Source organism: Caenispirillum salinarum AK4, assembly GCF_000315795.1.
Classification (GTDB): domain Bacteria; phylum Pseudomonadota; class Alphaproteobacteria; order Rhodospirillales; family Rhodospirillaceae; genus Caenispirillum; species Caenispirillum salinarum.
In genome coordinates this window covers 1-56,679 of the sequence record NZ_ANHY01000021.1, presented here as the reverse complement: position 1 = coordinate 56,679, position 56,679 = coordinate 1, and the positions used below count along the sequence as shown (strand labels likewise).

Here is a 56,679-nt window from a genome sequence, read left to right as displayed (position 1 = left end):
CGAGCAGGCCGGCTATCCGACGCTCTGCAAGGGGCGCTTCCGGGCGCGCGGGCGCGAGGGACACCTGTTCGAGGACCCGGTCAGCCTGGATGCCTCGGCCCTGTTGCCCGATTTCGCGGCGGCGGGCGTGACGGCGCTGAAGATCGAGGGGCGCCAGCGCGGCAAGGCCTATGTCGCCCAGGTGGTGCGGGGGCTGAAGGCCGCCATGGCGGGCATGACCGCCGACAGGGGGCGGGCGGCTGACCCGAAAGCCTTCCTGGAGGGCGGCCAGGCGACCACCGGCGCCTATGCGCGCGGCTGGCAATGATATCCAAGAGGGAGGAACCCGGCGCCATGACCAAGACCGCGACGCTCACCCTGGGGCCGCTGCTGTACAACTGGCCGGCGGAGCGCCGCCGCGCCTTCTACGCCGGCCTTGCCGACGAGGGGCCCTTCCAGACCGTGGTGCTGGGAGAGACGGTGTGCTCCAAGCGCGAGCCGCTGGTGGCCGACGCCATGGCCGACGCGGCCCAGGTGCTGGAGGCCGCCGGGCGGACGGTGGTCCATGCGACCCTGGCCCTGGCGGTGACGCCCGGCGAGACGGCGGCGCTGGAGGGCGTGGCGGCGGCCGCCGCCGACGGCGCGCTGGTGGAGGCCAACGACGCCGGCGCGCTCGCCCTGCTGGCCGACCGGCCGCACCACATCGGCCCCATGGTCAACGTCTACAACGAGGGCACCCTGCGGGTCCTGGCGGCGCGCGGGGCGACCTGCGTCACCCTGCCGTGGGAGCTGCCGCGCGAGTCGGTCTACGCCCTGGCGGCGGAGGCGCGGCGGCTGGGCATGGATTGCGCGGTGACGGTCTTCGGCCGGGCGCCGCTCGCCATCTCGGCGCGCTGCTATCATGCCCGCGCCCACGGCCTGTCCAAGGACGGCTGCCGCTACGTCTGCGGCGAGGACCCCGAGGGCATGGCGGTGGAAACCCTGGACGGCGCCGACTTCCTGACCGTCAACGGCACCCAGACCCAGGCGCACGCCGTCACGGTGCTGGCGCGCGAGGTGCCGGACCTGGTGGCGGCGGGGGTGAACGTCCTGCGCATCTCGCCGCTGGACATGGACATGGGCGTCGTCGGCCGCGTCTATGCCGAGCTTGCGGCCGGATGCCTGTCGGGCACGGCGGCCGAGGATCGCCTGCTGGACATGCTGGACGGCCGCCCCGCCGCCAACGGATTCCTCAATGGCGGCGACGGGGCGGCCTGGGTGGCCTGACGGACGCAGAAGAAAGAGCGGGGCGGGTGCGGCGGGGGTCTAGGCCGTCCCCGCCCCGGAGTGAGCGACGGCCGTGCGCTCTGCGGTGTCGCGCAGGGACACGGCGAACTTGCGCAGCGACAGGGGCTTGTCCAGCACAGCGTCGGCGCCGGCGGCCTTCCATATGTGCGACGGCGTCGGGTCGCGGACGGGGTCGCGCAGCAGGATGACCGGCACGCGCGCCAGCCGGGCCTCGCGCCGCATGGCCGTCAGCAGCGCCAGGCCGTCCATCTGATCCATGCAGGCATCGGCGATGACCAGGCCCGCCGGCGTCTCGACCAGGGTGTCGAGTGCGCAGGTGCCGCAGCAGGCTTCATCGATCCCCGCCGGCATGGCCAGCGTGCCCACCAGGGTGTTCAACAGGCGCCGCAGCCCCGGGCTGCCGTTGGCGATCAGGACGCGGTGATCGGAAAGATGGGGCGTGATCCTCGTCGTCATGGTGCGACCTCCCAAGGTTTTATGGTTATACCCATCGATCAGACGGCATCCGGGGCGGCCCCGCCTTGACGATTGCGAAAAACCTGACTTCCTTGATCGGAATCAAGCGCGGCGGCGGCGGCTTCTGGAACCATGGGGGCAGTTCCAGACCGTCATGGAGGGCCGCGCCGGCCATGCCCATCGACATCGCCTGCCTGTCCGACGCCGCCGTCGCCGCCGCCGCCCAGCGCCGGCTGGAGCCGCTCGGCCGTGTGCGGCCAGTGGCCCGCGATGCCGTGCTGTGCCGGGCGGGCGATCCGGTGGACACGCTGTTCATGGTGCGCAGCGGCCGCTTCATCGGGCTGCTGCCGCTGGCCGGCGCCGACGGCCCCGTGCCGGTGGAGGAAGCGACCGCCGGCGCGGTGGTCGGCCTGGGCGACTGGCTGGCCGGCGCGCCCCACGCGGCGACCGTGATTGCGGTGGCGGCCGGCGAGGTGCTGGAGGTCCCGGCGGCCACCCTGCGGGCGCGGGCGGCGGCGGAGCCCGACATGGCGCTGCTGCTGGTCGGGCTTCTGTCCAACGCCCTGCGCCGCTGCATCGCCGCGACCGACGCGCTGCGCCGGGGCGGCGTCCGGGATCGCACGGTGGCCTATCTTCTGTCCCTGCCCGTCCAGCGCGCGCCCGACGGCGGCGGCGAGTCGGTGCGCCTGCCCATGAGCAAGAAGCTGGTGGCGGCCCACCTGGGCATGACGCAGCAAAGCTTTTCCCGCGTGCTCAAGCGCCTGCGCGACGACGGCGTGGTGATCCAGGGCCGCCGCGTGACCATCGCCGACCGCGCCCGGCTGGCCGGGAGCACCCTGACATGACGCCGCCGCTGCCGCTGAACGGTCCCGACACTTCAGCGGTGGACGACCTTGTCGCCCGCCTGATGGCCGAGGCGCCGGACATGACCGTGCCGGCGGGGACGCTGCTGTTCGGCCAGGGGGACGAGGCTGACCGCGTGTTCCTGCTGCGCGAGGGCCGGGTGCGGCTGTTCGTCGGCGATGACGCCGGCGGGGCGGAGACGGTGCTGCACGTCTTCAAGGGCGGCGACCTGTTCGGCCTGCCGGCGGTGGTGGGGCTGCAACGCTATCCCGTGAACGCCGAGGCCCTGACGCCCTGCCGCCTGGCTGTCGCCCACCGCGGCGCGCTGCTGGCGCGGCTGGCGGCCCGGCCCGAGGAGGTGACGGACCTGCTGGCGGCGCTGGGCCGGCGCTGGCGCGACATGACCGAGCGCCTGGCCGAGCAGAAGGCCCTGCAGCCGCCGCGGCGGGTGAAGGTGTTCCTGTGGCGCCAGGCCCTGGCGGCGGGCTACGCGCCCGGAACGGCGGGGCCGGCGGTCTTCCGCCTGCCGATGTCGCACGTGGTGGCGGCGGGGATGCTGGGGCTGGCGCCGGAAACGCTCTCGCGCATCTTCACGCGGCTGACGGCCGACGGCATCCGCGTGCGCCGCCGCCGGGTGGAGATCGACGACATGGCCCGCCTGCGCGCCGCGGTGGAAGGCGACGTGACCGACAGGGCAGAGGGGGCGCCGCCCGCTACTGCTGAGTGATGCCGAAACCGATGGGCTGGCGGGTCGGGCCCCGCCCGCTTGTGGGTGGCACGGCGATGGCGGCGGTGGCGCGCCGGCCGATGACCTCGATGGGGGCGCCGTGGCGGGCGCGGGCGACCCGGGCCGAGTTGTCTCCGGGCTGCGTCGCGGCCCTGTGTCCTGTCTCTGCGATTATCGGCTGGACTCTGCCGTAACAATGGAGAGGCCGGGCCGACGTTCACGCCTTCAACGCGGCCTCTGCCATAGGCGTTTTGTCTCTGGACGTTTCGCAAACGGAGGGACGAGCATGGATGACGCCGCCACCAAGCGCCGGGCCATGGTGGAATGGCAGATAGCCGCTCGCGGGGTTGCCGATCGGGCGGTGCTGGACGCCATGGAGGCAGTCCCGCGCGAGGCCTTCGTGCCCGACCACCTTCAGGAACTTGCCTACGACGACACGCCCCTGCCCATCGGCCAGGGCCAGACCATCAGCCAGCCCTACATCGTCGCCCGCATGGCCGAGGCCCTGGACCTGGGCGACCATGCCGAGCGGGTGCTGGAGGTGGGCGCGGGCTGCGGCTACGCCGCCGCCGTCCTGTCGCGCATCGCCCGGGAGGTGGTCACCATCGAACGGGTCGAACGCCTGGCCGACCTGGCGCGGGAGAACCTGAAGCGGGCGGGCATCACCAACGTCACCGTCATCTGCGGCGACGGCACGCGCGGCTGCCCCGACCGCGCGCCCTTCGACGGCATCACGGTGGCCGCCGGCGGGCCGAGCGTGCCCAAATCGCTGCGGGAACAGTTGAAGGTGGGCGGCCGGCTGGTGATCCCCGTCGGCTCGGCGCGGCGGCTTCAGACGCTCAAGCGCATCACGCGCACCCCCGACGACGACTTCGTGGAGGAGAACCTGGGCGGCGTCCAGTTTGTGCCCCTGCTGGGCGCGGAGGGGTGGGCGGACGAGGACTGACGTCTTCTTCGGCCAGAACCCAAAGAAAGAGGGCGCGGTTTCCCCGGAAACCGCGCCCTGAGTTTCGGCTGCCTTTGGCGGGCGCCCCCGCCCGGTCCCGCGCCGCCCGAGGACTGGATGGTTCAACGGCGCGGGTGAGAGGAAAGCGCTGACAAGCCTCACTCTACGGCCTCTTCGCCCATAAGCGGAAATCGGAAACGCTGCGGCCTGGCATAAGTCGTGGCTTATGCCTTGGCCGTGCGCCGGCCCGTTGGCGCGGGATGCACGGCTTCTTCGATCAGGCGTTCGCCGTTGTCCTTCATGAAGCCGACGAAGGCGTCCGCGATGGGCAGCAGGCGCTTGCCCTCGCGCCAGACCACGTGCCACTGGCGCTCCACCGGCGTGTCCTCCATGTCCAGCACCAGCAGCCGGCCGACGGACACTTCGAGCCCGATGGTGTGCACCGACAGGAAGCTGACCCCCATGCCCGCCATGACGGCCTGCTTGATGGTCTCGTTCGACGCCATCTCGATCAGCCGGCCGGGGGTGACGCCGTGCTCGGCCAGCAGGCGCTCCATCAGCGCGCGGGTGCCGGACCCCTGCTCGCGCACCAGCAGCGTCTCGCCATCCAGGGCCGAGAGGCTGGCGCGCTTGCGGGCCAGCGGGTGCGTGGGCGCGGCGATGACGGCATGGGGGTGGGCCGCGAAGACCACGTCGTTGACCTTCATGTCCGTCGGCGGCCGCCCCATGAGCGCCAGGTCCACCCGGTTCTCCGCCAGGTCGGCGAGGATCTGGCGGCGGTTGGCGACCTGCAGGCTGACCTCGATCCCCGGATAGCCCGCCGTGAAGGCCGACAGCAGCGACGGCGCGAAGTACTTCGCCGTCGACACCACCCCGATGCGAAACCCTCCCGTCCGCTGCCCGCGCAGGGCGGCCATGGCCTCTTCCGCGTCGGCCACCGCGCCCAGGATGGCGCGGGCGTGGTCCAGCAGCGACGTGCCGGCGGCGGTCAGGTAGAGCACGCGGCCCACCTGCTCGAACAGCGGCAGGCCGGCCAGCCCCTCCAGCTGCTTGATCTGCATGGAGACGGCGGGCTGCGTCAGGTGCAGCTCCCGCGCCGCCTTGGAAAAGCTGAGGTGCCGCGCGACGGCGTCGAACACCTGCATCTGGCGCAGCGTGGCGTGGCGCATGGGCGGGTCCTCCGGCTCGTTCGTGTATAAGGTATCATATATGGGAGGGCCCAGAAGTTCCGATTTCTCCTTATTTCAGCATTCCATCATGCTGCCTCCCTGAGACGTGCCCAGCGCAACGAGGCGCGTCCGCCATGACAAGCCATGATCCGGGGAGGACGACGCCATGCGCCAGACGCGCCAGGACATCGCCATCGCGCCCAGCCTGCTGGCCGCCGATTTCGCCCGCCTGGGGGAGGAGACGGCCGCCGTCTGTGCCGCCGGGGCGGACCTTCTGCACTTCGACGTGATGGACAACCATTACGTCCCCAACCTGACCGTCGGCCCCGACGTCTGCGCCGCCGTCAAGCCGCACTGCCCGGTGCCCATCGACGTCCACCTGATGACGCGCCCCGTGGAAGGCCTGGTGGCGGCGTTTGCCAAGGCCGGGGCGGAGTGGATCAGCTTTCATCCCGAGGCCGTGGACCATGTTCACCGCGTCATCGGCTTGATCCATGAACACGGGTGCAAGGCGGGCCTCGCGCTCAACCCGGCGACGCCCCTTGCCGTGCTGGATCATGTGCTGGACGACCTGGACATGGTGCTGGTCATGTCGGTCAACCCCGGCTTCGGCGGGCAGTCGTTCATTCCCGCGAGCCTGCCCAAGATCGCCGCCATCCGGGACCGCATCGACACCCTGGGCAAGCCGATCCGCCTTCAGGTGGACGGCGGGGTGAAGCCCGGCAACGTGGCCGCGGTCGCCGCCGCCGGGGCGGACACCTTCGTCGCCGGCTCGGCCATCTTCGGCCAGCCCGACTATGCCGCCGTCATCGCCGACATGCGCGCCCGCGCCGTCCAGGCCGCCGCCGCGCCCGCCGACGCCGCCTGAAGGGGCCAGGGAAGGGAACCCGCCATGATCCGCACCGACCAGACCACCCTCGCGCAGTACCTGATCGAGACCTGCCGCGACCCCGACCATCACGCCGACGAGGCGCTGATGACCCTGCTCATCGACGTGGCGCGCGCCTGCAAGGCCATCTCCAAGGGTGTGGCCATGGGGGCGCTCGGCGGCACGCACGGCAAGGCCGACACCATGAACGTGCAGGGCGAGGACCAGGCGAAGCTCGACATCCTGACCGACGAGGTCTTCCGCAAGCGCACCGAATTCAACGGCTGCGTCCGCGCCGTCGCGTCGGAGGAACTGGACGATCCCTGCCCGGTGCCGGACGGCTACCCGCGCGGGCCGTACCTGCTGGTCTACGACCCGCTGGACGGCAGCTCCAACATCGACATCAACGTCTCCGTCGGCAGCATCTTTTCCGTGCTGAAGGCGCCCGGTGCCGCCGACAAGCCGGTGGAGGAGGCGGACTTCCTCCAGCCCGGCACCGATCAGGTGGCGGCGGGGTATGCCATCTACGGCCCGTCCACCATGCTGGTGCTGACCCTAAGCAGGGGCGTGGTCGGCTTCACGCTGGACCCCATGATGGGCGACTTCGTGCTCACCCATCCCGAGATGCGGGTGCCGCGCAGCACATCCGAGTTCGCCATCAACGCGTCCAACGGCCGTTACTGGGAGGACCCGGTGAAGGCCTATGTGGAGGAACTGATCCAGGGCGCGAGCGGCCCGCGCGGGCGGGACTTCAACATGCGGTGGATCGCCAGCATGGTCGCCGACATGCACCGCATCCTCATGCGCGGCGGCATCTATCTCTACCCCTTCGACACCAAGGTGCCCGGCCGCGCCGGGCGGCTGCGGCTGCTCTATGAGGCCAACCCCTGCGCCATGCTCATGGAGCAGGCGGGCGGGGCGTGTTCCACGGGGCGCGAGCGGATGCTGACCGTCCAGCCGACGGAGCTGCACCAGCGCATCCCGCTGATCTTCGGCTGCGCGGAGGAAGTGGCGCACGTGGAGGCCCTGCACGCCGCCCATGCCGAGGCCGGCGCCGGCCAGATGTTCGAGACGCCGCTGTTCAACAGCCGGTCGTTGTTCCGCGACATCCCCGCCGCGCCCGTGGGGCGCGTCTGATGCGCGACGACGATTTCCATCGTCGCCGCTGCGTTCAAGCGGCACGCAGCCTCACGCGCCACTAGGCGCGGCGGCCGGTCGGCCTTGCCGGGCGACAACTTTTGCGTTGTCGGCGTCGCCCGGAGGGCGCTCGGCTCCAATGACAAGACACAAGGGACCATCCCCATGAGCGAACGCCATCCCATCATCGCCATCACCGGGTCCTCGGGCGCGGGCACGACGTCCGTCACCCAGACCTTCCAGCAGATTTTCCGGCGCGAGAGCGTCGACGCCGCGATCATCGAGGGCGACAGCTTCCACGCCTTCGACCGCGCCGGCATGAAGGCCGAGATGAAGCGGCGGCTGGACAGCGGCGACACCACCTTCAGCCACTTCGGCCCCGACGCCAACCTGTTCGGCGACCTGGAGGCCCTGTTCCGCGACTACGCCGAGACGGGCACGGGCAAGCGCCGCAAGTACCTGCACGACCTTGGGGAAGCCGAACCCTACGGCCAGGAGCCCGGCACCTTCACCCCGTGGGAGGACCTGCCGCCATCGGACATGCTGTATTACGAGGGCCTGCACGGTGCCGCGAAGTCCGACGCCCACGACGTCGCGCGCTATCCGGACCTTTTGATCGGCGTGGTGCCGGTCATCAACCTGGAATGGATCCAGAAGGTCCACCGCGACAAGAACATGCGCGGCTATTCCACCGAGGCCGTGACCGACACCATCCTGCGGCGCATGGACGACTACGTCCGCTACATCTGCCCGCAGTTCACCCGCACGCATGTGAACTTCCAGCGGGTGCCCATGGTGGACACCTCCAACCCCTTCATCGCGCGGCATATTCCGTCGGCCGATGAAAGCATGGTGGTGATCCGGTTTGCCAACCCCAAGGGGATCGACTTCCCCTACCTGCTGAACATGCTGCACGACAGCTTCATGTCGCGCCCCAACACCATCGTGGTGCCCGGCGGCAAGATGGAGCTGGCGATGCAGCTGATCTTCACCCCCTTCATCTGGCGGCTGATGGAGCGCCGGCGGCAGATGCTGTGCCGCGCCGCGCCGCCCGAGGCGACCAAGGCGAAGGCCCAGCCCGCCGCCGCGCCCGACCCGGCGCCCGCCTCCTGACCTCCAGACCAAGGAGCCAGTGCAATGGCCTTCATTTCCCTGCGTCAGCTGCTCGACCACGCCGCCGAGAACGCCTACGGCGTGCCGGCCTTCAACGTCAACGACATGGAACAGGTGCTCGCCATCATGCGGGCGGCGGAGAAGACCGACAGCCCCGTGATCCTCCAGGCCAGCCGGGGCGCGCGGTCCTACGCCGGCGACGTCATGCTGCGCGCCATGGTCGGCGCGGCGGCGGAGATGTTCCCGCGCATCCCCGTCTGTCTGCACCAGGACCACGGCAACGACATCGACACCTGCCTGTCCGCCATGGCCCACGGGTTTACCTCCGTGATGATGGACGGGTCGTTGCGCGAGGACGCCAAGACCCCCGCCGACTACGACTACAACGTCGGCATCACCCGCCATGTGGCCGCGCTCGCCCACAAGATCGGCGTCTCGGTGGAAGGCGAGCTGGGGTGCCTCGGCTCGCTGGAAACCGGCAGCGGCGAGGCGGAGGACGGTCACGGCTTCGAAGGATCGCTTGAGCGCGACGCCCTGCTGACCGACCCCGAGCAGGCGGCGGATTTCGTCGCGCGGACCAAGGTGGACGCGCTGGCCGTCGCCATCGGCACCAGCCACGGCGCCTACAAGTTCACCCGCGAGCCGACGGGCGACATTCTGGCGATGGACACGGTCAAGCGCATCCACGAACGCCTGCCCGACACGCATCTGGTGATGCATGGCTCATCGTCGGTGCCGCAGGACCTTCAGGACCGCATCAACGCCCACGGCGGCGCCATCCCCCAGACCTGGGGCGTGCCGGTGGCGGAAATCGTGGAGGGCATCAAGCACGGCGTGCGCAAGGTCAACATCGACACCGACTGCCGCCTCGCCATGACCGCCGAGTTCCGCCGCGTACTGACGGAAAAGCCGGAAGAGTTCGACCCGCGCAAGGTGCTGAAGCCCGCCATGGACGCCATGGAGAAGCTCTGCGCCGACCGCATCGAGGCCTTCGGCAGCGCCGGCCATGCCAGCCGCATCACCCCCATCCCGCTGCCGGCCATGGCCGCGCGGTACCGGTCGGGCGAGCTGGACCCGCGCGTGGAGGGGGTGGCTGAAGCCGCCGCGTAATTCGGCTTGCGCCGACGGGCTGCCGCCCGAAGCCCGCTCGGGGAGCACAGCTCCCCGAACCCCTCAGTTTTCTCAAAAAGACTGGGTGGTTTGGAGGGCTGTGCCCTCCAAGTGGGGGATCGGGGGCGGCAGCCCCCGCGTCACTGGAAGGAACGAGCAACATGACCATCACCCTTACCAAGCCGCCTCTTTCCGCCGACGCGCTCATGGCGGCGGCGATCCGGGTGCTCAGCGTCGACATGGTGGAGGCCGCCAATTCCGGCCACCCCGGCGCGCCGCTGGGCATGGCGGAGATGGCGACGGCGCTGTGGGGCGCCGGCGGGGCCGGATTCCTGCGGCACAACCCCGCCAACCCCAAGTGGCCCGACCGCGACCGCTTCGTGCTGTCCAACGGCCATGCCTCGCCGCTGATCTACAGCCTGCTGCACCTGACCGGCTACGACCTGACGCCCGGCGACCTGTCGCGCTTCCGCCAGATGCATTCCCGCACGCCGGGCCACCCGGAAGTGGACGTGACGCCGGGGGTGGAAACCACCACCGGGCCGCTGGGGCAGGGGCTGGCGAACGCGGTCGGCATGGCGCTGGCCGAAAAGCTGCTGGCCGCCGAGTTCAACCGGCCGGGCTTCGATGTGGTGGACCATCACACCTACGTCTTCCTCGGCGACGGCTGCCTGATGGAGGGCATCTCGCACGAGGCCTGCTCGCTGGCCGGCACCCTGAAGCTGGGCAAGCTGGTGTGCCTGTGGGACGACAACGGCATCTCCATCGACGGGCCGGTGGACGGCTGGTTCACCGACGACACGCCGGGGCGGTTCGAGGCCTACGGCTGGCAGGTGATCCGCGCCGTCGACGGCCACGACGTCACCGCCGTCCGCGCCGCCCTGGCCGAGGCCAAGGCCGATGCCGACCGCCCGACGCTTATCTGCTGCCGCACCCAGATCGGCCGGGGCGCGCCCACCAAGGCGGGCAGCCACAAGGTCCACGGCGCGCCGCTGGGGGCGGAGGAAGTGTCCGCCATGCGCACGGCGCTCGGCTGGCGGCACGCGCCCTTCACGGTGCCCGACGAGATCATGGACACCACCGACGCCCGCCCCCACGGCGCGCGGTCGGAGGCCGAATGGCGCATTCGCATGGAGGCCTACCGCGAAGCCTACCCCGCCCAGGCCGCCGCGCTGGACCGGCGCATGAAGGGCGACCTGGCGTCGGACTGGCCGCAGGTGGTCGACGAAATCATGGAGACGGCGGCTGCGCGCACCGGGTCCATCGCCACCCGCAAGGCCTCCGCCCAGGTGCTGGAGCAGCTTTGTCTGCGAGTGCCGGAGATGTTCGGCGGATCGGCGGACCTGACGGGGTCCAACCTGACCGACTGGCCGGGGGCGGAGAGCGTCAACGAGACGGGCGCGGGGCGGTATCTGTCCTACGGCGTGCGGGAGTTCGCGCTGGCGGCCATCATGAACGGCATGGCGCTGCACGGCGGGTTCATCCCCTTCGGCGGAACGTTCCTGACCTTCAGCGACTACTCCCGCAACGCCATCCGCATGGCCGCGCTGATGAAGCGCCGGGTCGTCCACGTGCTGACCCACGACAGCATCGGGCTCGGCGAGGACGGCCCGACGCACCAGCCGGTGGAGCACGCGGCATCCTTGCGCCTTATCCCCAACCTCGCGGTCTGGCGCCCCTGCGATGCCGTGGAGACGGCGGCGGCCTGGTGCGCGGCGGTGGAGACCGCCGATGGCCCGACGGCGCTGCTGCTCTCGCGCCAGGGCCTGCCTTGCCAGGGCCGCGATGCCGATCAGGTCCAGATGATCCGGCGCGGCGGTTACGTTCTGGCGGCGGCGGAGGGTGCGCCGACGGCCGTGGTCATCGCCACGGGGTCGGAGGTCGCGCTGGCGCTGGCGGCGCGCAAGACGCTGGGCGCGGCGGGCCGGCACGTCGCCGTCGTCTCCATGCCCTGCCGCGAGCGGTTCCTGGCGCAGGACCGGGCGTATCGCGATAGCGTCCTGCCGCCGGGCGTGCCGCGTCTGGCGGTGGAGGCCGGGCATCCGGAAAGCTGGTGGCGGCTTGTGGGGCCGGAGGGCGACGTGGTCGGCATGGAGACCTTCGGCGAGTCCGCCCCGGCGGGTGAGCTGTTCGCGCACTTCGGCTTCACGCCCGAGGCGGTGGCGGAGCGGCTGGGCCGCCTGGTCGGTCTGTAGCTTTTTTCATCCCACCCCGGCGCGGGGCCTTTCTCCCCTTCAAGGTTTGGCGTCAGGGACTTGGGTGGCCGATCGGGCCCCGCGGGCCGTCGGGATTCTCCCGGCGGCCCGCGGTATATGATCAAAGTCAAAGATTCGACGGCGCAATTCCTCAACAAATATGGCATTATGCGCATGTACGGCGGCGTGGCCCGGGGCGCGCCGCCGCCGTGCATCCAATCACGAAGGGAGAGGCGGACATGGATCTGACCGCCGCATTCGATCTGCTCGGCGAGGCTGGCGCCACGGCGCTGGGCGGCCTCATCATCGGCATGATCTTCGGGTTCATGGCGCAGCGCAGCCGGTTCTGCCTGCGCGCCGCCGTGATCGAGTTCGCGCGCGGGTCCTTCGGCCCCAAGCTGTCCGTCTGGCTGCTGGCCTTCGGCATCGCGGTGGCGGGCGTGCAGATCTTCATTTCCGCCGGCTGGCTGTCCGTCGGCGAGGCGCGCCAGCTGACCGGCGCCGGCAGTATCTCGGGCGCGCTGATCGGCGGCGCCATGTTCGGCTGCGGCATGGTGCTGGCGCGCGGCTGCGCGAGCCGCCTGCTGGTGCTGTCGGCCAACGGCAACCTTCGTTCGCTGCTGTCGGGCCTGATCTTCGCCGTCGTCGCCCAGGCCAGCCTGCATGGCGCGCTGGCCCCTGTTCGCGATGAGCTGGCGGGCGCCTGGACCGTGACGGGCATCGGCAACCTGAACCTTCTCTCGGCGCTGGGCCTGGGCCAGGGGACGGGCGTGGTGCTGGGGCTGTTCTTCCTGGCCACGGCCATCTTTTTCGCCGCCAGGAACAAGCTGACGCCGCGCCTGTGGATCGGCGCGCTGGGGGCGGGCATGGCCGTGGTGCTGGGCTGGTGGCTGACCTGGACGCTCTCCTACCAGACCTTCGAGCCGACCAGCGTGGAAAGCATGAGCTTCACCGGCCCGTCGGCCGACGTGCTGATGCTGGTGCTCAACCCGTTCGAGTCCTGGGACTTCGACATCGGGCTGGTGCCCGGCGTCTTCCTGGGCAGCTTCCTCGCCGCGCTGCTGGGTCGGGAGCTGAAGCTGGAGGGCTTCCAGGGCGGGGCCTCCATGCGCCGCTACATCATCGGCGCCGTGCTCATGGGCTTCGGCGGCATGCTGGCGGGCGGCTGCGCGGTGGGCGCGGGCGTGACCGGCGGGTCGATCTTCGCCCTGACGGCCTGGCTCGCGCTATCGGCCATGTGGGCGGGTGCAGCGCTGACCGACTACCTGGTGGACCGCCGCGGGCTGGAGGCGGACGCCGCCCACCCCCGCCACGCGCCGGCGCCGTGAGGTGAGGGCAGTGCAGGGCGGCTGAAATCCGTGGCAGGCCCCTGCATTCGCAGGGGCGACGGATTTTGCAAGGTGTTGTGATAGAACAATAAATTACCCGTCATTCCTGCGAAAGCAGGAATTCACATCCGCCGCTTCCAGCACCCGACCGAAAGAAAGGGCCGAACGCGCCAAGGCGTCCGGCCCTTTTTCCCTCTCGCCGGAGGGGACTGACGCTCAGCCCCCTGGCCAGGTCTGCTGTTGCGGCTCCATCTGTCCCAGGCTTTCCCGCATGCGGCGGTCGGCGTCGTGCAGGATTTTCTTTTCCTCGTACAGGCCCTGCACCAGGCCCCAGCACATGAACAGCATGATGACCGAGAAGGGCAGGGCGGCGATGATGGACGCCGCCTGCAGGCCTTCCAGGCCGCCCGACAGCAGCAGAACGGCGGCGACGAAACCCTCGCCCAGGCCCCAGATGACGCGGTGGACGGTCGGCGGCTCGCGGTCCCCCAGCGACAGCAGCGTCGTCACCACCAGGGTGCCGGAGTCCGACGAGGTGATGAAGTACGTGGCGATCAGCAGCGTCACCAGGCACATGGCCAGGAAGTTCAGCCAGTCGATGGTCGTGATGACGTCCAGCGTCTGGTAGAGCGCCATGGTGACGTCCTCGGACACCGCCTGGCCGATGCCCGCACCCTCCTGGTACAGCTCCAGCCACAGGCCGGTGCCGCCGAAGACGGTCAGCCACGCCATGCCCAGCAACGTCGGCACCAGCAGCACGCCCAGGATGAACTCGCGGATGGTGCGGCCGCGCGAGATGCGGGCGATGAACATGCCGACGAACGGCGCCCAGGCGATCCACCAGCCCCAGTAGAAGGCCGTCCACGCCGACTGCCAGGTCCCTGTGCCGCCGGACTGGGCGTTGGTCCAGAAGCTCATGGGGATGACGGTGCGCATGTACTCGCCCAGGCCCTGGACGAACAGTTCCAGCAGGTAGCGCGTCGGGCCGAAGGCGAAGAAGAACAGCAGGATCAGCGCCGACAGGTACAGGTTCCATTCCGACAGGATGCGCACGCCCTTGCCGACGCCCGACACCACCGACAGCGTGGCCACGGCCGAGATGACGGCGATCAGGATCATCTGGTTGGTGGTCGAGACGTCCAGCCCGAACAGCACGTTCAGGCCGGTGTTGATCTGTGTCACACCCAGGCCCAGCGACGTCGCCACGCCGAACACGGTGCCGAACACCGCCAGCACGTCCACCGCATGGCCCCAGCCGCCGTAGATGCGGTCGCCCATCAGCGGATACAGGGCGGAGCGGATCGCCAGCGGCAGCTTCTTGCGATAGCAGAAGAACGACAGCGACAGGGCGACGATGGCATAGATCGCCCACGGGTGCAGGCCCCAGTGGAAATACGTCAGCCGCATGGCCGTGACGGCGGCGGCGGGCGTCTCCGGGTCCGTGGTGAAGGGATTGCCCTGGAAGTGGTACATGGGCTCGGCGATGGACCAGAACACCAGCCCGATGCCCATGCCCGCGCCGAACAGCATGGCGAACCACGAGATGTAGCTGAACTCCGGCTGCTGGTCGTCGTCGCCCAGCTTCAGGTCGCCGAAGCGGCTGAACAGAAGCCAAAGGCTGAACAGCAGGAACAGCGCGACCACCAGAACATAGTACCACTTGAAGTACTTCACGATGCCGTCGCGCACCGTGACGAACCAGGTCGACGAGGTTTCCGGCGCCGCCACGCCGGCGATGAGGAACAGGGCCACCACCACCAGGGCGACCAGGGCCATGGTCGGGTTCAGGCCTTTCAGAAGGCCGGTTTCCGCGCGCATTGTCAGTCCTTCCCGCCTGGATGGATTACAGCTTGGTCTCGTCGGCGGGCGGTTCCTTGAAGAACTCCTCGCCGACATGCGTGCCGGCCCCGCCGACCGCGCGGTAAACGCGCACCCCGCGGCGGTGGTGACGGTGGTCCACCAGCGTGACCGCCGCCTGGCCGTTCACGGCGCTGCGCTGGCCCAGGAAGACGGCGACGGGGAGGCCGACGTTCGACCGTCCGCGCATCATCCACATGCGGCCCCAGTCGAAATGGCCGCCGATGAAGCCCACCTGGATCAGCCCGCCGTCGAACCCGGAGACGAAGAAGTCCAGGGCCTCGCGGTCGGGAAAGACGTGGACGTTGATGTAGGCGTAGACCAGCTCGTTGACCAACTCGGACAGCGAGAAGGTTCCGGTCTCGGTGGCGTTGATGTGGCGTTCCAGTGCGGCGTCCATGTGCACCGTCAACTCGTCGGGGTCGCGCTGGAAGTTGGGCGAGTAGCGCACGAAGGCCGAGGTGTCGGGCATGTCGTAGCGCACCCGGTAGAGCCTCAGGTCGCGCACGATGTCCTCGGGCGTCATGGACAGGCCCGCCTCAGGCGCGGCCGTTGTGGCGTCTTGCGGCATGGGTATTCCTTCGTCCGTTCTTGACGTGGTCGTGATGGAGGTCGGATACGGTCTGGCGGCTGGAGAAGAACGCGCCGACCGCCGTCATGGTTTTTCCGCGCCCGTCGAAGTGCCATTATTCTGCCACTCGATGGTCACGGGGTCACCATGTGGGGCCCGCAGTCTGCGCCGCAGACAGGCCGTGCATCGCTTGCGGGCCGGTGCTATTGTTCCGCGCGCGCCCGTGACCCGGCGCCGCCCGCAGGCCCCGTCAGCACGGGGCGGGCCCGGCGCGGTCGGGGGCAACAGACGACGACACCGGCCGCGCGGGGGGCGTGGCCGCGATACCAAAGGCAAAGGAGCCCTTGATGACTCTCCGCAAGTTTTTCCCGGCGTTCGGCCTGTCCGCCATGGCCGCGGCCGTGCTGGGCCTGGCCGTTGCGGCGGCGCCGCAGCCCGCCGCCGCCCAGGGCGCCGGTCAGCCGGGCAAGATCGGCAACGCGGACATCGGACAGACCTACGGCGACTGGACCGGCGCGTGCGAGACCGTGCCCGGCGGTGCGCGCGAGTGCTACATCTTCCAGACCGTGCAGCAGGGCCAGGGCGGCCAGCCCATCATGTCGCTGAAGGTGGGCACCTTCCTTGAAAACAACCAGCCGGCCATCCTGGCCGACCTGCCCACCGGCATCATGATCCAGCCGGGCGCCATGTTCGCGGTGGACGGCGGGCAGGAGGCGCGCGTGCCCTACCAGATCTGCACGCCGGGCCTGTGCCGCGCCATCGTGCCCCTGAACGACCAGATGCTGAGCAAGATGAAGGCCGGCGCGAGCCTGAACGTCAGCTTTGTCACCGCCGCCGGACAGAAGGTGTCGGCCGACGCCTCCCTCAGCGGTTTCACCGCCGGATGGGGCAGCGTCAGCCAGTAACGCGCGCCCGCCCGGCCGGAACGGGAAAACGGGCCGTCCCCGTGCGGGGCGGCCCGTTTTCCGTTGTACCCGGTGGTGCGGGAGCGGCCGTCAGTAGTCGAGCGATTCCGCCGTGTCGTGGCCGTTGTGCTCGTCCGAAGCAACCCGGATGAGCTTGGCGCGGCTGGCAACGCCGTAGGCCCGCAGGATGGCGGTGACGTGCGCCTTGACCGTCGCTTCCGACAGGTTGAACCGGGTGGCGATCTCGCGGTTGCTCATGCCCTCCAGCACCAACGCCAGAACGTCGCGCTGACGGCTGGTCAGCGCCAGGCGCGGCGAGCGCCCGCCGTTGCCGGACCCGCCGTGGCCGCCGGACTCGGCGTGCGCGGCGTGCTCGGCCACCATGGAGGGAATGTAGACGCCGCCCTGCAGGACCAGCCGGATGGCCGCCAGCAGCACGGGCTCGGGCGCCGTCTTGGGAATGAACCCCGAGGCACCCTGCTCCAGCGCCTTGAGCGCCAGGCGCGGGTTCTCGTCGCTGGTCAGCACCACCACGGGAACCCCCGGCGCCGCCGCCCGCACCTGGGCCAGGCCCGCCAACCCGCTGGAGCCCGGCATGCGCAGGTCGAAAACGACGAGGTCGATGCCCTTGGTGGTGTCGGTCAGGATGGACAGGGCCTGGTCCAGCGACCCGGCTTCGTCCAGCGTCACCGTCTCGGCCAGTCCCGAAAGGGACACGGCCAGCGCACGACGGACCAGCGGATGGTCGTCGGCGATGAGGATGCGTACAGACGTGTCAGACATGCCTAAAAAGGCCCCCCGTTTGCGGCGGGATCGGTGGCCCCACGATCCCGTCTTTCAATCCCCTGCCCCAGAACATATTAACTGATTAGAATAAAAATGGAACTATACCGAGGGATATAATATGCGGCCGCCTTTGCGATGCTTGCGGCGGCTTGTTCGCGCATAAACACACGCTATGATGTCAAATAATTCTACCAAGGGGATGTTTCGCAGGGTGGGCTTCAGCTAAAGCTGTGCAAATAGGCCTTTTCGCATAAGACATACGTCTTTAGATTGGCCCCGGGGCACCCAGATGCCAGCCCTGAACGTAGTCGATCCCCATCTCCTGCAGCAGGGCGAGCGTCTCGGCATCTTCGACGAATTCGGCGATGGTGGAAAGACCGAACTCCTTTGCCATCTGGTGGATGTGGCTGACCATGACGCGGTCGCGCGGATCGCGACGAAGGTTGCGAATCAAGCTGCCCTCGATCTTGATGTAATCGACGTCGAGGAACTTGAGGTACACGAAAGACGAGAACCCGCTGCCGAAGTCGTCCAGGGCGAACCGCACGCCGTGGCCGCGCATGGCGTCGATGATCTTCACCAGCTTGTCGAAGTGGGGCAGGGCCTCGCGCTCGGTGATCTCGAAGACGATCCGTTCCGCCGCCACGCCGGCGGCCCTGGCGCGGGCCGGCACTTCATGCATCCATTCCGCCGCCGCCAGCGACCGGCCCGACAGGTTGAAGAACATTTTCAGGTCGGGGTCGCGCTGCGCCGCCAGCGTCGCCAGCCCCTTCTCGAAGATGCGTTCGTCGATATCGCGCGTGAGGCCCAGTTCGTCGGCGGCCTCGATGAACTCTCCGGCCGTCTTCAGCCCCTCGGGCGTGCGCACGCGCGCCAGGACCTCCAGCGCGAAGGGCCGCGTGTCGGCGCTGGTGCAGATGGCCTGGAAGACCGGCTCGATGGCATCATCGGCCAGCGCGTCCTTGAGCATCCGGCCCTTCTGGAAGACGGCCATGGCGGCGTCCTCCTCGCCGCTGTCCAGGGTTGCGACGCGGTTCTTGCCCAGGCGCTTGGCCTTGTACATGGCCACGTCCATGGCGATCGACAGCTTTTCTACCGTCGCGCCGTTGTCGGGGAAGGTCACCAGCCCGAAGCTGGCGCCGACGCGCGTCGCGCCCACGGGCAGCCGCAACGAGGTTTCCGCCACGGCCTTGCGCAGGTTCTCGGCGGCGATCGCCCCTTGCTCGGCGGTGGTCTGGGGCATGAGTACGGCGAACTCGTCGCCGCCCAGCCGGGCGATGATGTCGGTTCGCCGCATACGGCGGTCCAGCACGGTCGCCAGTTCCTTCAGCGCCAGGTCGCCGACCGGATGGCCGTAGGTGTCGTTGATGGACTTGAAGTCGTCCAGGTCCATCATGATCAGGCTGAACGGGTGCCCGTGGCGCTGCCCGCGGGCGACCTCCATGCGCAGGAAGTCCTCGAACTTGCGGCGGTTGTACAGGTTGGTCAGCGGATCGCGCTGGCTGAAGTGCTCCAGCTTGTCCTGGTATTCCTGAATGGTGCCGAGCAGCCGGTTGAAGTGCTGCGACAGGCTGTTGACCTCGCGCAGGTGCGTGCCCGGCCCGACGCGGCGGTTGAGGTCGGTGTGGCTGATGATCTCCTCGATCACGCCGGCGAACCGCGAGATGGGCTGGGCGACGAACACCCGCAGCTTGAAGTACAGCGCCAGGAACAGCGTGGTCAGGATCAGCGTGAAGTAGGCGATCACCGACTTGATGACGAAGCCGACCGAGACCTTCAGGTCGGTGATGGGATAGCTGATGTCCACCACGCCGTTGACCTGACCGATGGCGGCTTCGTGGCAGGTCTGGCACTCGTCGCGCACCAGCACGGGATAGACGTAGCGGATGTGATCCTCGCCGGTCTCCAGCACCGGCTCGGCGGTGCGGAAGGCCTGGGTAACCAGTTGATCGGTGTCGCGCACCGGCGCCTCGCCGGGAATGTCGCCGTACTGGGCGATCACCGGCGCGCCGCGGAAGACGCGGATGTCGGTGCCCGGCTGGCTTTCGTTCAGGCGGTCGACGATCTCGCCGATCTCGTCCTTGGTCCAGCCCTTGCGCATGGCCGTGTAGAGCGACTGGAAGATCAGCTCGGACGTCTGGCGCGCTTCCTCCTGCGCCAGGTCGCCGATGGCGCGGCGCTCCACGAAGGTGGACATGAGCAGCACGACGACGACGGCCAGGATCATGGCCGCCATGGACAGCAGGAAGACGAACTGGCCGATGCTGAGCGTGCGTATGGTGCGGGCCAGGAACGGAGACATCATAGGGTATCCCAACGCGGGCGCGCGCGCCGTCCCTCACCCCGGCGCGGTCGCCCGGCCGCGAGGATGCAACAAATCGCCCGGCATGCCCACATATTTCCGCAACAGGAGTGCTGCGATACCCGCAGAGAGGGTTTTTTAGAGACCAAGCGCCTCCAGCAGCGGCGTGATGCGGTCCGCCGGAAGGTCTGTCAGGCGCTCCAGCCGGGCCGCCAGCGTGCGGCGGTGGGGTGCGATCGCGGCGCGGCGCTCGGCGTCGGCCTCCCGCAGGGCCGCGGCCTCCTCCGATGTCAGCGGGCGGCCCAGCGCCGCCGCCAGCGCCGGCCCCAGGTCGTTCGGCATGGCGCTCTGCGGGCCGCGTCCCAGCGGGGGGATCACCCCGGCCACGGCGTCCGGCGGCAGCCGCGTGATCTCCACCACGCGCGCGGCGAAGGCATCGCGAATGCGGCGGACGTCGTTGGCGTGGCTTTGCGCGGCGGAGGCGGCGGCCCAGGCTTCCGGCGGGGTGAGCGGCCGGTCCATGTTGGCCTCGAGCGCCTGCGTCAGGGCGACGGGCGTGGTCTGCGCGGCGGCCGGAGCGGGCGCAAGGCCGGCTGCGGCAAGGCCCACGGCGAGCGGCGCCAGGGCGGCGCTCCACAGGGCGGCGGAGAGGGCGAGAGGCTTCAGCATGCCGCCTAGATAGCGGCGGCGCGCGGGAATGAAAAGGGGTGCCCCGCGCGGCTGCGGAGAGGGCGGGCGCGGCGGCGTCAGGTGGCGTAGGCCACGGGTGCGCCGGCGGCGGCTGCGACGGCGCCGGTCAGCGCCAAAACCGCGGCGTTGCGGTCCAGCGGCTTGACGGCCACGGCGTCATACCCCGTCAGCGCCCACGACGTCAGGGCGTAAAGGGTCGGCAGCGCCACGATGAACGCAAGCACGGAGACCATCGTTCAACCCTCCTGCTGTTGCTCTCAGCAACAGGCTGCCATGGTGCCGCATCCTCTTCAACATAAAGTATTTTATCGAAATATGACCGGCACCATGTGGTGTTGTGACGCGCGAACGGCGCCCGGACGGGCCGGGCGCCGTTGCAGATGGATCGACGGAGGGGGCGTCGACCGTCGTCATCGCGTCGCCGTGGGCGGCGTCAGGCCTCCGCCGTTTCCAGCGCGCAGATGGCCTCCGGGTCGTCCAGGCGCAGCACCATGCTCGACGACAGGAAGAACTCATGATGGATGCCGTCCTGCCCGATGTAGCCGGCCATGAGGTCCTGGCCCAGCACGATGGGACCGACGCGGGAGTCCACGATCACGCCGCCCTTGATGGGCGCCTTGAAGATGCCGGCGGTGCAGACGCGCTTCAGGTGCTCCAGCTGCAGCAGGTCCGAGCCTTCGTAGCGGCGGAACAGCTGGTTGTAGAGCGCCGGCGACAGCGCCATGCCGTAGGGGCCGGGAAAGCCGCCGTCGTCCAGCAGGGTGACGGCCTTCACCACGTCCTCCAGCGCCTGGTCCACCTTGGTCCAGTCGCCGGCCGTCAGCGTCTTGCGGCCGGTTGCCGTCAGCAGGCCTTCCAGTCCGAAATCCTTGTTGCCGTAGTAGACGAACTCGTCCTCGCGGCGGGCCACGGCCTCGGCGGCGTCCTCCACGACGTTCAGGTTCAGCGGCTGGCCGTGTTCGGTGGCGGCCATGAGCCGGCGGATGGACACCTTGAAGCGCTTGCGCAGCATGGGGACGGAGACGGCCCGGCTGACCACGGCCCCGGCTTCCTCGTCGCCGACGGTGCGGCAATAGCCGTCGTTGCCGACCTCGATGGAGGTCAGGCCGGGGCCGTAGGGGCCTTCCGTCTCCAGCAGGCGACGGCCGGTGAGCATGGCGGCGGCGGACTCGCTGGCGGCCTCGTCGATCGCGTCCCACAGCTCGGCGTCGATGGGGGCCTGCGAGCGGTTGAGCATGTCCATGATGTCAGTCCTTCCCCTTGGCTTTCAGCGATCCGATGGTGGCGCGGCGGGCGCGGGCGGGGCGCGCCTTGCCCTCGGGCTCGGCGGGGCGGGCGACACCGCCCTTGGCGGCGGCGGGGTCCAGGCCCAGGTCCTCCAGCGCCTCCTCGTGCTCGGCCTCTTCCTCGATCTCCATGATCGGGCCCTCGGTGAACAGGTAGGTGCGGAACTGCTCATCGACGTCGGGCGAGTACCGGCGCAGCCACTCCAGCGCCATGGCCGCGTGTTCGATTTCCTCCCGCATGTTGTGCAGCAGGATTTCCTTCAACTCCTCGTCCTCGCAGTCGTCGGCGCGCTGCTGATACCAGTCGACGGCGTCCAACTCTTCCTTGATGGAGACGATGGCGTGATGGATGGTAAGCGTCCGGCGACTGATGCGCTCGCGCGGCGCATGAAGGCTTTCGCTACCCATGAGGCCCCCTAAGACGTGGTGCGATCAGGACAACGCGGCCCGCGCCCGGCCGTGGATGCCGGGGCGAACGGCCCGCTTTTCACGTCCATCGAAACGCCAACAACCAGAAGAAGGTTGCATGAATTTCAGTATCTGGACGGCCGGGGCGGCGGAGGCTAAGGATGGCGCGAAACCGCTTTCCGCTTTTCCCGGCCGCAAGGACGCTCGCCCATGACCGACCGCCCCATCTGGTTCCGCCGCCGCCACGGTGCCCTGGGCCCCAGCTTCGGCTGGACCTACATTCCCATCACGTGGCAGGGCTGGGTGCTGGTCGCCTGCGTTCTGGCGTTCCTGACGGCCGCCGCCGTCGTGATCGACCCCCAGAGCATCGGCGAGGCGCTGCTGTTCATCGCCGCAGCGGGCGTGATCCTGGTGGTCTTCGGAGGTGTCGCGGAACGCCGCACGCCGCCGCCGGACAGCGGTGACGGCAGCGGCGCCAGCGGCTAGCGCCGCGCCTTTTCCGCCGTCTTGAAGGCGCCGGCCGTTTCGGCGTCCGACAGGATGGCGTTCCGCCAGTCCTTCTTCGTCGGCAGGATGGGCGGCATGGGGGCGTGCTGCGTCTTGGCCGTTTCCGGCGCCACCTGCTTGAAGCGCTTGTCGCCGGCCGCGCCCTTCTTCATGAACAGGTTGTAGATGGTCCACATGGTCCGGTCGCGCGGGCCCGTCCAGGGGAAGCGTTTGGCCATGCTGGAGCCGCTGTAGAAGGTGCGGAAGGCCCGGCGGTGGCCGTCGCGCAGGGTTTCGGCGTCCATGCGCTCGGGCCGGTAGACGATGTGGGCCTGGTCGTACTTGGTCCAGTCGTGGCTGACCAGCCGCCCGGCGCGCTTCATCTCGTACCACGTCAACGTGCCCGGGTACGGCGTCAGCACCGAGTACGCCGTCATGTCGAAGCCGGCGTCGATGTTGAAGCGCGCCGTCTCGTCGAACACGTCGGCGTCGTCGGTGTCGAAGCCGAACATGAACAGCCCGAACACCATGATGCCGTGTCTGTGGATCTTCTCCACCAGCTTCACGTAATCGTCGGGGCGGTTGACCGACTTGTGGACGCTTTTCAGCGTGTCGCGGGAGATGCTCTCGAAGCCGATGGACATCATGGTGCAGCCGCTTTCGGCCGCCAGGTCCAGCATCTCGTCATCGCCCGCCAGCTTGGACGTGACGCCGGCCTGCCACTTGATGCCGCGCCCGCGCAGGGCCTTCATCAGCTCCATGGGGCGCTCGCGCGTGCCGAAGAAGTCCGCGTCGTTGATGGACACCGTGCGCTGGCCGCAGGTCTCCATTTCATGGATGACCTCGGGGATGGGGCGGTAGCGGAACTTCAGCCCATTCATCAGCGGCTCGGCACAGAAGGTGCAGGCCTGGTGGCAGCCGCGCGAGGTCTGCACGAAGGTCTTGTTCACATAGCGGTGGCCCTTCACCAGGTCGTAGCGCGGCATGGGCATGCCCTCCATGGGACACAGCGTGTCAGCGCGATAGGTGCCGCGCAGGTCGCCTTTCTCCAAGTCGTCCAGGATGCGCGGCATGACCAGTTCCGCCTCGCCGATGCACACCGCATCGGCGTGGGACAGCGCCTCCTTCGGCATGAAGCTGGGGTGGACGCCGCCCATGACGACGGGAATGCCGCGGGCCCGGAAGCGGTCTGCGATCTGGTAGCCGCGGTTGACGTAAGAGGTCATGGCCGAGATGCCGACCATGTCGCACTCCAGGTCGAAGTCGATGTCCTCGATGTTCTCGTCGGTCAGCACCACCTCGTAGCGGTCCTGCGGGATGCAGGCCGCCACCGCCAGCAGCCCCGCCAGCGGGGAATACAGGGCGCGCTTCATGTAGATGGGGCGCGTGGTGAGGCTGTCGGTCTTGGGATTGATGAGGTGGATGACCCGTGTCCGCATGACGATACCGCCCTTCCGTGACGCTTGGGATGCCTGGGGATGTTCAAGGGCAAGCGTTGGGGGCGCGGGAAGGTTCCGAAGACTAGGCGGAAGGGGGAGGGCGGCGGCGGAAAGATTGGCGATAAAAGAAGAAGCGGCAGCTGTCCGGGTGCTTCTTTCAACCCCCCTCCCGTGTCCGCCCGTTCTCCGCTTCATACCGAAGACGCCTCGTGCGGAGAGAGGATGCGGAGATGAGCAAGGCACGGGACAGCCGGGGCCGCGAGGCCGAGCGTCCGCGCGAGATTCCCAGGCGCGGATGGAAGGACGTCGCCATGCGCGTCAAGACGGAGCTGGGCGACGACAACATCAGCATCGTCGCCGCCGGCGTGGCGTTTTTCTCGCTGCTGTCGGTGTTCCCGGCGCTCGCGGCGATCCTGACCATCTACGGCCTGTTCGCGAGCCCGGAACAGGTCACGACCCAGATCCAGGCCATCAGCGGCGCCCTGCCCGACAGCGCCCAACAGGTCATCAGCCAGCAGCTTCAGCGGCTGGCGTCCGCCTCGTCCAGCGCGCTGGGGATCGGGGCGATCATCGGGCTGCTGGCCGCCATCTGGAGTTCATCCAAGGGCATGAAGGCGCTGGTGGGCGGGGTGGACATCGCCTACGACGAAAGGGATGAGCGCGGCTTCGTCCGCAAGACTGCGATCATCCTGGGCCTGACCGTGGCCGCCATCCTGTTCGTCATCGTCTCGCTGGTGCTGATCGCCGCCGTCCCGGCGCTGGTGGGGTCGCTGGGCCTGCCGTCGACGCTGCAGTGGATCGTCTCGCTGGGGCGGTGGCCGCTGCTGATCGTGCTGGTCATGGGCGCGCTGGCGGTCATCTACCGCGTGGCGCCCGACCGCGACAAGGCGCGGTGGCAGTGGGTGACGCCCGGCTCGGTCATCGCCGCGCTGCTGTGGGTGGCGGCGTCGGTGCTGTTCTCGCTCTATGTCCGCTACTTCGGCAGCTACAACGAGAGCTACGGGTCGCTCGCGGGCGTCGTGGTCCTGATGATGTGGCTGTACCTGTCGGCCTTCATCGTCCTGCTGGGCGCGGAGATCAACGCCGAACTGGAACGCCAGACGAAGCACGACACCACCCACGGCCGGCGCGAACCCTTGGGCCGCCGGGGCGCTCATGCAGCGGACACGGTGGGGGAAGGCGCCTGATTCTGCCGCCTACGATGGCGAGCGCGGGCGGGCCTGGCTTGCGCGGCGGAACGGCTGGCTCTCGGTGAAGATGTTCCGGTGGAGGAACTCCGCCGGGGAGGAGAACACCAGCCATTCCTTCATGCCGGGCCCGGCGTTCTCCACCGTGAACCACGGCTCCGCCAGCCGCCGCGCGGGGCCGGATGCCCACCGGGGCGGCGCACGGCGGATGACCTGCTTGGACAGGTATTCCGCCATGCCGCCGGCCAGGGCGTTCAGCCGAGCATCCTCCAGCAGCGCCGGTTCGTCGGCCAGCATGGCGGCCTGCCGGTCGAGGTCGTCGGTGCCGTAGAACGTATCGAGGAAGCCCGCGAACAGACCCTCGCGCGGCTCGCCCTGGGCGATCCGGTCATAGGTCTCGGACAGGGTAGTCGGGCGGGTCATCGTCCGGGTCCTCCTGCGACAGCACATGCTTGAGGAGAAAGCGCTGCTTGTCGGCATCCGCCGCCGACCGAGGGAAGTACTGTCCAAGGATGGCGATGGCGTCGTCAATCCCCGTCAGGCCGCAGGCCGCCATGAGCTTGCGGATGTCGCGCGCCTCCAGCGGCCCTTTCACCGGGTCGGCCACCCGCATCGCCTTAAGCTTCAGGGCGAGAAGGTACTCCGCGCTGGGGACGAAGACGCGCAGGCCCGGCTCCCCGCGTCGCGGATAGGTGCCGAACTCCAGGTGATCGTCCGACTGCGTCGCGGCCGGGCTCAGGTGGAACTGGATGGCGTCGTTCAGCCAATCGGCGGCCCACCCGTTATCGCGGGCGACCTTGTCGACGGCCTTCCGCAACCAGTCCGGCCACTCGCCGATGGAGGCGATGTCCACATCCTCGGACGCGTAGCGGAAGCGACTGGCGAGCATGAGGGCCGCCCCGCCATAAACCGCCAGGTCCAACTGCGTGTGGTTGGCGGCTGCCGCTTCTCCCAGCCGGTCGAGCGCGTCCTGCAGTTGATCCCGATCGAAGCGCGCGGCCATGGATCCGCCCGCCCTAGATATCCAGCTCTTCCACGAAGCGGGCGTTTTCCTGGATGAACTGGAAGCGCAGTTCCGGCTTGCGGCCCATCAGGCGTTCCACAAGCCGGCCGGTCTGCTTGGCTTCCTCGCGGCTTTCCTCGGTATGGGTGTCGGGGATGGTCACCTGCAACAGCGTACGGGAGCCCGGCGCCATGGTGGTTTCCTTCAGCTGCGCCGGCGGCATCTCGCCCAGGCCCTTGAAGCGGCTGATCTCCACCTTCGACGGCTTGAACTCCGTCTTCAATAGCTGGTCCTTGTGGGCGTCGTCGCGCGCGTACATGCTCTTGCCGCCCTGCACCAGCCGGTAGAGCGGCGGCATGGCGAGGAACAGGTGGCCGTTCTCGATCAGGGCCGGCATCTCGCGATAGAAGAAGGTCATCAGAAGGCTGGCGATGTGGGCACCGTCCACGTCGGCGTCCGTCATGATGATGACCTTTTCATAGCGCAGCTTGTCGTCGTCGTAGTGGTCGCGCACGCCGCAGCCCAGCGCCTCGATCAGGTCCGTCAGCTCCTGGTTGGCGCGCAGCTTGTCGGTCGACGCCGAGGCGACGTTGAGGATCTTGCCGCGCAGGGGCAGCACCGCCTGGGTTTCGCGCATGCGGGCCTGCTTGGCCGAGCCGCCGGCCGAATCCCCCTCCACCAGGAACAATTCAGTCCCGCCGGCGATGGAGCGCGAGCAGTCGGCCAGCTTGCCCGGCAGCCGCAGCTTCTTGGTGGCGGTCTTGCGGCTGAGCTCCTTGTCCTGCTTGCGGCGCTGGCGGTCCTCGGCGCGGGCGACCACGTGGGACAGAAGCTCTCCGCCGGCCTGGGCGTCGCCCGACAGCCAGTGGTCGAACTGGTCCTTCATGGCCTGCTCGACGTAGCGGGTGGCCTCGGCGCTGGCGAGCTTCTCCTTGGTCTGGCCCTGGAACTGCGGCTCGCGGATGAAGCACGACAGCATGATGCAGGCGCCGCCGATCACGTCGTCGGCGGTCAGCTTGTCGGCCTTCTTGTTGCCGACCATGTCGCCGAAGGCCCGCATGCCCTTGGTCAGCGCGTTGCGCAGGCCCTGCTCGTGCGTGCCGCCCTCGGGCGTGGGCACCGTGTTGCAGTAGCTGGAGAACAGGTAGTCCTGATCCGTCGGCCAGGCCACCGCCCACTCCACGCTGCCCATGTCGTCGGGAAAGTCCTGGCGGCCGGCGAAGACGGTGGGGGTGACCATCTCGCGCTTGTCCATCAGCTCCGACAGGAAGTCCGTCAGGCCGTTGGGGAAGTGCAGCTCCTGCTCCACCGGCGTCGGGTTGTCTTCCTTGATGAGGTCGGCCGCGCACTTCCAGCGGATGCGCACACCGCGGAACAGATAGGCCTTCGACCGCGTCATCCGGTACAGCAGCGCCGGGCGGAAGCGGGCGCGGGGGCCGAAGATTTCCGGGTCGGGGTGGAAGGTGACCGTCGTGCCCCGGCGGTTCTGCACGGTGCCCAGGTCCTCGATCCCCGTCACCGCCTTGCCGCGGCTGTAGGCCTGGCGCACCAGCTTGCGGTCGCGGGCGACCTCCACCACCAGGTCGTCCGACAGGGCATTGACCACCGACACGCCCACGCCGTGCAGGCCGCCCGAGACCTTGTAGGCCCCGCCGCCGAACTTGCCGCCCGAGTGCAGGGTGGTGAAGATCACCTCCAGCGCCGACTTTTCCGGATACTTGGGGTGGGGGTCGACGGGGATGCCGCGGCCGTTGTCGCGGATGGTCACCCGGTTTTCCAGCCCAAGTTCCACGTCGATGACGGTGGCGTGGCCGGCCACCGCCTCGTCCATGGCGTTGTCGAGGATCTCCGCCACCAGGTGGTGGAGCGCCTTTTCATCGGTACCGCCGATGTACATGCCCGGGCGCTTGCGCACGGGCTCCAGCCCCTCCAGGACCTCGATGTCCTTGGCGGTGTAGGCGTCTGTCTTGGCGGCGGTTTTTTCGAAGAGATCGTCGGACATGGCGCGCATTATATGGAGGGTCCGCCACGCCAGCAAGACGATGCCGTGGCGCCATCGTTCGCCCGCCGCTATATGGTGTGGAAAAACCCCATCAACCCATTGTCGAGGGACACGAACCACCATGACGACCCAGACCGAACAGCCCGTCGGAGAGATCGCCATCCGCACGCTCGCCATGCCCGCCGACACCAATCCGGCCGGCGACATCTTCGGCGGCTGGCTGATGTCGCAGATGGACATCGCGGGTGGCGTCGCGGCCTCCAAGCGGGCTCGCGGGCGTGTGGCGACGGTGGCGGTCGACGGCATGGCCTTCCACAAGCCGGTGCGCGTGGGCGACGAACTGACCTGCTACACCTCGGTGGAGCGGGTCGGCCGCACGTCGCTGACCATGAAGGTCGAAGCCTGGGTCCTGCGGCGCGGAACGTGGGAGCAGGAGAAGGTCACGGAAGCCACCTTCACCTTCGTCGCCATCGACGAGGCCGGCCGCAAGCGCGAGGTGCCGGCGGAATAACGGGGCGCGCGCGGCCGGTGGTCCCGCAAGGATCACCGCCGGCCGCGCACGCCGAACTCAGGCCGTCAGCGCTCCTCAGGCGTCTGCTTTCTCCAGAAGTTTCGCAAGAATCTGCTTGGTGTTCATGAAGCTGGTCTCCGTGTCCTCGACCGAAACCGTCCAGGACTCGGTATCCACGACCAGGAAGCCGTTGGTCTCCACGGTATTGGGGAGCACGATCGGCATGCCGCCGACGCGGGCGCCCGGAGCGCCCCAGCGGCCGTCGACTTCAGCATGGATCAAGCGCTGGTTCAGCGCGAACGGCACGCGGATCGTCTTGGGAAGCGGCCCGCGGACGGTAACGGCGGCCAGGTACTCCAGGTCGAGGTCACCCTCGGCGGCCGCCGGCACCGAGCGCACCCAGTTCGCGAAGATCGAATGGCCGATGACCGATTCAAGCTTGGCCGTGTTGTACGGGAACGCATGATGGCCCTCGTACACGTTCTGCAGATCGGCCGACCACATGGAGGCCAGGGGGCCACGGCTGGTGCGCGTCATGCCGAAGTCCGACCGGGTTGTCGAGGCGGACGTGGTAAAAGAGTACCCGCCGGTGATCGCGCCGTCGCCGCCGCTGCCGCCGCCGATGCTGCCGGAGAAACCGGCGTCGAGGGACCAGGTGTTCGAGTACTGGTAGGTCACTTCGTTCAGCACGGTCGGCGGTGCGAGCGAGCTGGGGTCCATGACCATGGTCGTATGCGGCAGCGCATGGCCCTGCTTCCGCAGCGCGTCGCCGCCCAGCGCGAAAACCGCCTTGTCGCGGAACAGCGACCGCATCGCCGCCGGATCGTCCACGGAGTTCTTGAAGGCCGTGACGTAGTTGGCGTGGGCCTTGACGACCAGGTCGACGGTGTCGGGGTCGCGCTGGAGGGCGACCACCTCGAAGGAGACATTCTGGCCGACCTGCCGGTCATGCGCCTCCTTGAAATCGATATGATTGATTTCGTCCTTGGCCTTTTTCAGGTCGCGGATCGTCTGCGGATTGTTAATCGTCGACCACGTGATCGCGCCTTCAAGGGCGATGCCCAGCGGACCGAGGATTCCGATGAAGGGCACGATCGCGAAGATGCCGCGTGCGCCACCCGCGCCACCGTAACGCGTCTCCAGGTTGGTCGGCACCGACGCCGCCGTCATGAACGACTTCGACAGTTTGCGGTCGAGAAGAATGTAGCCGTCCTTGGCTTTGGGTTCGCTCATTGGTAGTCCTTTATATTGGGTTCAACCAAGAAGACTCATCCAATGATTCGACTAGTAAGTAAACAGGAAAATCGTCCCATTTCATGTAGTTAGCAGGCGTTCCTTGCTGGCCCGCCTGGGGCACCGGGTCACGCACTGGGGGCGCTTCCTGGCGTCAGGGCTGTCTATGACTGCTGTTTCCAGGGGGCTCTTCCGTGCATGCATTTTTCCGCGCGGAGCAAGCCCGCGCCGCGGCGCCGACGGGTCATTCCCGGTCGCCAGAACGGCGGGATGCACAAGCTTCTCTTGCGAGGAATGAAAGGCCGGACCGGACCAGGAAATGCCCGCGTGATCCGGTCCGCGACCAGTCGGCAGCCAGCCGTCCGGCCGCAGGATACGCGGGCAGGGGCCGAGCGGTTGGCTGCCGGTCCGGGCGGGGGCATGCATCGGCGCCGGGGGTACACGAACGCCATTTGACGCATTTCGACCGGAACGCGACGGACCGGTGCACCCGGGATAGAGAAAACCGGCGCCGCCACACGTTGAAAGATAGCGGCATAACCGCGAAAAATGCGCGCAAAACGCAGGGGCTGCATGATAAATTTCCGCAGTTCGCTTCCCTCTTGGTAGCGGTCATTACTGGACGTACTCGAAAATTATGCACCTCGATACCTTCGACGCACGCCTTTTGGCGGAGTTGCAGCGGAACAATCGCAAGACGAGCGCTGCTCTTTCGGATACCGTTCATTTGTCGCCGGCGGCCTGCCTGCGCCGCGCCGACCGCCTCCGCCGTCACGGCGTGATCCGTGCGGACGTCTCGGTTGTTCAGCCGGAGAAGGTGGGTGTCGGGGTTCAGGCCCTGGTCCGGGTGACCCTTCAGCAGAAACAGCCCGAAACCATCGCCGCCTTCGAGGCGACGATGCTCGCGGCTGACGAGGTCATATCGTGCTGGCACGTCACCGGCGGGTTCGACTATGGCCTCGTGGTCGTGGCGCGCGACATCGCCATGTACGAGGCCTTCGTCCGCGTGATGCTGGTGGAAAACCCGCTGGTGCGCACCCACGAGGCCAGCATCGTGCTCAACGCCGTCAAGAGCGGCGCGCCGCTGCCGGTCTACCTGGCGGCGCTGGAGGGCGCCTGATCCCAGGCGCCGTCTCCACCGGCGGGTGGCGCCTCACGCCGCCCGCACCTGGTCCAGGAATTCGTCCATCGCCTTGCGCAGGTGGTGGGAATCGGTGGCGAGCTGGCGGGAGGCCGTCAGCACCTGATCGGCCCCGGCGCCGGTCTCGCGCGCCGCTTCGTTCACGCCCTGGATGTTGCTGGAAACCTCGTGCGTGCCGGTGGCGGCCTGCTGGACGTTGGATGCGATTTCCTGCGTCGCCGCACCCTGTTCCTCCACGGCCGAGGCGATGGCGGACGCCGTCTCGCTGACCTCTCCGATGGCGGTCACGATGCTGCCGATGGCCTTGACCGCCTCACGGGTTTCACCCTGCACCGCCTGCACCTGGCCGGCGATCTGGTCGGTCGCCTTGGAAACCTGGCCGGCCAGGGTCTTGACCTCGTTGGCGACCACGGCGAATCCCTTGCCGGCGTCACCGGCGCGAGCGGCCTCTATGGTCGCGTTGAGCGCCAGAAGGTTGGTCTGGTCGGCGATGTCGTTGATGAGGTCGACCACCTCGCCGATCTCCTCGGCCGCCGTGGCCAGGGCCTCCATCTGCTGGCGCGTGCTTTCGGCGCGGTTGGTGGCCTGGGCCGCCATGTCCGACGACCGCGCCACCTGCTGGCCGATTTCGCCGATGGAGCTGGACAGCTCCTCGGTCGCCGAGGCGACCGTCTGCACGTTGGCCGAGGCCTGTTCGGAGGCCGCCGCGACGGTGGTGGACTGGGAGGATGCCTCCTCGGACATGGCCGACAGGTTTTCCGAGGTCGACTGCATTTCCTCAGCAGCCGAGGACACGGTGCCGACGATGCTGCCGACGCGGGCCTCGAAGTCGTCGGCCATCTGCAGCATCTGGCGGTGGCGCTCCTCCTGCTCGCGCTCCTCGCGCAGCCGGGCTTCTTCCTCCATCTCCCGGGTGTGCAGCATGTTGGCGCGGAAGATCTCCAGCGTGCGGGCGATCTCACCGACCTCGTCCTTCCGGCCCGCACCGTCCACCTTGATGTCCAGGTCGCCGTCGGCCAGCTGCCTCAGGTTGCCGACCACCTTCTTCATGGGTTGGACGGTACCCTTGATGGCGAACAGCCAGCCCAGGAACAGGCCGAGGGCCAGACCCGCCACGGTGACGACGATCGCCGTCGTCGAGAGGCTGGCGGCGTTCTCGTCGGCCTGCCGGGCGAATGCGTCTCCCTTGTCGTCGGTGTAGCTGACGTAGTCGGCCACCACGTTGCGCAGGACGGCGGCCTCGGCCCGGCTGTCACGGACCGATGCCAGGATGGCCTCCTGCCCCGCGTCAAGCGTTACCGAGCCCGCCTGGGCGCGGGCGACGGCCACGGTGTCTTCCAGGGCGGTAACGTAGTTTTCAATGGCCGCTTCCGTCTCGTCGAGCATGCGCGCCTGCTCCGGCCCGGCCGTGGCGCGCGCCTCGTCGAGCCGGGTGCGCGCCTCGGTGCGGATGTCGGTGATCCGGTCCACCACCTCTGGATGCGCACCGGGATTGGCGGCCAGCCTGTATTCGGCACGGCTGAGTTCGACGACGTTCTGGCTGAGCCGCGCGCCAAGGCGGATTTCGGCGGAGGCCGTGTTCAGCCCGCGCGAATCCTCTGACAGCACGTTCAGGCCATAGTAGCCGACGGCGGCGTTGATCGCCGCCACAAGGCCCAGGACGCCGATGAGAGCGAAAATCTTGGTGGAGACACGGAGAGCGCCGAGGTTCATGGCAGACCACCCCTTGATCGTCTGGGTTCGAGGGAAGCGTCGTCGCCAAGCGGCGGCACGCTGTTCTGCTCCGGATCGTCCGTCGGCGCGGCCCGATCCAAAGGACAGCCTTCTACCTCGAAGGGGGTGTGCTCAACCTTGATTTCGGCCAAGGCGCGAAAATTATACCGACGGCTAGTCCGCGCGGGATGCTTTGGTGAGGCCTGCTCGGACGGCGGGCCTCATACCGGACGAAGCGTGCCGTCGTACACGCGCCAGCCGGCGTGGCGAAACGAAGGCGTGTGCGGAGCACACGCCGCAGCGTCGATGATTTCAACCACCGGCGCGTATCAGAACCCGCGCCCGTGGTCGGCCAGGAAGGCCTCTTCCTCAGGAGTGGAGGCCCGGCCCAGCACGGCGTTGCGGTGGGGAAAGCGGTCGAAGCGGGCGATCAGGTCGCGGTGCTTGATGGCGTAATCCAGCCACTCCGCGTTGCCCAACTGGCGGAACAGCTCCACCGAGGCCTCCTGGTCGGACAGGCATTCGGAGTGTTCCAGCGGCATGTAGAGAAACAGGCGGTGGACCGGCCTCAAGTCGGCGTCGAACCCCTGTTCCAGGGCATGGCGGGTGACCGTGCGCGCCTTCTGGTCGCAGGCGAATGCCGCCGGGCTGTTGCGAAAGACGTTGCGGGGAAACTGGTCCAGCAGGATGACCAGCGTGACGCATCCCAGCGGCGTGGCCATCAGCCCGTCCAGCCGGCCGTCGGCGGCGGCGTCCATTTCCTCGGTGAAGCGCTCGGCAATGGCCTGGTCGAAGGCGTCGTCCTGGACGAACCATTCCTTGCGCGGCTCGCCCTCCGTCGGCGAGCCGGGCTCCCCGAACCAGAAGGCGACGACGCGGGCCACCGTTTCCGACGGCAGCGGACCGGACGTGCGGGCGGCGTATGGCATGGACGACCCTCCAGACGGCACGGCACATGCTTCTGCATATCAGCCATGCGGAAAATTCATGCCGGACCATATGGGGCGGGGGCGCCGCGGTTCAAGCAGAATCCGGCGGGGAGTCGTCGGTCTTCTTGTAGGGGGCCAGGGTGGCGAGGTCCTCGATCTCCGCCTGCATGACGGCCCGTTCCTGGCCCAGGTAGCGTTCCACCGCCTTCCGCAGGCCGGCATCGGCGATCCAGTGGGCGGACCAGGTGGGGCGGGGCATGTAGCCGCGCTTGATCTTGTGCTCGCCCTGGGCGCCGGCCTCCACGCGCGTCAGCCCGTGCTCGATGGCGAAGTCGAGCGCCCGGTAGTAGCAGGCCTCGAAGTGCAGGTAGCGGTAGTCGCCCAGGCTGCCCCAGTTGCGGCCGTACAGGGTGTCGGAGCCGCGCAGGTTCAGCGCGCCGCAGACCGGACGGTCGTCCTCGAACCCCATCACCAGCACCACCGCATCGCCCATGCGCTGGCCCAGCAGGTCGAAGAACTCGCGCGTCAGGTAGGGATTGCCCCACTTGCGGTCGCTGGTCGCGACGTAGAATCGGTAAAAGGCATCCCAGTGGCGGGGCGTGACGGCGTCGCCCGTCAGGGTTTCCAGCCGCACGCCCGAGGCTTGCGCGCGGGCGCGTTCCTTGCGGATGTCCTTGCGCTTGCGGCTCGACAGCGTTTCCAGGAAGTCGTCGAACGATGCGTAGCCGGGATTTTCCCAATGGTACTGCACCCCCATGCGGCGCAGCAGGCCCATGGACTCCATGGCCCCGGCCTCGGCCTCGGTGGGGAAGGTGACGTGGACCGACGAGCACCCGGCGCGCTCGGCCAGGTTCACCATGCCGCCCACCAGGGCCTCGCGCAGGCCGGCCGGGTCGGGGGCGTCGGGCCGGACCAGCAGGCGCGGGCCGGTCACGGGCGTGAAGGGCACGGCGCATTGAAGCTTGGGATAGTACCGCCCGCCGGCCTGGGAGTAGGCATTGGCCCACGACCAGTCGAAGACGTACTCGCCGTAGGAGTGGCTTTTCACGTACAGCGGCGCGCAGGCGAGCACGCTTCCCTGCGGGTCCTCCAGCACCAGATGGCGCGGCAGCCATCCCTCCTCGCCGCAGGCCGAGCGGCTGTCTTCCAGCGCCGACAGGAAGGCGTGCCGGACGAAGGGGTTGTCGGTGCCGGCGCAGGCGTCCCACGCATCGGCCGGCACGGCGGCGATGGAAGGCACGGCCTTGAGCATCAGGGAATCGTCGCGTCCGTCTGGCATGGGCTGAAGGTGGTGTCGGCGGCGCGGCGGCTCAAGACGGGCCGCCGCGCCCCTGTCTCACCCCTTGATCTCGAAGGTGCCCTCGATTTCCACCGACACGCCCAGCGGCAGGGTGGGTGCGCCGACGGCGGCGCGGGCGTGCTTGCCGGCCTCGCCGAACACCTCCACCATCAGGTCCGACGCACCGTTGATAACCTTGGGCTGGTCGGTGAAGTCGGCGGCGCTGTTGACGAAGCCGCCCAGGCGCACGACGCGGGTCACCCGGTCCAGGTCGCCGCCGCAGGCGGCCTTGAGCTGGGCGATCAGGTTCAGGCCGCACAGGCGGGCGGCGCGCTGGCCGTCCTCCAGGCTGACCGACTCGCCCAGCCGCCCGTTGAACTCGGGCCTGCCGTCGACCAGCGGCAGCTGTCCGGAAATGAAGACCAGGGTCCCGCTGACCACATAGGGGACGTAGTTCCCGGCCGGGGCCGCGGCGTTCGGCAGGGTGATGCCCTTCTCGGTCAGGCGTGCCTCGATGGTCCCGGACATATTGGTTCTCCCTTGGGGGTTGCTGATGTGGTAATCCTGCGGCACCGACTCGGGGCGGGCGAGGGCCGCTTAGGCGCCCGCCGACCCGTCCGCCGCACCGTCCACGCATTGTTTTGGGAAGAGCCGCCCGTGAGCAAGCTTTCGTTGCCCAAGGACAAGATCAAGTTCGTCCTGCTGGAAAACGTCCACGACAACGCCGTCGCCTACCTGCGCCAGCACGGATACGAGAACATCGACGTGCACAAGGGCGCGCTGGACGCCGACGCGCTGAAGGACGCCGTCCGCGACGCCCACGTCGTCGGCATCCGCTCGCGCACCAAGCTGACCGAGGATGTGCTGAAGGCGGCGGAAAAGCTGGTCGCCGTCGGTGCCTTCTGCATCGGCACCAACCAGATCAACCTGGGCGCCGCCAAGCACCTGGGCGTGCCGGTGTTCAACGCGCCGTACTCCAACACCCGTTCGGTGGCGGAACTGGTGCTGGCCGAGATCATCATGCTGGCGCGCGGCATTCCCCGCCGCAACTGGATCAGCCACGAGGGCGGCTGGGACAAGTCCGCCAAAGGCTCGACGGAAGTGCGCGGCAAGACGCTGGGCATCGTCGGCTACGGCCACATCGGCACGCAGCTTTCGGTCATCGCCGAGGCGCTGGGCATGAAGGTGCGCTTCTTTGACATCGTCGACAAGCTGCCCATGGGCAACGCCGCCGCCTGCATGAGCCTGAAGGAGCTGATGGAGACGTCGGACTTCGTGTCGCTGCACGTCCCCGACACGCCGCAGACCCGCAACATGATCACCGACACGGAACTCGGCTGGATGAAGCAGGGCGCCTTCCTGCTCAACGCCGCCCGCGGGCAGATCGTGGACATCGACGCCCTGGCCGACCACCTGCGGACCGGCCACCTGGCGGGCGCGGCCATCGACGTCTTTCCGGTCGAGCCGGCCAGCGTGGAGGACGTGTTCGAAAGCCCCCTGCGCGGCATGAAGAACGTCATCCTGACCCCGCACATCGGCGGTTCGACGCAGGAGGCGCAGGCCAACATCGGCACGGAAGTGGCGGAAAAGCTGGTCAAGTACTCGGACAACGGCTCCACCGTCGGCGCCGTGAACTTCCCCGAGGTGATGCTGCCGGTGCACGTGGGCGGGGCGCGCTTCATGCACATCCACCGCAACGTTCCCGGCGTCATCTCCAAGATCAACGACGTCTTCAGCCGCCGCGGACTGAACATCGTCGGCCAGTACCTGCGCACCGATGAAGAGGTCGGCTACGTGGTGGTCGACGTCGACGGCATCATCGAGCCCGGCATGGGCGTGCGTCGCGACCTGGAGGCCATCGAGGGCACCATTCGCACCCGCTTCCTCAACTGCGAGGAACCGTAAGGGGAACCGCACGCCGGGGGATGGTGTTGCTGAAGGACGGAGCAACCGAACGAAAGAGGGGCCTTCCATGACCACCACCACCATCCCAGCCGCCGGCCGCCGCGCCGGCCGGTTGGCTGCCGTCGCCGCCATGGCCGCCGCGCTCGGCGCCTGTTCGGGGCTCAAGGCCGAGGACCCGGTGGATCGCGTCTTCGCCCCCTCGGGCGACGTCGCTGTGGTGGAGGGCCTGCTGGTCCTGCCCGAGGGCGCGGAGGTGCCGCCCACCTCGCGCGCCGAGGCCCGCCTGGTCGACCTGGACCGCACGGGCACCGAGGGCGACTTCCTGGTCGCCAGCACCGTCACCGACGCCGCCGGCGCACCGGTGCCCTTCCGCCTGCAATGGCGTCCGGGCGCGCTGCCCGAGGGTCACCGTTACGTCGTCACCGGCCGCCTGATCGGCCGCGGCGGCACGCTCTACACCGTCGAGGAGCCCGTCGCCGTCGCCGCCACGCCGGACCGCCAGGACATCACGCTCGCCCTGGTTCCAACCGGCACGGCGCCCGCGGCCGAGGACGGCGCGTCCTATTCGCTGGAAGGCATTCCCGACCCCTCGGAGACCGAGGCCATGCCCATGACCAGCGACGGCGGCGGCCTCGGCGGCGTGTATGACGACCGCCTGGGCGGCGATTCGCTGTCCGACTACATCTCCAGCGACGACTACGGCGGCCGCGTCATCGCGCCGGCCCCGACGCCGACTGTGGAATAGGCCGTATCCTTATCCTTTCCCTCGTGCATCAGGATTTCCTGATGTACGCTGCTCGCCAGAATCCAGCGGACCATCGACGAGGAGCAGAGCCATGACCATCCAGACGACCGACTACGTCGGCACGCTGTTCGACGAACAGGGCAATCCCGACAAGGTCACCGTGGCCTTCACCATGGGCAACAAGGCGCTGGAGAAAGGGCACTCCGCCACCGTGATCCTCATGGCCCAGGCCGTGCACCTGGGCCTGCCGGGCCGCGTCGACGGCATGGACATCGGCGCGCCCTTCAAGCCGGTGCCGGAACTGCTGGAAGGCTTTCTCGCCAAGGGCGGACAGGTGGCGGTGTGCAAGTCCTGCATGGAGCACAACGGCCTGAAGCCCGACCAGCTGGACAGCCGCTTTCCCGTCATCACCGCCGATGACGTCATCGATCTGGTGATGGCCTCCAGGGGCGCCCTGCAGATATCCTGACGCCATCACGGGAAAATGCGCCCATGATGTCTCGTCCCCTGACGGTTGCAGGATGAGAGGCGTGTTGCGCTTTGCATGGCAGCATGCGACCCCTGTTGGGGGATGGCGCCTCTCTATTCGCCTTTGGCGGCACCCGCGCACCGGCATAAAATGTGCAGGCGGTTGATGTATTCGAGTTTCGTGGGCTTGGGACGGGCAGAGCATGGGCCGGAGTGGGGCTGCATCGATCGATGCCGTTGACCGAAGGGTGGCGCGGGACGCCGACCGGCTGACGCTGTTCCGCTGGATGTGGCGGTCCTACCTGCGCACGGCGCTGGTGCCGTTGCTGGTGGTGGAACTGACGCTGATCGTCGCCTACTTCGCCACCAATGCGCTGACCAAGGACGCCAACATCGCCGCCATCCGCGAGACGGCGGAGCAGTCCCTGACCGAGGTGGCGCGCCTGAACGCCGGGTTGGCGGCGGAGCGGCTGGCGGCCGTCACCGACCTGACCCGCGTCCTGCAGCGCCGGACGGCCGACCTGGTGACGGGCCCGCTGACCGTCGACCCGGACGAGGCCGCCCGCTTCACCTTCGACGCCGACGGCATCGTCTACTACACGGATGTGAATACCGGCGGCGCGGCCGGCTTCTACTCGGGCATCGTGCCGGTGGACGAGGCGATGCAGCGCAAGGCGGCGGCGCTGGCGGTGCTCGACCCCGTGCTGCGCGACGTGACGGAGAGCAACGCGCTGGCCGTCCAGGCCTATTACAACACGCGCGACAGCTACAACCGCATCTATCCGTTCTTCGATACGGCGGCGACCTACGCCCAGAAGCTGGATATCCCCAGCTTCAACTTCTATTACGAGGCCGACGCCGCGCATAATCCGTCGCGCGGCGTGGTGTGGACCGACGCCTACGTGGACCCGGCCGGACAGGGTTGGCTGACCAGCGCCATCGCACCCGTCTACGACGGCAAGGTGCTGGAGGGCGTGGTGGGCATCGACATCACGCTGAACACCATCGTCGACCGCGTCCTGGACATCTCCACGCCCTGGGGCGGCCAGGCCGTGCTCATTGGCCGCGACGGCACCATCCTCGCCATGCCGCCCGAGGCCGAGGCGGCGCTGGGCCTGGCGGAGGTGGGGGCGCACTCCTATGCCGAGGCGGTGCGCACCAACACCTTCAAGTCCGAGGACTATGCCATCGACCGCGTCGCCGGCCTGTCGGACCTGCCGATCATGGCCGAGGCGGGCGGCGTCGGCACCGCGCGGCTGGGCGGCGAGAGCCATCTGGTGGCGTGGAACCTGGTGCCGGGCGTGGACTGGCATCTGGCGGTCTTCGTGCCCGAGGCGGACCTGTACCAGTCCGCGGTGGCGGTCGGCGACCGGTTCGACCGCCTGGGCCTGGTGATCGTCGGCATCCTGGTGCTGTTCTACATCGCCTTTCTGACGGCGCTCTATTGGGTCGCCCGGAGCAACGCCGCGCGCCTGGCCGCGCCGCTGGAGGACCTGAGCCGGACGGCGGGCCGCATCGCCGAAGGCGCCTTCCACCAGCCGGAGACCAGTGGCCCGGTGGCCGAAATCACCGACCTGTCGCACGCCGTCGCCCGCATGGGCCGCCAACTGGGCGAGAAGACGGACCGGCTGGTCGCCGCCTCGCGCTCGCTGGAGGAAAGCGACGCCTTCCGTCGCTCGCTGATCGAGAACCTGCCGGTGCCGGTGGTGTTCTTCGGCGACAATCCCGACGTGGTTATCGCCCACAACAGCGCCTATGACGCCCTGGTCGCCGAACACGGCCACGATGCGGTGCGCGAGGCCCTGACGCCGATGGCCGCCGATGGCGCCGCGGAGGTCGAGCGCGAGGACATCCTGGAACTGTCCGGCGCGGGCGGCCGTCCCCGCCGCTACACCGCCCGCCGCACGCGGCTGTGGCACCTGGGGCGGCGGGGCACCTTGTGCGTCATGCTGGACGTCAGCGTTCTGGAGGAGGCCCGCGCCAGCATCGCCGCCGCCCGCGACAGGGCACTGGAGGCCGCGCGCCTGAAGTCGGAGTTTCTCGCCAAGGTGACGCACGAGCTGCGCACGCCGCTCAACGGGATCATCGGCCTCACCGAACTGACCGAGGGCGAGACGGACCTGGAGCGCGTGCGGCGCGACACCCGCGCCATCGGCCGCAACGCCCGCAACCTGCTGGCCATCGTCGAGGACCTGCTGGACCTCTCGGCCGTCGAGAGCGGCCAGGTCACGGTGGAGGCCGCATGGTTCACGCCGGCCCGGCTGGTCGAAGACGTGCTGGCCGGCTTCCGTATGCAGGCGCGCGAGAAGGGCCTGTCGCTGAAGGCCGAGGTGGAGACGCTGGAGGGCCTGTCCGTCCACGGCGCCGGGGGGCGCATCCGCCAGGTGCTGTCCAACCTGGTGGGCAACGCCGTCAAGTTCACCGAGCGCGGCGGCGTGACCGTGCACGCCCGGATGTTCGACCGCGACGGCCGCTCCGTTCTGGAGGTCCGGGTGGAGGACACCGGGCATGGCATCCCTGCCGACCGGCTGGAGGACATCTTCCAGCCCTTCCGCCAGGGCGACGACAGCCTGACGCGGCGGTTCGGGGGAGCCGGCCTCGGCCTTGCCATCGCCCGTGAACTGACCGAGCGCATGGGCGGTTCCATCGCCGTCGAGAGCGCCCCCGAGGACGGCGCCAGCTTCGTGGTCACCGTGCCGGTCATGCCGCTGGCGGGGGAGTCCGTGCTGATGCCGTCGGAAGGGCGGCTGTCGTGCCTGATGCTCGGGTTCGACGGTGCGACGGAGGCGCTGGTCCGCGCCATCCTGGCGGCCCGCGGCGCCGGCGTCAGCGCCGTGCAGACGCCTCTCGAGGCCGAGCAGCGCCTGCGGCGGGGCGAGGCGGCCGCAGCCTGCGTCCGCGTCCGCGGTCCCGGCGACGTTGAAACGGTCCGCCGCCTAGCCGCCATCGGCCCGCGCGTCGCCGTTTCCGCCGTCCTGTCCGAGGAAGACCCGGCCCTGTCCGCCACGCTGCGCCGCCTGGGCGTGCCAACGGTGGCGCAACCGCTGACGGCGGCCAAGGTGGCATGGCTGCTGGAGCAGAAGAAGGCCTTGCGCTCGGCGTCGTGACAGCAGTGCTGTCAGTGACAGCATTCGTGGTCGCGCATCGCCGGCCACGTCTCCTGTGACATCCGCCTTACCCGCTGATCCCGCGCGGGTGCCACGGGCAAAGCCCCCATTCGCCGAACGAATGGGGGCCCGCCCGGCCGCGTTCGCGCAACCGGGGGGAGGCTTCCGACGGCGCCGCCTGCCGTCGGCCCGGGCGCTGAACTGCGGTCAGTCCTGCATGCGCGTCAGGGGTGTGGCACCTGGGTGCCGTCCCGCTCCTCAATATGCAGACTAACCCAGCGGCCGCGCCGGGCGGGGGTTTCATTTGGCAGGGTTCTAATCCGAAAGATCCGGATCGGCCGGCATGCGGTCCACCGGCGCGTCGATATCCAGGCCGCAGACGTCGTAGCCGCGCTTGAAGTCGACGATGTGCTTGGTCATCCAGGTCTGCACCGTCTCCACGTCGCGGGCGCGCAGGGCGTCGACGATGCGGGTGTGGGCCTCCACCAGGCGGCGGCCGGCGATGGCGCCGGTTTCGTCCTTCTCGAACAGCACGTGGACGGCCGGGTAGAACAGCAGCGAGATGGGCTCGCGTGCCAGCAGCAGCGCCTTGTTTTCCGTCGCCTCGGCCACCAGGGCGTGGAACTGCACGTCCAGCGCCGTGATGGAATTGCCGGCGTTCAGCGCCTCTTCCATGGCATCGCGGTTGCGTTCCAGCGGCGCCAGTTTCTCCGGCGTCATCTTTTCGCAGGCGTCCACGGCGGCCTGGGGCTCCAGCACCATGCACACCTCCCACAGTTCGCGGAAGGTGACGCGCTGCATCACCATGGCGCGGGAGACGCGCGGGGCCAGTTCGGTGTAGTGGGGCAGCGAGACGTGCAGCCGGCGGCCGGCCTCGCGCCGCACCAGGCCCGACTGCTCCAGCAGGCGGATGCCCTCGCGCACGGTCGAGCGGTTGACCCCGAACTGCTCGGCCAGCGTGGTTTCGGTGGGAAGCTGGTCGCCCGGGTTCAGGCGCCCGGCCATGATTTCCGTTTCGATGGCCTCGTACACGACCTTGTAGGCCGGGGGGACGTCCAGGCGGGCGAAAGTCTGGGTCATGCCGCGCCCCTCCGATGGAGGGCGGGGCCGCCGCAAGCGGTCATGGGCGATGTCTCCTCAAGGTTCGCCGGGGGCGTGCATGGCGGTCCCTCGACAGCCCCAGGCCGTCGCAGGATAAGGCCTGAGGGGGTCCCGCATCAAGCACGCCCACAGGGTGCCATTCAACGCTGGCCGGGAGCCGCACGTTGATCCGCCGAGATCGACGTCAACCCAAGCCCGAGGACAGCATGACCGACGACGCCCTGACGATCCCGCTGGACCAGCTCGGCCGTGACGACGGCGACCGCGTGGGCGGCAAGAACGCATCGCTGGGCGAGATGATCGGCGCCCTGCACGCCCACGGCATCCGCGTGCCCGGCGGCTTCGCCACCACAGCCAACGCCTACCGCACCTTCATCGCCGAGAACACCCTGCGCGACGGCATCACCGAGGCGCTGGCCGGGCTTAAGAACGATGGCTCCAACCTGGCCGCCATCGGCAAGAAAGTGCGCGGCATGATCGAGAAGGCGGAGCTTCCCGCCGCGCTCGCGACCCAGGTGCGCGAGGGCTATTCGCGCCTGAAGTCGGAAACCGGGGAGGACCTGCCGCGCGTCGCCGTGCGGTCGTCGGCGACGGCGGAGGACCTGCCGTCCGCCAGCTTCGCCGGGCAGTTGGAAAGCTTCCTCAACATTCAGGGCGAGGACGCGCTGCTGAAGGCCGTGAAGGACTGCTTTGCCAGCCTGTTCACCGACCGCGCCATCAGCTACCGCGAGCGCCACGGCTTCGACCACATGCAGGTGGCCGTGTCCGTCGGCGTGCAGCGCATGGTGCGGTCCGACATCGCGGGGTCGGGCGTGATGTTCTCGCTGGACACCGAAAGCGGCTTCCCCGGCGTGGTGCTCATCAACGCCGCCCACGGCCTGGGCGAGACGGTGGTGCAGGGGCAGGTGGAGCCCGACGAGTACCACGTCTTCAAGAAGCTGCTGGACGAGGAGGACGTGCGCCCCATCGTCTGGCGCAAGAAGGGCCGCAAGGGCGTGAAGATGGTCTTCGACAAGCCCACCAAGACCGTCGAGACCAAGCCCGAGGAACAGCGCCGCTGGGTGCTGACCGACGACGAGGTCATGCAGCTCGCCCGCTGGGCCGTGGAGATCGAGACCCACTACGGCACGCCCATGGACATGGAATGGGCCAAGGACGGCGAGAGCGGGGAGCTGTACATCGTCCAGGCCCGGCCGGAGACCGTCCACAGCCGCCGCTCCGCCGAACCTCTGCGCACCTACGCCATGAAGGAGACGGACGCCAAGGTTCTGGCGACCGGCACCGCCATCGGCGCGGCCATCGCCGCCGGCAAGGTCAAGCGGCTGAAAAGCCCCGACGAGCGCGACAAGCTGGAGGACGGCGACGTCCTGGTCACCGGCATGACGGACCCCGACTGGGTGCCGATCATGAAGAAGGCCAGCGCCATCGTCACGGACCGGGGCGGGCGCACCAGCCACGCCGCCATCGTCAGCCGCGAACTGGGCCTGACGGCCATCGTCGGCGCCGACGACGCGACGGAACGCCTCAAGGACGGGCAGGAGGTCACGGTGTCCTGCGCCGAGGGCGACCAGGGCAAGGTCTACGAGGGCATCCGCGAGTTCGAGACGACGGAGGTGGACCCCGAGACCATCCCCAGGACCCGCACGCAGGTGATGGTGAACCTCGCCAACCCGACCAGTGCCTATACCTGGTGGAAGCTTCCGGCGGATGGCGTGGGGCTGGCGCGCATGGAGTTCATCGTCAACAACATGATCGGCATCCACCCCATGGCGCTGTGTCACTTCGACGACCTGGAGGACAAGGAGGCCAAGCAGAAGATCACCGAGCTGACGGCCGATTACGAGGACCGCACGGAATACTTCGTCGATCGGCTGTCGCTGGGCGTGGCGCGCATCGCGGCGGCCTTCTATCCCAACCCCGTGATCCTGCGCATGAGCGACTTCAAGACCAACGAATACGCCGACCTGATCGGCGGCGCCCAGTTCGAGCAGGACGAGGCCAACCCCATGCTCGGCTGGCGCGGGGCAAGCCGCTACTACGACGACCGGTATCGGGAGGGCTTCGCCCTGGAGTGCAAGGCCGTGACCCGTGCGCGGGAGGACATGGGCCTGACCAACATCAAGGTCATGATCCCCTTCTGCCGCACCCCTGGCGAGGCCGACCGCGTGCTGGAGGAAATGGCCGCCCACAACCTGATCCGCGGCCGCAAGGGGCTGGAGGTCTACGTGATGGCGGAAATCCCGTCCAACGTCATCCTGGCCGACCAGTTCGCCAGCCGCGTGGACGGCTTTTCCATCGGGTCCAACGACCTGACGCAACTGGTGCTGGGGCTGGACCGCGACAACGACCGCCTGGGCCACCTGTTCCGGGCGGAAGACCCGGCGGTGGCGCGCTTCATCGGCCAGTTGATCCACGCCGGCCGCGACGCGGGCGTGAAGGTGGGCATCTGCGGCCAGGCCCCCAGCGATCACCCGGAGTTCGCCCAGTTCCTGGTGGAGCAGGGGATTACGTCCATCTCCGTCACGCCCGACAGCTTCCTGGACGTGAAATGCAACATCGCCGAGATGGAGGCCAGGGGCGGGGGCTGACCGGTGGCAGCGTCGCGGGGCGGGCGGCATCGTCGGTGGGCCCCTGCTTTCGCAGGTGCGACGGGTTCTCCCGAGAAATTGTTATAGAGGGAAAATACTCGTCATTCCCGCGAAAGCGGGAATCCACAAGCGGCGCCGGACATCCTGCCGCGCCGCTTTCCGGGGAATCTCCGCAGCCAGATACGCGCGAGACATCCGCTGCCTCCAAAAAAACGCCGCCGCCCCGAAGGCCTCGGAGCGGCGGCGTTTTTCGTCGGTGACGTCAGGCGCAGCGCCTTCAGAGGTCGGCGAATTTCACCGTGACCACCTCGTAGGAGCGCGAGCCGCCAGGCGCGGTCACCTCCACGCTGTCGCCCTCGGTCTTGCCCACCAGGGCCTTGGCGATGGGGGACTGGATGGAAATGCGGCCGTTCTTCAGGTCGGCCTCGTAGGGGCCGACGATGTGATATGTCACTTCCTCATCCGTGTCCTCGTCGGCCAGCGTCACCATGGCGCCGAAGCGGATGGTCTCGCCCGACATCTTGGACACGTCGATGACGTCGGCGCGGCCGATCACGTCCTCGAGTTCCGAAATGCGGCCCTCGATGAAGCTCTGGCGCTCGCGCGCGGCGTGGTATTCGGCGTTCTCGGACAGGTCACCGTGCTCGCGCGCCTCGGCGATGGCCTTGATGACCCCGGGGCGGTCCACCGAACGCAACTGCTTCAACTCCTGCTCAAGAAGGGTCAGGCCCTTCCGAGTCATGGGAACCTTCTCCATTCGAGAACCCCTGGAAAAATGCAAAAACACAAAAAAGCGACGGGGCGCGGCAAGGACCCGCCCCGTCACGATGGCTAACCAAAATAGGACTGAAGCGATGCCACATCAAGCGCCCCGCGCTTGACGGCCTCAATCGCGTCCACGGCGGCCTGCGCACCAGGGATGGTGGTGTAGTGCGCGATGTTGCGCGTCAGGGCGGTTTGCCGGATGTCGAAGCTGTCCTTCAGCGCCTGCGCGCCCTCGGTGGTGTTGACCACCACATGGACGTCACCCGACACCATGCGGTCGACGCAGTGCGGCCGGCCCTCGGTCTTCTTGTTGACCTTTTCGACGGCAACGCCGTTCTCGGCCAGGAAGGCCGCCGTGCCGCTGGTGGCCATCAGGGTGAAGCCCAGGTCGACGAACTTGCGCGCCACCTCCAGCGCGGCGGGCTTGTCGCCGTCACGCACCGACAGGAACACGGTGCCTTCCAGCGGCAGGCGCACGCCGGCGCCGATCTGGGACTTGGCGAAGGCGCGCTTGAAGTCGGTGTCGATGCCCATGACCTCGCCGGTGGACTTCATCTCGGGGCCGAGCACGATGTCGACGCCGGGGAAGCGGGCGAAGGGGAACACGGCCTCCTTCACCGCGACGTGGCGCGGGCGCGCCATTTCCGGCAGGTCGAAGTCGTCCAGGCGCTCGCCGGCCATGACGCGGGCGGCGATCTTGGCGATGGGACGGCCGGTGGCCTTGGCGACGAAGGGCACCGTGCGGCTGGCGCGCGGGTTGACCTCCAGAATGAAGACGGTGCCGTTCTGCACGGCGAACTGCACGTTCATCAGGCCGACCACGCCCAGGCCCTCGGCCAGCTTCTGGGTCTGGACCTTCAACTCCTCCACCGCCTCGTCCGACAGCGAGTACGGCGGCAGCGAGCACGCCGAGTCGCCCGAGTGGACGCCGGCTTCCTCGATGTGCTGCATGACGCCCGCCACGTAGACGCGGGTGCCGTCGCAGATGGCGTCCACGTCCACCTCGATGGCGCCGGCCAGGTAGTGGTCGAGCAGCACCGGGTCGTCGCCCGAGACCACCACGGCCTCGTGCATGTAGCGGTTCAGGTCGGCCTCGTCATAGACGATGCGCATGGCCCGGCCGCCCAGCACGAAGGACGGGCGCACCACCACCGGATAGCCGACGCGGGCGGCGACGGCGCGGGCCTCTTCCACGCTGCGCGCCAGGCCGTTGGGCGGCTGCTTCAGGCCCAGCGTGTGGAGAAGCTGCTGGAACCGCTCGCGGTCCTCGGCAAGGTCGATGGCGTCGGGGCTGGTGCCCAGGATGGGGATGCCGGCGCTTTCCAGCGCGTGCGCCAGCTTCAGCGGGGTCTGGCCGCCGAACTGCACGATGACGCCGTGCACGCTGCCGTTGCTCTGCTCGACGCGGATCAGCTCGATCACGTCTTCGGCCGTCAGCGGCTCGAAGTACAGGCGGTCGGAGGTGTCGTAGTCGGTGGAGACGGTCTCGGGATTGCAGTTGACCATGATGGTCTCGTACCCGGCGTCTTCCAGCGCGTAGGCCGCGTGGACGCAGCAGTAGTCGAACTCGATGCCCTGGCCGATGCGGTTGGGGCCGCCGCCCAGGATGACGACCTTCTTGCGGTCGGTGGGCTGGCTCTCGCACTCGGGCTTCTGGACGCCGTCGCCCTCGTAGCAGGAGTACATGTACGGCGTTTCCGACGGAAACTCGCCGGCACAGGTGTCGATGCGCTTGTAGACCGGGCGCACGTCCAGCGCCTCGCGCCGCTCGCGCACGGCCGTCGGCGTGGTGCCCGCCAGTTCCGCCAGGCGCGGGTCGGAGAAGCCCAGCTTCTTCAGGCGCAGCAGTCCGGCCGCGCTGTCGGGCAGGCCGTCCTTGCGCACCTCGGCCTCGGCATCGACGATGGCCTTGATCTGCGCCAGGAACCACGGGTCGTACTTGGTGACGGCCTGGATTTCCGCCGGCGTGAAGCCATGGCGCATGGCCTGGGCGATGGTCAGGATGCGGTCCGGGCGCGGAGCGGCCAGGGCCGCGCGGATGGCGTCGCGGTTGGTGCCGTCCTCGGCGCCGGCGATCTCGATTTCGTTGAGGCCCGTCAGGCCGGTCTCCAGCGAGCGCAGGCCCTTCTGCAGGCTTTCCGCGAAGGTGCGGCCGACGCTCATGGCCTCGCCGACCGACTTCATGGAGGTGGTCAGCAGCGCTTCGGCATCGGGGAACTTCTCGAAGGTGAAGCGCGGGATCTTGGTGACCACGTAGTCGATGGTCGGCTCGAAGCTGGCGGGCGTGCAGCCGGTGATGTCGTTGGTCAGCTCATCGAGCGTGTAGCCGACGGCCAGTTTGGCGGCGACCTTGGCGATGGGGAAGCCGGTGGCCTTGGACGCCAGCGCGGACGAGCGCGAGACGCGCGGGTTCATCTCGATGACGACCATGCGGCCGTCTTCCGGGTTGACCGCGAACTGGACGTTGGAGCCGCCGGTGTCGACGCCGATCTCGCGCAGCACCGCGAGGCTCGCGTCGCGCATGATCTGGTATTCCTTGTCGGTCAGCGTCAGCGCCGGGGCCACGGTGACGGAGTCACCGGTGTGGACGCCCATGGGGTCGATGTTCTCGATGGAGCAGATGATGATGCAGTTGTCCGCCTTGTCGCGGACGACCTCCATCTCGTACTCCTTCCAGCCCAGCACGCTTTCCTCGACCAGCACTTCGGTGGTCGGGCTGGCCGCCAGGCCGTTGGCGACGATCTTTTCGTATTCTTCCTTGTTGTAGGCGATGCCGCCGCCCTGGCCGCCCAGCGTGAACGACGGGCGGATGATCGCCGGCAGGCCCACGAATTCCAGCGCGTTGGCCGCTTCCGACATGGTGTTGACGACGATGGACTTGGGGCTTTCCAGGCCGATCTTGTCCATGGCCTCGCGGAACAGCTGGCGGTCTTCCGCCTTTTCGATGACGTCGCGGCGGGCGGCGATCATCTCCACGCCGAACTTCTCCAGCGTGCCGTCCTCGGACAGCTTCATGGCGGTGTTCAGCGCCGTCTGGCCGCCCATGGTGGGCAGAAGCGCGTCCGGGCGCTCCTTCTCGATGATCTTGGCGACCATCTCGGGCGTGATCGGCTCCACATACGTGGCGTCCGCCATGTTGGGGTCGGTCATGATGGTGGCGGGGTTGGAGTTCACCAGGATGACCCGGTAGCCCTCTTCCCGCAGCGCCTTGCAGGCCTGGGCCCCGGAGTAGTCGAACTCGCAGGCCTGGCCGATGACGATGGGACCGGCGCCGATGATGAGGATGGACTGGATGTCTGTGCGTTTGGGCATGGCGTCGGGCTCTCACTCTCCGGGGACGGCGGCGCGCCGGGCGGCGCTGCGGCGCGTGAACGTGGATGCGGTCTTTGTTTGTGCGGCGGGGCCGCGCGTTGTGCAAGGCGCCGCCCCGTCGGGATCATGCTATGCCAAGCGGGCGTCAGCCCTTCGCTTCGTCCATCAGGTCGGTGAAGCGCTTGAAAAGGTAATGGCTGTCCTGCGGGCCGGGGCTGGCCTCGGGGTGGTACTGCACCGAGAAGATCGGCTTGCCGTCCACCGCGATGCCCTCCACCGAGTTGTCGAACAGCGACACGTGGGTTTCCACCACGCCGGCGGGCAGGCTGGCGCGGTCGACGCCGAAGCCGTGGTTCTGGCTGGTGATCTCCACCTTGCCCGTCTTCAGGTCCTTGACCGGCTGGTTGGACCCGCGATGGCCCTTGTCCATCTTGTAAGTCTTTGCCCCCAGCGCCAGCGACAGAAGCTGGTGGCCCAGGCAAATGCCGAACACCGGCTTGCCGGTCTTGACGATTTCCTGCAGCACCGGCACGGCGTATTCACCGGTCGCGGCCGGGTCGCCGGGGCCGTTGGACAGGAAGATGCCGTCGGGGTTGTGGCGCAGGATGTCCTCGGCCGTCGCGGTGGCGGGCACCACGGTCACCTCGCAGCCCTGGTCGGCGAGGCTGCGCAGGATGTTCTTCTTGGCGCCGTAGTCGACGGCGACCACCTTGTACTTCGGCTCGGTCAGCGTGCCGTAGCCGTCCTTCAGGCTCCAGCGGGTCTGGGACCACTGATAGGTCTGGGCGCAGGTGACGTCGCGGGCGAGGTCCATGCCCTCCAGCCCCGGCCACGCCTTGGCCATGGCGACCAGCGCGGGAATGTCGAACACGCCGTCCGGGTGGTGGGCGATGACGCCGTTGGGCGCGCCATGGTCGCGGATGCGGCGCGTGACGGCGCGGGTGTCGATGCCGGTCACGCCGATCAGGTTCATCGACCGCAGCCAGTCCGACAGGTGCTGCGCGGCGCGCCAGTTGCTGGGCTCGGTGATGTCGGCGCGCAGGATGCAGCCGCGCGCGGCGGGGGTCGTCGCCTCCATGTCTTCCGGGTTGGCGCCGACGTTGCCGACGTGCGGGAAGGTGAAGGTGATGATCTGGCCGGCGAAGGAGGCGTCGGTCATCGTCTCCTGATAACCGGTGAGGCCCGTGCTGAACACGACCTCGCCCACCTGTTCGCCGGTGGCGCCGACTCCGCGGCCCCAGAAGACGGTGCCGTCTGCAAGGACGACCGCGGCGGTCGCGCCGGCGGGCTGCGGGGCGGAGGAGGCGGTGGTGTCTGACATGGATGCGTCCCAACTTGCGTGTCGCTGGCGCCCGGGCAGCCGAAAGGCGCTCTCTTCCGTTCATCCAGGCGCGACCCTTTGGGGCCGGCAACAGGGGTGTGGCTGCGGAAGAGGGCGCGAATTCGCGGCTGCGGGCAAATTGGCGGTCTTTTAAGGGTTCGCCGCCGCCCTGTCAAGAAAGCGGTTTAAGTCTTTATTTTCAATGACTTAGACGGTATTGCCGGGGGCGACCCGTTGGTGTAATGTCGGTCACTTCCCCGAAAGCTTCAAGAGGCCCTTGCCCAATGTTGCGCTCTGACCTGCAGGACGCGTTGAAGGAAGCGATGCGCGCCAAGGATTCCAGCGGCGTGGCGACCATTCGCCTGATCATGGCCGCGCTGAAGGACCGCGACATCGCCGCCCGTTCGAAGGGCCAGATGGAAGGCATCTCCGACGACGAGATCCTTCAGATGCTGCAAAGCATGATCAAGCAGCGCCGCGAAAGCATCCAGATGTATGAACAGGGCGGACGCCTGGAACTGGCCGAGCGCGAAAAGGCCGAGATCGAGTGGATCTCCAAGTTCCTGCCCCGGCAGATGACCGAGGACGAGGCCGCCGCCGCCGTCGACTCCGCGATCGCCGACCTGGATGCCTCCGGGCTCAAGGACATGGGCCGCGTCATGGCCGCCCTGCGCGAGCGTCACGCCGGTCAGATGGACTTCGGCAAGGCCTCGGGCATCGTCAAGCAGAAGCTCCAGGCCGCCGGCTGAGGCGTGCCGCATGCGCCGTCCTTTTCGTTAACCGGCTGGTGAGGCGGGCGCGCTACTCCTATATGCGCTGACCCGCTTCCCCATGCCGTCTTCGCGCGGCCCCGCCAGTCTGGGGCCGCCGTGGTGTCGAAAGGCCGCCCCTTCATGGCTCTGCCGCCCCGTTTCCTCGAAGAGCTTCGCAGCCGCACCAGCATCGTCGATGTGGTGGGGCGCAAGGTGAAGCTCATCAAGGCCGGCCGCGGCGAGTACAAGGGCCTGTGCCCCTTCCACGGCGAGAAGACGCCCAGCTTCACGGTCAGCGAGGACAAGGGCTTCTACCACTGCTTCGGATGCCAGGCGAACGGCGACGTGCTCGATTTCGAGATGCAGTCGCGGGGCCTGTCCTTCATGGAAGCCGTGGAGGCCCTGGCCGCCGAGGCAGGGATGGAGGTCCCCAAGGCGTCCCCGCGCGAGGTGGAGAAGGCCAAGCGCCAGGCCACCCTGCAAGAGGTGGTGGAGGCCGCCTGCCGCTTCTTCCAGGACGCCCTGAAACGCCCCGAAGGGGCTGCGGCGCTGGATTACCTGCGCGACCGCGGTCTGTCCGATGAAACCATCCGCCGATTCCGCCTGGGTTATGCGCCGCCGCCGGGCGCCCTGACGCGCCACCTGGCCGGGCAGGGCATCCAGGAACGCCAGATGGTCGAGGCCGGCCTGCTCAAGCGCCGCGACGACGGCCGCGTGGTCGATTATTTCCGCGACCGGGTGATGTTTCCCATCACCGACCGGCGCGGCCGGGTGATCGCCTTCGGCGGCCGCGTCATGGGCGACGGCCAGCCGAAATACCTCAACAGCCCCGATTCGGACGTCTTCCACAAGGGGAGCGTGCTTTACAATATGGCACTCGCGCGAGAGGCGGCGCGGGAGACGGGGCGCGTGATCGTCGCCGAGGGCTACATGGACGTCATCGCCATGGCCCAGTTCGGCCTGCATGAGGCGGTGGCGCCGCTGGGCACGGCGATCACCGAAAACCAGATCCAGGAATTGTGGCGCCTGTGCCCCGAGCCGGTGCTGTGCCTGGACGGCGACGCGGCCGGCATCCGTGCCGCCCGCAAGGCCGCCGAGCGGGCGCTGCCCATGCTCAAGCCGGGGTACTCCCTGCGCTTCGCCCTGGTCACCGGCGCCAAGGACCCCGACGAACTGCTCAAGGCCGAGGGGCGCGAGGGCCTCGACAAGGTGCTCGGCGCCGCCGCGCCGCTGTCGGATATTCTGTGGCGCAATGCGCTGGCCGAGCACCAGGTGGACACGCCGGAGCGCCGCGCCGCCCTTGAGGCCAACCTGATGACCATGGCCGAGACCATCCAGGACGGCACCGTCCAGATGGCCTACAAGCGCGAGTTCCGCGACCGGCTGTTCCAGTTCTTCCGCGAGCGCCGCTTCCAGGGCCGTCCCCAGGGTGCCGGCGGCGGGCGGTCGGGCGGGGCCCGGCGCAACGGCAAGGGCCGCTGGGACGCCCCCGACATGGTGGCGCCGGCGCCGCTGACCCCGCCCCCCTCGGCGGCGGTGCGGCGGCAGCGAATCCTTGTGGCGGCGGCGGTGACGCATCCCGAGTTGTTCGACCACATCGGCGAGAGGCTGGGGTCCGTCCAGTGCGACGAGGCGGCCGTGGAACGTCTGCGGCAGCGGCTTCTTCTGCTGCTTTCGACCGAGTCGGGGCTTGACTTCGACGGCGTGTCACGCCACTTACGGCGGGATGGACTGGAAGAGACCCTGAACTTTCTCCTGAGTTCCAACGTGTACGCCCACGCTTCGTTTGCACGACCCGACGCGCCGACCGAGAGGGCCATGAGTGGATGGGACCACACGTTCGAACAGGGGCAGCAGCAGGATTTCAGGGCGGACGTCATGCGCGCCGGCGCGGCCTATGCGGGCCAGACCGATGACCAGGCTGCGTCCGAACAGGCGCTGTCACGACTGAAGGCGCTGTTTTTCCAGGACATGCGGCGGATCAGCGAGGATCCGCTCGACGATTGACGCGGGGCGTCTCATGCCCCGCCGCGTAAGGTGGCGCTCGGGTCGGCGAAGACCTTATTACCCCGGTGCCGATGGGACAGAAGAGCGGACCGTCTGACGACGCGTGCGGTTCGCGGACCGGTTCGTTAAGGAGCGGATACGAATGGCGACAAAGACGGCGAACGCGGCAGAAAACACCGAATCGACCGAAGAGAATACCGATGGTCCGCTGCTGGACACCATAAACGCCGCCGTCAAGAAGCTGGTCGCGAAGGGCAAGGAGCGCGGCTTCGTCACCTATGACGAGCTGAACGCCGCCCTGCCGTCCGACGACGTGTCCTCCGAGCAGATCGAGGACACCATGTCCATGCTCTCGGAAATGGGCGTGAACGTCATCGAGGGCGAGGACGACGTCGAGACCAGCAGCACCTCGGGCGGTGACGAGGAGGACAGCAAGTCCGGCAACGTCAGCGAGGAAGACATCGGCCGCACCGACGACCCCGTGCGCATGTACCTGCGCGAGATGGGCTCGGTGGAACTGCTGTCGCGCGAGGGCGAAATCGCCATCGCCAAGCGCATCGAGGCCGGCCGCGAGATGATGATCGGCGGCATCTGCGAAAGCCCGCTGACCATCCGCGCCCTGCTGGAGTGGCACGACGCGCTGCTCGAAGGCAAGATGCTGCTGCGCGACATCATCGACCTGGAAACCACCTACGGCAGCGGCCCCGGCGGCGAAGAGCTGGACGAGGTGGAAGCCGAGGACGAGGAAGACGAGGCAGAGGTCGCCAAGGCTCCCGCCCCCGCCGCCAAGGGCGACGGAAAGGGCGGCGCCCAGGTCATCGCCCACCCGGCCAAGGAAAGCCAGGAGGCCAAGAAGGCCGACGGCGCCGGCGCCGATGAAGAAGGCGAGGCCAAGGAAGGCGCGTCCGAAGGCGAGGACGACGAGGACAACGAGGCCGACACGTCGGTGTCGCTCGCCGTCATGGAAGCCCAGCTCATGCCCAAGGTCGTGGAGACCTTCGAGCAGATCGCGGCCACCTACGGCAAGCTGAAGAAGCTTCAGGACCAGCGCCTGGCCGCGCTGGGCAAGGGCGACACGGTCTCGGCCGCGCAGGAAAAGAAGTACGAGAAGACCCGCGCCGAACTGATCGACCTGATGGAAGGCGTGCACCTCAACAGCAACCGCATCGAGGGGCTGGTGGAGCGTCTGAACGACCTCAACCGCCGCATCATGGGGCTGGAGGGCAAGCTGCTGCGCCTGGCCGTCAGCAGCAAGGTCAAGCGCGAGGAGTTCCTGCAGTCCTACTTCGGCTACGAACTGGACCCCAACTGGCTGGAAACCGTGGCCCAGCGCCCCGGCAAGGGCTGGAAGGACTTCGCCGTCAAGCATGAGGCGGAAGTGACCCGCATCCGCGGCGAGATCGCCCTGGTCGCCGAAGAGGCCGGCCAGCCGATCTCGGAATTCCGCCGCATCGTCCAGACCGTGCAGAAGGGCGAGCGCGAGGCGACCCGCGCCAAGAAGGAGATGATCGAGGCCAACCTGCGTCTCGTGATCTCCATCGCCAAGAAGTACACGAACCGCGGCCTTCAGTTCCTGGACCTCATCCAGGAGGGCAACATCGGCCTGATGAAGGCGGTGGACAAGTTCGAGTACCGGCGCGGCTACAAGTTCTCCACCTACGCCACGTGGTGGATCCGGCAGGCCATCACGCGCTCGATCGCCGACCAGGCGCGGACCATCCGCATCCCGGTCCACATGATCGAGACCATCAACAAGCTGGTCCGCACCAGCCGCCAGATGCTGCACGAGATCGGCCGCGAGCCGACGCCCGAGGAACTGGCCGAAAAGCTCCAGATGCCGCTGGAGAAGGTGCGCAAGGTCCTGAAGATCGCCAAGGAGCCCATCTCCCTCGAAACGCCCATCGGCGACGAGGAAGACAGCCACCTCGGCGACTTCATCGAGGACAAGAACGCCGTGCAGCCGCTGGATGCCGCCATTCAGGGCAACCTGCGCGAAACCTGCACGCGCATCCTGGCGACGCTCACGCCGCGCGAGGAACGGGTCCTGCGGATGCGCTTCGGCATCGGCATGAACACCGACCACACGCTGGAAGAGGTCGGCCAGCAGTTCAACGTCACCCGCGAGCGCATCCGCCAGATCGAGGCGAAGGCGCTGCGCAAGCTCAAGCATCCCAGCCGCTCGCGCAAGCTGCGCAGCTTCCTGGACAGCTGACGCCGGGGCCGTTTCGGAAACAGGGCGGTGCTCTTCGGGGCGCCGCCCTTTTTTCCTGGCCTGGCGGCTGACGGCGGTGCAGGGAGGCCACGAAGACGCGACGCCGGTGTGCCGACGGCGACGGTGCGGCGTCAAGGGCGGGCGGTGGCTTCAAAACACCAAGACGCCAAGGCACCAAGGTTTTCCGGCTGCGCCGCAATGAAATGCGAGGGAGCCACGGGCTCCCTCGCGCTCCCTCGGCTACTTATACGCCTCGATGATTGAAATCATCGAGGCTGCGTTCAGTTGCCACGCAGGCTCACGCGCCATAAGGCGCGGCGGCCGGTGTCCGCTTCGCGTTAGTCAGGACTCCGGCCTTGCCGGGCGACAAGTGTACGATTTCAAGTGTCGCCCGGTATTAATCATCATCACGCCGAAAGACCGGGCAAAGGCGTTCGGCGAACGGATGATGGCGCGCCTTCGCGCGCTGTCTTGGTGCCTTGGTGTCTTGGTGGTTTATCAACCTTCGCACGCCGATGAAGCGACGCCGCCACCGTCAGCACAGCCGCTTGGCGTCCTTCGCGTCGTCGCGGCTATCCCGGCACCGCCGCCGTCCGCTCAGGGATTGATCCCGTCCTCCTCGGCCCATCGCCGCAGGCCGCCGGCGTCGACGAAGCCGGTGGTTCCGTCGCTGGTCAGCACGCGCGCCCAGCCGCCGTCGGGCGAAAGTTCCTTGACGACCACCGTGGTTCCTTCCGCCAGCGAGGCGGCCACGCGGTAGGCGGCGCCGGGGCCGGTGCGGACGGTGAGGCGTTCGGCGGCGACGTTCAGCCTGTCCAGCTCCGGGCCGAGGGCGCCGGGGCGGCTGGTGACTGTCTCGTCGTTGGCCGGTGCCGGCGTCTCGGCGGTGAGCATCGGCAGGTCGGGCATCTCGTCCAGCCGCGGCGTGACCAGCGACACCGCGGCGCCGATCACCAGCAGCGGAAGCAGTTGCACGGGCGCCGCCCATCCGGGGCCCCGCCAGCGGTCGCGCAGGCGGCGGCGGGAGCGGGGGATCTGGCCCAGCAGGTGCTCCACCTCGCGGCGGTCCATGCCGGTGCGGACGAAGGCGGTGGCCTGCTCGGCGCAACCGCGCGCCAGATCGGGCTCGCGACGGGCGAGGAAAGCGCGCGCCTGTTCGACCAGCAGTTCCCGGTTGTTCTCGGCGGGCAATTCGCCGCCGCGCAGGTTCACGACCAGGGCGCGAACGGTGTCCAGCGGCCCGGCGGGCAGCGACCACCAGCCCCGCAGCCATGTGGCATAGCTCGCCCGCACCGCCGAGACCTGCGAGCAGCGCCGGCAGAACACGCCCTCGATGCGCTCCACCAGCGACCGGCGGAGAAGGCCCGTGACCTGGCGCAGGATGACGTGGCGCGGCTGGGCGGTCACCTTGCCGCAGCGCCGGCAGGGCCGCAGCGGCGGCGCATTGGCGGCGGGACGGTGGCCGGAGGCGGCGCGGGCGGCCGCCTCGGCCTGGGCGCCCGTCGCACCG

General features: G+C 68.5%; 48 protein-coding genes (1 of these 48 only partly in view). 24 read left to right on the top strand and 24 right to left on the bottom strand.

The annotated features are described in order from the left end of the window. Both ubiU and ubiV read left to right on the top strand, forming a co-directional pair. Positions 1-307, top strand: the end of a protein-coding gene (gene ubiU / locus C882_RS19260) for a ubiquinone anaerobic biosynthesis protein UbiU (protein ID WP_009542352.1). Its footprint begins 671 nt before the window's first position; the window shows 307 of its 978 coding nt (coding positions 672-978); its start codon lies beyond the left edge, outside the window; the stop codon is at positions 305-307. Between the two features lie 26 nt (positions 308-333). Continuing rightward, positions 334-1,245 (top strand): ubiquinone anaerobic biosynthesis protein UbiV, encoded by a 912-nt coding sequence (gene ubiV, locus C882_RS19255; protein ID WP_009542351.1) that lies wholly within the window; start codon positions 334-336, stop codon positions 1,243-1,245. Between the two features lie 39 nt (positions 1,246-1,284). On the opposite strand, the gene C882_RS19250 is transcribed toward ubiV, so the two are convergent. Then, a complete protein-coding gene (locus C882_RS19250; RefSeq protein ID WP_009542350.1) occupies positions 1,285-1,722 on the bottom strand; it encodes a response regulator in 438 nt (145 codons plus the stop codon). 173 nt (positions 1,723-1,895) lie between these two features. On the opposite strand from C882_RS19250, the gene C882_RS23555 reads away from it, so the two are divergent. From C882_RS23555 to C882_RS19235, 3 genes are all read left to right on the top strand, one after another. Beyond that, complete coding sequence (locus C882_RS23555; RefSeq protein ID WP_009542349.1) at positions 1,896-2,567, top strand: Crp/Fnr family transcriptional regulator; 672 nt, start codon at positions 1,896-1,898, stop codon at positions 2,565-2,567. Next, the gene (locus tag C882_RS19240; protein ID WP_009542348.1) at positions 2,564-3,292 is read left to right on the top strand and encodes a Crp/Fnr family transcriptional regulator; all 729 of its coding nucleotides are present in this window, start codon (positions 2,564-2,566) and stop codon (positions 3,290-3,292) included. Before C882_RS23555 ends, C882_RS19240 begins: the two co-directional genes overlap by 4 nt. A 286-nt stretch (positions 3,293-3,578) precedes the next feature. Next, positions 3,579-4,238 carry a protein-L-isoaspartate(D-aspartate) O-methyltransferase gene (locus C882_RS19235; protein WP_009542347.1) on the top strand — a complete coding sequence of 220 codons (660 nt, stop codon included), beginning with the start codon at positions 3,579-3,581 and terminating at the stop codon, positions 4,236-4,238. 224 nt (positions 4,239-4,462) lie between these two features. Here the strand turns inward: C882_RS19235 and C882_RS19230 are convergent, their stop codons facing one another. Then, the gene (locus C882_RS19230) at positions 4,463-5,407 is read right to left on the bottom strand and encodes a LysR family transcriptional regulator (protein WP_009542346.1); all 945 of its coding nucleotides are present in this window, start codon (positions 5,405-5,407) and stop codon (positions 4,463-4,465) included. Between the two features lie 166 nt (positions 5,408-5,573). Here C882_RS19230 and rpe point away from each other — a divergent pair, with 166 nt between their 5' ends. The 6 genes from rpe to C882_RS19200 all read left to right on the top strand — a co-directional run bounded on the left by rpe (position 5,574) and on the right by C882_RS19200 (position 13,158). Further along, entirely contained in the window at positions 5,574-6,275 is a 702-nt protein-coding gene (gene rpe / locus C882_RS19225; protein ID WP_009542345.1) for a ribulose-phosphate 3-epimerase, read from the top strand. A 24-nt stretch (positions 6,276-6,299) separates the two neighbouring features. Then, positions 6,300-7,412 carry a class 1 fructose-bisphosphatase gene (locus C882_RS19220; protein ID WP_009542344.1) on the top strand — a complete coding sequence of 371 codons (1,113 nt, stop codon included), beginning with the start codon at positions 6,300-6,302 and terminating at the stop codon, positions 7,410-7,412. A 165-nt stretch (positions 7,413-7,577) separates the two neighbouring features. Beyond that, positions 7,578-8,525 (top strand): phosphoribulokinase, encoded by a 948-nt coding sequence (locus tag C882_RS19215; RefSeq protein WP_009542342.1) that lies wholly within the window; start codon positions 7,578-7,580, stop codon positions 8,523-8,525. 24 nt (positions 8,526-8,549) lie between these two features. After that, positions 8,550-9,635, top strand: coding sequence for a class II fructose-bisphosphate aldolase (gene fba / locus C882_RS19210; RefSeq protein WP_009542341.1), 1,086 nt, complete (start codon positions 8,550-8,552; stop codon positions 9,633-9,635). A gap of 161 nt (positions 9,636-9,796) precedes the next feature. Next, positions 9,797-11,830: a transketolase gene (tkt, locus tag C882_RS19205; RefSeq protein WP_009542340.1), complete on the top strand. Its 2,034-nt coding sequence runs from the start codon at positions 9,797-9,799 to the stop codon at positions 11,828-11,830. A gap of 239 nt (positions 11,831-12,069) precedes the next feature. Then, positions 12,070-13,158 (top strand): YeeE/YedE family protein, encoded by a 1,089-nt coding sequence (locus C882_RS19200; RefSeq protein ID WP_009542339.1) that lies wholly within the window; start codon positions 12,070-12,072, stop codon positions 13,156-13,158. A 216-nt stretch (positions 13,159-13,374) separates the two neighbouring features. Here C882_RS19200 and C882_RS19195 read toward each other — a convergent pair whose 3' ends face one another. Both C882_RS19195 and C882_RS19190 read right to left on the bottom strand, forming a co-directional pair. Continuing rightward, positions 13,375-14,976, bottom strand: a complete 1,602-nt coding sequence (locus C882_RS19195; RefSeq protein ID WP_009542338.1) for a BCCT family transporter — start codon at positions 14,974-14,976, stop codon at positions 13,375-13,377. A 25-nt stretch (positions 14,977-15,001) separates the two neighbouring features. Then, positions 15,002-15,586, bottom strand: a complete 585-nt coding sequence (locus tag C882_RS19190) for a hypothetical protein (RefSeq protein ID WP_009542337.1) — start codon at positions 15,584-15,586, stop codon at positions 15,002-15,004. A 347-nt stretch (positions 15,587-15,933) separates the two neighbouring features. On the opposite strand from C882_RS19190, the gene C882_RS19185 reads away from it, so the two are divergent. Continuing rightward, on the top strand, positions 15,934-16,491 hold the full coding sequence (locus C882_RS19185; RefSeq protein ID WP_009542336.1) for an invasion associated locus B family protein: 558 nt from the start codon (positions 15,934-15,936) through the stop codon (positions 16,489-16,491). A 90-nt stretch (positions 16,492-16,581) separates the two neighbouring features. On the opposite strand, the gene C882_RS19180 is transcribed toward C882_RS19185, so the two are convergent. The 6 genes from C882_RS19180 to C882_RS25565 all read right to left on the bottom strand — a co-directional run bounded on the left by C882_RS19180 (position 16,582) and on the right by C882_RS25565 (position 21,963). Then, complete coding sequence (locus tag C882_RS19180) at positions 16,582-17,274, bottom strand: response regulator transcription factor (protein WP_009542335.1); 693 nt, start codon at positions 17,272-17,274, stop codon at positions 16,582-16,584. Positions 17,275-17,542: 268 nt separating this feature from the next. Further along, the gene (locus C882_RS19175; RefSeq protein ID WP_009542334.1) at positions 17,543-19,582 is read right to left on the bottom strand and encodes a putative bifunctional diguanylate cyclase/phosphodiesterase; all 2,040 of its coding nucleotides are present in this window, start codon (positions 19,580-19,582) and stop codon (positions 17,543-17,545) included. 135 nt (positions 19,583-19,717) lie between these two features. Beyond that, on the bottom strand, positions 19,718-20,248 hold the full coding sequence (locus C882_RS19170) for a hypothetical protein (protein WP_009542333.1): 531 nt from the start codon (positions 20,246-20,248) through the stop codon (positions 19,718-19,720). A gap of 77 nt (positions 20,249-20,325) precedes the next feature. After that, complete coding sequence (locus tag C882_RS25130) at positions 20,326-20,502, bottom strand: hypothetical protein (protein ID WP_009542332.1); 177 nt, start codon at positions 20,500-20,502, stop codon at positions 20,326-20,328. 200 nt (positions 20,503-20,702) lie between these two features. Further along, complete coding sequence (locus C882_RS19165) at positions 20,703-21,512, bottom strand: family 1 encapsulin nanocompartment shell protein (protein WP_009542331.1); 810 nt, start codon at positions 21,510-21,512, stop codon at positions 20,703-20,705. 4 nt (positions 21,513-21,516) lie between these two features. Further along, positions 21,517-21,963 (bottom strand): ferritin family protein, encoded by a 447-nt coding sequence (locus C882_RS25565; RefSeq protein WP_009542330.1) that lies wholly within the window; start codon positions 21,961-21,963, stop codon positions 21,517-21,519. A gap of 210 nt (positions 21,964-22,173) precedes the next feature. Between C882_RS25565 and C882_RS19155 the strand changes: the two genes are divergently transcribed. Next, entirely contained in the window at positions 22,174-22,449 is a 276-nt protein-coding gene (locus C882_RS19155; RefSeq protein WP_009542329.1) for a hypothetical protein, read from the top strand. Here C882_RS19155 and C882_RS19150 read toward each other — a convergent pair. After that, the gene (locus C882_RS19150) at positions 22,446-23,888 is read right to left on the bottom strand and encodes a B12-binding domain-containing radical SAM protein (protein WP_009542328.1); all 1,443 of its coding nucleotides are present in this window, start codon (positions 23,886-23,888) and stop codon (positions 22,446-22,448) included. The two genes, C882_RS19155 and C882_RS19150, sit on opposite strands and share 4 nt — an antisense overlap. Positions 23,889-24,118: 230 nt before the next feature. Here C882_RS19150 and C882_RS19145 point away from each other — a divergent pair, with 230 nt between their 5' ends. Beyond that, on the top strand, positions 24,119-25,075 hold the full coding sequence (locus C882_RS19145) for a YihY/virulence factor BrkB family protein (protein ID WP_009542327.1): 957 nt from the start codon (positions 24,119-24,121) through the stop codon (positions 25,073-25,075). A 9-nt stretch (positions 25,076-25,084) separates the two neighbouring features. Here the strand turns inward: C882_RS19145 and C882_RS19140 are convergent, their stop codons facing one another. The 3 genes from C882_RS19140 to parE are packed head-to-tail and all read right to left on the bottom strand — an operon-like array spanning position 25,085 to position 28,089. Beyond that, positions 25,085-25,498 carry a hypothetical protein gene (locus C882_RS19140; protein ID WP_009542326.1) on the bottom strand — a complete coding sequence of 138 codons (414 nt, stop codon included), beginning with the start codon at positions 25,496-25,498 and terminating at the stop codon, positions 25,085-25,087. After that, a complete protein-coding gene (locus C882_RS19135; RefSeq protein WP_009542325.1) occupies positions 25,464-26,078 on the bottom strand; it encodes a hypothetical protein in 615 nt (204 codons plus the stop codon). The genes C882_RS19140 and C882_RS19135 overlap by 35 nt, the downstream gene beginning before the upstream one ends. A gap of 13 nt (positions 26,079-26,091) precedes the next feature. Beyond that, on the bottom strand, positions 26,092-28,089 hold the full coding sequence (gene parE / locus C882_RS19130) for a DNA topoisomerase IV subunit B (RefSeq protein ID WP_009542324.1): 1,998 nt from the start codon (positions 28,087-28,089) through the stop codon (positions 26,092-26,094). Between the two features lie 112 nt (positions 28,090-28,201). Between parE and C882_RS19125 the strand changes: the two genes are divergently transcribed. Continuing rightward, positions 28,202-28,591 carry an acyl-CoA thioesterase gene (locus tag C882_RS19125; RefSeq protein ID WP_009542323.1) on the top strand — a complete coding sequence of 130 codons (390 nt, stop codon included), beginning with the start codon at positions 28,202-28,204 and terminating at the stop codon, positions 28,589-28,591. A 75-nt stretch (positions 28,592-28,666) separates the two neighbouring features. Here C882_RS19125 and C882_RS19120 read toward each other — a convergent pair whose 3' ends face one another. After that, the gene (locus C882_RS19120) at positions 28,667-29,824 is read right to left on the bottom strand and encodes a hypothetical protein (RefSeq protein WP_009542322.1); all 1,158 of its coding nucleotides are present in this window, start codon (positions 29,822-29,824) and stop codon (positions 28,667-28,669) included. Positions 29,825-30,461: 637 nt separating this feature from the next. On the opposite strand from C882_RS19120, the gene C882_RS19115 reads away from it, so the two are divergent. Continuing rightward, on the top strand, positions 30,462-30,944 hold the full coding sequence (locus C882_RS19115) for an Lrp/AsnC family transcriptional regulator (protein ID WP_009542321.1): 483 nt from the start codon (positions 30,462-30,464) through the stop codon (positions 30,942-30,944). A 33-nt stretch (positions 30,945-30,977) separates the two neighbouring features. Here the strand turns inward: C882_RS19115 and C882_RS24175 are convergent, their stop codons facing one another. From C882_RS24175 to C882_RS19095, 4 genes are all read right to left on the bottom strand, one after another. Beyond that, positions 30,978-32,678: a methyl-accepting chemotaxis protein gene (locus tag C882_RS24175; protein ID WP_009542320.1), complete on the bottom strand. Its 1,701-nt coding sequence runs from the start codon at positions 32,676-32,678 to the stop codon at positions 30,978-30,980. Positions 32,679-33,007: 329 nt separating this feature from the next. Further along, positions 33,008-33,607, bottom strand: a complete 600-nt coding sequence (locus C882_RS19105) for a DUF924 family protein (RefSeq protein WP_009542319.1) — start codon at positions 33,605-33,607, stop codon at positions 33,008-33,010. Between the two features lie 91 nt (positions 33,608-33,698). Further along, positions 33,699-34,886 (bottom strand): GNAT family N-acetyltransferase, encoded by a 1,188-nt coding sequence (locus C882_RS19100; RefSeq protein WP_043646590.1) that lies wholly within the window; start codon positions 34,884-34,886, stop codon positions 33,699-33,701. Positions 34,887-34,943: 57 nt separating this feature from the next. Next, a complete protein-coding gene (locus C882_RS19095) occupies positions 34,944-35,414 on the bottom strand; it encodes a RidA family protein (protein WP_009542317.1) in 471 nt (156 codons plus the stop codon). 129 nt (positions 35,415-35,543) lie between these two features. Between C882_RS19095 and serA the strand changes: the two genes are divergently transcribed. From serA to C882_RS23545, 4 genes are all read left to right on the top strand, one after another. Then, entirely contained in the window at positions 35,544-36,791 is a 1,248-nt protein-coding gene (serA, locus tag C882_RS19090; protein WP_009542316.1) for a phosphoglycerate dehydrogenase, read from the top strand. Between the two features lie 67 nt (positions 36,792-36,858). Continuing rightward, positions 36,859-37,536, top strand: a complete 678-nt coding sequence (locus C882_RS19085; RefSeq protein ID WP_009542315.1) for a YbaY family lipoprotein — start codon at positions 36,859-36,861, stop codon at positions 37,534-37,536. 91 nt (positions 37,537-37,627) lie between these two features. After that, positions 37,628-38,005: a DsrE family protein gene (locus C882_RS19080; protein ID WP_009542314.1), complete on the top strand. Its 378-nt coding sequence runs from the start codon at positions 37,628-37,630 to the stop codon at positions 38,003-38,005. Positions 38,006-38,252: 247 nt separating this feature from the next. Beyond that, positions 38,253-41,111, top strand: coding sequence for a sensor histidine kinase (locus C882_RS23545; RefSeq protein ID WP_009542312.1), 2,859 nt, complete (start codon positions 38,253-38,255; stop codon positions 41,109-41,111). 315 nt (positions 41,112-41,426) lie between these two features. Here the strand turns inward: C882_RS23545 and C882_RS19070 are convergent, their stop codons facing one another. Continuing rightward, the gene (locus C882_RS19070) at positions 41,427-42,191 is read right to left on the bottom strand and encodes a FadR/GntR family transcriptional regulator (protein WP_009542311.1); all 765 of its coding nucleotides are present in this window, start codon (positions 42,189-42,191) and stop codon (positions 41,427-41,429) included. A 227-nt stretch (positions 42,192-42,418) separates the two neighbouring features. Between C882_RS19070 and ppsA the strand changes: the two genes are divergently transcribed. Further along, positions 42,419-44,800: a phosphoenolpyruvate synthase gene (gene ppsA, locus C882_RS19065; RefSeq protein WP_043646587.1), complete on the top strand. Its 2,382-nt coding sequence runs from the start codon at positions 42,419-42,421 to the stop codon at positions 44,798-44,800. Positions 44,801-45,077: 277 nt separating this feature from the next. Here ppsA and greA read toward each other — a convergent pair whose 3' ends face one another. The 3 genes from greA to carA all read right to left on the bottom strand — a co-directional run bounded on the left by greA (position 45,078) and on the right by carA (position 50,198). Next, positions 45,078-45,557, bottom strand: a complete 480-nt coding sequence (gene greA, locus C882_RS19060) for a transcription elongation factor GreA (protein ID WP_043646585.1) — start codon at positions 45,555-45,557, stop codon at positions 45,078-45,080. A 74-nt stretch (positions 45,558-45,631) separates the two neighbouring features. Next, positions 45,632-48,877 carry a carbamoyl-phosphate synthase large subunit gene (gene carB / locus C882_RS19055; protein ID WP_009542307.1) on the bottom strand — a complete coding sequence of 1,082 codons (3,246 nt, stop codon included), beginning with the start codon at positions 48,875-48,877 and terminating at the stop codon, positions 45,632-45,634. Positions 48,878-49,022: 145 nt separating this feature from the next. Next, a complete protein-coding gene (gene carA, locus C882_RS19050) occupies positions 49,023-50,198 on the bottom strand; it encodes a glutamine-hydrolyzing carbamoyl-phosphate synthase small subunit (protein WP_009542306.1) in 1,176 nt (391 codons plus the stop codon). 284 nt (positions 50,199-50,482) lie between these two features. Here carA and C882_RS19045 point away from each other — a divergent pair, with 284 nt between their 5' ends. The 3 genes from C882_RS19045 (at position 50,483) to rpoD (ending at position 55,169) form a co-directional block, all read left to right on the top strand. Beyond that, a complete protein-coding gene (locus C882_RS19045) occupies positions 50,483-50,947 on the top strand; it encodes a GatB/YqeY domain-containing protein (RefSeq protein ID WP_009542305.1) in 465 nt (154 codons plus the stop codon). A gap of 144 nt (positions 50,948-51,091) precedes the next feature. Then, positions 51,092-52,957: a DNA primase gene (gene dnaG / locus C882_RS19040; protein ID WP_043646582.1), complete on the top strand. Its 1,866-nt coding sequence runs from the start codon at positions 51,092-51,094 to the stop codon at positions 52,955-52,957. A 142-nt stretch (positions 52,958-53,099) separates the two neighbouring features. Continuing rightward, positions 53,100-55,169 (top strand): RNA polymerase sigma factor RpoD, encoded by a 2,070-nt coding sequence (gene rpoD / locus C882_RS19035; protein ID WP_009542303.1) that lies wholly within the window; start codon positions 53,100-53,102, stop codon positions 55,167-55,169. 597 nt (positions 55,170-55,766) lie between these two features. Here the strand turns inward: rpoD and C882_RS19030 are convergent. Further along, the coding region (locus C882_RS19030) for an SH3 domain-containing protein (protein ID WP_052000226.1) at positions 55,767-56,679 on the bottom strand (913 nt) is incomplete at its 5' end.

What these genes read in the sequence shown, in the direction of transcription:
- ubiV (WP_009542351.1), top strand. Translation starts at nt 334, where the DNA reads ATGACCAAGACCGCGACGCTCACCCTGGGGCCGCTGCTGTACAACTGG.
- C882_RS19250 (WP_009542350.1), bottom strand. Translation starts at nt 1,722, where the DNA reads ATGACGACGAGGATCACGCCCCATCTTTCCGATCACCGCGTCCTGATC.
- C882_RS23555 (WP_009542349.1), top strand. Translation starts at nt 1,896, where the DNA reads ATGCCCATCGACATCGCCTGCCTGTCCGACGCCGCCGTCGCCGCCGCC.
- C882_RS19240 (WP_009542348.1), top strand. Translation starts at nt 2,564, where the DNA reads ATGACGCCGCCGCTGCCGCTGAACGGTCCCGACACTTCAGCGGTGGAC.
- C882_RS19235 (WP_009542347.1), top strand. Translation starts at nt 3,579, where the DNA reads ATGGATGACGCCGCCACCAAGCGCCGGGCCATGGTGGAATGGCAGATA.
- C882_RS19230 (WP_009542346.1), bottom strand. Translation starts at nt 5,407, where the DNA reads ATGCGCCACGCCACGCTGCGCCAGATGCAGGTGTTCGACGCCGTCGCG.
- rpe (WP_009542345.1), top strand. Translation starts at nt 5,574, where the DNA reads ATGCGCCAGACGCGCCAGGACATCGCCATCGCGCCCAGCCTGCTGGCC.
- C882_RS19220 (WP_009542344.1), top strand. Translation starts at nt 6,300, where the DNA reads ATGATCCGCACCGACCAGACCACCCTCGCGCAGTACCTGATCGAGACC.
- C882_RS19215 (WP_009542342.1), top strand. Translation starts at nt 7,578, where the DNA reads ATGAGCGAACGCCATCCCATCATCGCCATCACCGGGTCCTCGGGCGCG.
- fba (WP_009542341.1), top strand. Translation starts at nt 8,550, where the DNA reads ATGGCCTTCATTTCCCTGCGTCAGCTGCTCGACCACGCCGCCGAGAAC.
- tkt (WP_009542340.1), top strand. Translation starts at nt 9,797, where the DNA reads ATGACCATCACCCTTACCAAGCCGCCTCTTTCCGCCGACGCGCTCATG.
- C882_RS19200 (WP_009542339.1), top strand. Translation starts at nt 12,070, where the DNA reads ATGGATCTGACCGCCGCATTCGATCTGCTCGGCGAGGCTGGCGCCACG.
- C882_RS19195 (WP_009542338.1), bottom strand. Translation starts at nt 14,976, where the DNA reads ATGCGCGCGGAAACCGGCCTTCTGAAAGGCCTGAACCCGACCATGGCC.
- C882_RS19190 (WP_009542337.1), bottom strand. Translation starts at nt 15,586, where the DNA reads ATGCCGCAAGACGCCACAACGGCCGCGCCTGAGGCGGGCCTGTCCATG.
- C882_RS19185 (WP_009542336.1), top strand. Translation starts at nt 15,934, where the DNA reads ATGACTCTCCGCAAGTTTTTCCCGGCGTTCGGCCTGTCCGCCATGGCC.
- C882_RS19180 (WP_009542335.1), bottom strand. Translation starts at nt 17,274, where the DNA reads ATGTCTGACACGTCTGTACGCATCCTCATCGCCGACGACCATCCGCTG.
- C882_RS19175 (WP_009542334.1), bottom strand. Translation starts at nt 19,582, where the DNA reads ATGATGTCTCCGTTCCTGGCCCGCACCATACGCACGCTCAGCATCGGC.
- C882_RS19170 (WP_009542333.1), bottom strand. Translation starts at nt 20,248, where the DNA reads ATGCTGAAGCCTCTCGCCCTCTCCGCCGCCCTGTGGAGCGCCGCCCTG.
- C882_RS25130 (WP_009542332.1), bottom strand. Translation starts at nt 20,502, where the DNA reads ATGGTCTCCGTGCTTGCGTTCATCGTGGCGCTGCCGACCCTTTACGCC.
- C882_RS19165 (WP_009542331.1), bottom strand. Translation starts at nt 21,512, where the DNA reads ATGGACATGCTCAACCGCTCGCAGGCCCCCATCGACGCCGAGCTGTGG.
- C882_RS25565 (WP_009542330.1), bottom strand. Translation starts at nt 21,963, where the DNA reads ATGGGTAGCGAAAGCCTTCATGCGCCGCGCGAGCGCATCAGTCGCCGG.
- C882_RS19155 (WP_009542329.1), top strand. Translation starts at nt 22,174, where the DNA reads ATGACCGACCGCCCCATCTGGTTCCGCCGCCGCCACGGTGCCCTGGGC.
- C882_RS19150 (WP_009542328.1), bottom strand. Translation starts at nt 23,888, where the DNA reads ATGCGGACACGGGTCATCCACCTCATCAATCCCAAGACCGACAGCCTC.
- C882_RS19145 (WP_009542327.1), top strand. Translation starts at nt 24,119, where the DNA reads ATGAGCAAGGCACGGGACAGCCGGGGCCGCGAGGCCGAGCGTCCGCGC.
- C882_RS19140 (WP_009542326.1), bottom strand. Translation starts at nt 25,498, where the DNA reads ATGACCCGCCCGACTACCCTGTCCGAGACCTATGACCGGATCGCCCAG.
- C882_RS19135 (WP_009542325.1), bottom strand. Translation starts at nt 26,078, where the DNA reads ATGGCCGCGCGCTTCGATCGGGATCAACTGCAGGACGCGCTCGACCGG.
- parE (WP_009542324.1), bottom strand. Translation starts at nt 28,089, where the DNA reads ATGCGCGCCATGTCCGACGATCTCTTCGAAAAAACCGCCGCCAAGACA.
- C882_RS19125 (WP_009542323.1), top strand. Translation starts at nt 28,202, where the DNA reads ATGACGACCCAGACCGAACAGCCCGTCGGAGAGATCGCCATCCGCACG.
- C882_RS19120 (WP_009542322.1), bottom strand. Translation starts at nt 29,824, where the DNA reads ATGAGCGAACCCAAAGCCAAGGACGGCTACATTCTTCTCGACCGCAAA.
- C882_RS19115 (WP_009542321.1), top strand. Translation starts at nt 30,462, where the DNA reads ATGCACCTCGATACCTTCGACGCACGCCTTTTGGCGGAGTTGCAGCGG.
- C882_RS24175 (WP_009542320.1), bottom strand. Translation starts at nt 32,678, where the DNA reads ATGAACCTCGGCGCTCTCCGTGTCTCCACCAAGATTTTCGCTCTCATC.
- C882_RS19105 (WP_009542319.1), bottom strand. Translation starts at nt 33,607, where the DNA reads ATGCCATACGCCGCCCGCACGTCCGGTCCGCTGCCGTCGGAAACGGTG.
- C882_RS19100 (WP_043646590.1), bottom strand. Translation starts at nt 34,886, where the DNA reads ATGCCAGACGGACGCGACGATTCCCTGATGCTCAAGGCCGTGCCTTCC.
- C882_RS19095 (WP_009542317.1), bottom strand. Translation starts at nt 35,414, where the DNA reads ATGTCCGGGACCATCGAGGCACGCCTGACCGAGAAGGGCATCACCCTG.
- C882_RS19085 (WP_009542315.1), top strand. Translation starts at nt 36,859, where the DNA reads ATGACCACCACCACCATCCCAGCCGCCGGCCGCCGCGCCGGCCGGTTG.
- C882_RS19080 (WP_009542314.1), top strand. Translation starts at nt 37,628, where the DNA reads ATGACCATCCAGACGACCGACTACGTCGGCACGCTGTTCGACGAACAG.
- C882_RS19070 (WP_009542311.1), bottom strand. Translation starts at nt 42,191, where the DNA reads ATGACCCAGACTTTCGCCCGCCTGGACGTCCCCCCGGCCTACAAGGTC.
- ppsA (WP_043646587.1), top strand. Translation starts at nt 42,419, where the DNA reads ATGACCGACGACGCCCTGACGATCCCGCTGGACCAGCTCGGCCGTGAC.
- greA (WP_043646585.1), bottom strand. Translation starts at nt 45,557, where the DNA reads ATGGAGAAGGTTCCCATGACTCGGAAGGGCCTGACCCTTCTTGAGCAG.
- carB (WP_009542307.1), bottom strand. Translation starts at nt 48,877, where the DNA reads ATGCCCAAACGCACAGACATCCAGTCCATCCTCATCATCGGCGCCGGT.
- carA (WP_009542306.1), bottom strand. Translation starts at nt 50,198, where the DNA reads ATGTCAGACACCACCGCCTCCTCCGCCCCGCAGCCCGCCGGCGCGACC.
- C882_RS19045 (WP_009542305.1), top strand. Translation starts at nt 50,483, where the DNA reads ATGTTGCGCTCTGACCTGCAGGACGCGTTGAAGGAAGCGATGCGCGCC.
- dnaG (WP_043646582.1), top strand. Translation starts at nt 51,092, where the DNA reads ATGGCTCTGCCGCCCCGTTTCCTCGAAGAGCTTCGCAGCCGCACCAGC.
- rpoD (WP_009542303.1), top strand. Translation starts at nt 53,100, where the DNA reads ATGGCGACAAAGACGGCGAACGCGGCAGAAAACACCGAATCGACCGAA.